We start from the raw sequence: 57,671 nt of genomic DNA, 5'->3' as shown, positions 1-57,671 counted from the left end.
TTCGTGATAGCCGATCTGTACGCCAACCTGCCCTGGGTGTTCCGCCGCCGCCGCGAGGAACCCTTCCTGAAGCACCGGATCGCCCGCGCCGAGTAGCGCCAACTGCCCGCCCTGCTCCAGCAGCCCCGGTAACGCCTCCAGCACCAGATCCAGACCTTTCTGGTTGGTCAGACGGCTTACCACGGCGAACAGCGGCACTTTGTCGTTAACCTTCAACCCCATCGCAATTTGTAGCTGACGTTTGTTTTCCGCCTTCTCTTCCAGGGTATCGCGCGTGTAGCGCGACGCCAGCAGCAGATCGGATTCCGGGTTCCAGATCTTCTCATCCACGCCGTTCAGTATGCCGGACAAGCGCCCTTCCAGATGACGCTGGCGCAGCAGGCCTTCCATACCATAAGCAAACTGCGGTTCGGTAATTTCACGCGCATAGGTCGGGCTCACCGCCGTAATATGGTCGGCATAGTACAAACCGGCCTTCAAAAAGGAGAGTTGTCCGTTGAACTCCAGCCCATGCATATTAAAGAATGACCACGGTAGTTCGATATCATCCATATGCTTTGCATAAAACATGCCTTGATAGGCCAGGTTGTGTACGGTAAAGACCGATTTCGCCGGCCGCCCGCGCGCCGCCAGATAGGCGGGTGCCAGCCCGGCGTGCCAGTCATGGGCGTGCACCACGTCGGGGCGCCAGAATGGATCAAGTCCGCAGGCCATTTCACAGCCGACCCACCCTAACAGGGCAAAGCGCAGCACGTTATCGGTATAGGCATATAAATTCGTATCGTGATAGGGACTGCCTGGACGCTCGTACAGATGCGGCGCGTCGATCAGATAAATGCCCACGCCGTTATAATGCCCGAACAGCAGCGATATCTTACCTGCGAAAGTATCGCGGCGGCTCACCACATGCGCATCGGGTATCCCCCGACGGATATCGGGAAACCCAGGAAGCAGAACGCGAACATCAACACCATCCGCAATTTGTGCCGCAGGCAACGCGCCTATCACATCCGCCAGCCCCCCAGTCTTCAGCAGGGGGAACATCTCTGAACATACATGTAAAACCTGCATTATCGCTCCTGTTTGACCTGCAGTTTGCGCAGCATTTCACGCGTGACCAGTACAATACCTTCTTCTGAACGGTAGAAACGACGAGCGTCCTCTTCCGCATTTTCACCAATCACCATGCCTTCCGGGATAATACAGGCACGGTCAATAACACAGCGACGTAAACGGCAGGAGCGTCCTACCCAAACCTCAGGTAACAACACTGCCGAATCAATATTACAAAAAGAATTTATTCTCACCCGTGGGAAGAGCACAGATTGCACCACCACCGAACCGGAGATAATGCAGCCGCCGGAGACCAGCGAGTTCAGCGTCATACCGTGGCTACCGGAGCGGTCCTGCACGAATTTCGCAGGCGGTAGCGATTCCATATGCGTACGGATAGGCCAGTTCTGGTCATACATATCCAGCTCCGGCGTCACCGAGGCTAAATCCAGGTTCGCCTTCCAGTAAGCTTCCAGCGTACCTACATCGCGCCAGTACGGTTCGGCTTGTGGATCGGACTGCACGCAGGAGAGCGGGAAAGGATGCGCGTAAGCCATACCTTCGCGGGTGATTTTGGGGATAATGTCTTTACCGAAATCGTGGCTGGACGCGTCATCTTTATCGTCTGCCGCCAGCAATTCATACAGGTAATCGGCGTCAAAAACGTAAATGCCCATACTGGCCAGCGCTTTGCTGGCGTCACCAGGCATCGCGGGGGGATTCGCCGGTTTTTCGACAAAATCAATAATCTTGTCGCTTTCATCGACCGCCATCACGCCGAACGCCGTCGCTTCTTTGATCGGCACCGGCATACAGGCCACCGTGCAACGCGCGCCCTTTTCAACGTGATCGATCAACATACGCGAGTAGTCCTGCTTGTAGATATGATCGCCTGCCAGGATGACGACATATTCCGCTTTATAGCGACGAATAATATCCAGGTTCTGGGTCACCGCGTCTGCCGTGCCGCGATACCAGTTTTCGCCCTTCATACGCTGTTGGGCTGGCAGCAGATCGACAAATTCGTTCATCTCTTCGCTAAACAGTGACCAGCCGCGCTGAATATGCTGCACCAGCGTATGGGACTGATACTGAGTGATCACGCCGATACGGCGAATCCCGGAGTTCAGACAATTAGATAAGGCGAAATCGATGATGCGGAACTTCCCACCAAAGTGGACGGCTGGTTTGGCGCGTTTGTTCGTTAAATCTTTTAGACGCGTGCCGCGGCCGCCGGCCAGGATTAGGGCAACAGATTTCAATGGCAGCTGGCGCGCCAACATTACACGATCGTTCTTCTCTAAACTCACCATGATTAACTCCTTTTTTATCCTCTCTGGAACACACACAGTCCATGCGCAGGTCCCTGCCAGACCGCCGTTATCACCGGATTATCCTCTCCAGCGAATGGGGGAACGGCGCGCCATTCCCCTTCGGGTAAAACTATATCTGTCACCTCAAGCGTGGCATTTATCGCAATCAGAAAACGGTCCGACAACAGAATTTGCATCAGCTTAGGCCCGTTTTGCCACTCATCCGCACTCAAGGGTTGCGCGTTTTTATTTAGCCAACGCACGTTGCCATCGCCTTCTTCCCACCAGCTATTGCCGGTTAAAGCCGGTATCTGCTGACGCAAACGAATCAGCGCGGCGGTAAACGTGGTTAACCCACGATTTGCCTGCTGCCAGTCCAGCCAGGTTAAGGCATTATCCTGACAGTAGGCGTTATTGTTGCCGTGCTGGCTATGGCCGTGTTCATCGCCTGCCAGCAGCATCGGCGTTCCCTGAGAGAGCAGTAGCGTCGCCAGCAGGGCATGAATGCTGTCGCGCCGCCGCTCCATTAAATCAAGCGGACCGCCTAATCCTTCTTTACCATGATTGTCGCTGTAATTGCTGTTGGTGCCGTCGCGATTTTCCTCACCGTTCGCCTCATTGTGTTTCTGATTGAAACAGACGCAGTCCCGGAGCGTAAAACCGTCATGCGCCGTGAGCAGATTGACAGAGGCGCCGGGCGCGCGGCCATTGCGTTTAAACACATCGCTGGAAGCGGCGAAACGACAGGCAAACTCCCCGGTCGTCAGGTTACGCGGCAACCAGAATCGGCGGGCCGCATCGCGAAAATGGTCGTTCCACTCGGCAAACGGTGGCGGAAAATTCCCGACCTGATAGCCGCCCTCGCCAATATCCCACGGTTCAGCAATCAACTTGACCGTTGATAACACAGGACACGCTTTAATCGCGGCGAACAGCGGCGCATCCTGGCGAAACGTCGGCGTACGCCCCATGACGGACGCCAAATCAAAACGAAAACCATCGACATGACAGGTTTCCACCCAATAGCGCAAACACTCGCACGCGTATTCCACCACGCCGGGATGGCTTAAATTGAGCGTGTTGCCGCACCCCGTCCAGTTGTGATAATCGCCATCGTCCCTTATCCAATAATAGCTACGGTTATCAATTCCGCGCAGGGAGAAGGTTGGACCGTCCAGATCCAGCTCGGCGCTATGGTTTAATACGATGTCCAGAATGACCTCAATCCCCGCGCGATGCAGCGCTTTCACCGCATCGCGAAACTCGTCCAGCGCCGTCTCGGGCGAACTGGCCCAGGCGGGATGCAGCGCGAACATCGCCATCGGGTTGTAACCCCAATAATTGGTCAGCCCCATACGTTGCAGGCGCGGCTCGCTGGCAAACTGCGCTACCGGCAACAGTTCCAGCGCCGTAATGCCAAGCTGTTTGAAGTACGCCACCATGACCGGATGACCGAGCGCTTTATAGGTGCCGCGTATCTCCTGGGGGAGTTCCGGATGCAGGTAGGTAAGCCCTTTGACATGCGCTTCATAGATGATCGTTTTTCCCCACGGCGTGCGCGGCGCGGCGTCATCTTCCCAGTCATAATGGTCGCTGATTACCACGCTTTTCGGCGCCACCGCCGCGTTATCGCGGTAGTCCGGTTCATCGTGTCCGCCGTGCAACAGCGGATGATCTTTTAGTTCGCCCTCGACCCGGCGCGCATAAGGATCAAGCAGTAACTTCGCCGGATTAAACCGATGCCCCTGCGCTGGCTGCCACGGGCCATGTACGCGATAGCCATAGCGCAAACCTGGCCTGGCGCCTACCAGATAACCATGCCAGACATCGCCGCGACGTCCTGGCAGGTCATAGCGACGCTCATTCCCTCGGGAATCAAAAACGCACAGCTCTACGCGCTCCGCATGAGCGGAAAAGAGCGTGAAATTCACGCCATGACCGTCATACGTTGCGCCATGCGGCGTTGCTTCGCCGATCGCAAGCTGCGTCATTCCCCCTCCCGCATCAGCCAGATCGTCGCCAACGGCGGTAACGTCAGGTTAAGAGAGTGCTGACGGCCATGGCTTTCGATCTTATCGCTGTGCACCACGCCGCCGTTGCCGGTGTTGCTACCGTGATAATGCATCGAATCAGTATTGAGAATTTCACGCCAGCGTCCCGGCTGGTTGATGCCAAAGCGGTAGTCGTGGCGAGGAACGGGCGTAAAGTTGCTGGCGACGATAATCTCGTTACCGGCTTTATCACGGCGTACAAAAATCAGTACCGAGCGTTCATTGTCATCGACCACCAGCCACTCAAAGCCGTAAGCATCAAAATCCAGCTCATGCAACGCTTTATGGTGGCGATAGGTGTGGTTGAGATCGCGTACCAGACGCTGAACCCCGTGGTGCCAGTTATCGCCCCCCTCCAGCAGGTGCCAGTCGAGGCTGGCGTCATGGTTCCACTCGCGTCCCTGGGCAAACTCATTCCCCATAAACAGCAGTTTCTTGCCGGGGAAGGCCCACATCCAGCCATAATAGGCGCGCAGGTTGGCAAATTTTTGCCACGCATCGCCCGGCATACGATCGAGAATGGATTTCTTGCCATGAACCACCTCATCGTGCGACAGCGGCAGAACAAAGTTTTCGGTATGGTTGTACAACATACCAAAGGTCAGCTTGTCGTGATGATACTGGCGGTACACCGGGTCCAGCTTCATGTAGTCCAGCGTGTCGTGCATCCAGCCCAGGTTCCACTTGTACCAGAACCCCAGGCCGCCCGTTTCCGGTGGACGCGTCACGCCAGAGAAGTCTGTCGACTCTTCCGCCATGCTGACCGCGCCGGGCACCTGCTCGCCAATAATGCGGTTGGTATTGCGCAGAAACTCAATGGCTTCCAGGTTTTCACGACCGCCGAACTCGTTCGGTATCCACTCGCCCTCTTTGCGGCTGTAGTCGCGGTAGATCATAGAGGCCACCGCATCGACACGCAGCGCATCAATCCCAAAACGCTCCATCCAGTACAGGGCGTTACCCACCAGATAATTACTGACTTCACGACGACCATAGTTGTAGATCAGCGTATTCCAGTCCTGGTGATAGCCCTCGCGCGGGTCGCTGTGCTCATAGAGGTGGGTGCCGTCAAACTCCGCGAGGCTAAATTCATCGGACGGGAAATGGCCCGGCACCCAGTCGAGAATGACGTTAAGGCCCGCCGCATGGGCCGCATTGATGAAATAGCGGAAGTCGTCCCGCGTACCAAAGCGGCGGGTCGGCGCGTAGAGGCCGGTCGGCTGGTAGCCCCAACTGCCGTCAAACGGATGTTCGTTGACCGGCAAGAGTTCAAGGTGCGTAAAGCCCATCCATTTGGCGTAAGGCACAAGCTGATCCGCCAGCTCACGATAGCTCAGCCAGAAATTGTTATCCGTATGGCGGCGCCATGAACCTAAATGCACCTCATAAATCGAGATCGGCGCATCAAACTGATTGGCTTTTTGTCGTTCTTCGCTTGGCGTCACTTTCTCCGGCAGTCCGCAAATCATCGACGCCGTTTCCGGACGCATCTGTGCCTCAAAAGCATAGGGATCGGCTTTAATGCGCAGATTACCGTTCGCATCAAGCAGCTCGAATTTATACAGTTGTCCATTATGCGCGCCGGGGATAAACAGCTCCCAAATACCGCTCTCTTTGCGCAGACGCATCGGGTGGCGACGCCCATCCCAATAGTTGAATTGCCCGACAACCGAAACGCGACGAGCATTAGGCGCCCAGACGGAGAAACGGGTGCCGGTGACGCCATCCATCGTATCGGCGTGCGCGCCCAGCGTTTCATAAGGACGCAGGTGGGTGCCTTCCGACAATAGCCAGGCATCCATTTCCTGTATTAATGGACCAAAACGGTAAGGATCGTCGATGAGGTTCTGCTGTCCGTGCCAGGTCACGGCGAGCTGATAGCGAAAGAAATTTTTACGTCGGGGTAAAACGCCGCAGAAAAAACCGCGAGCGTCGAGACATTCCAGTTTGCCGACTTTACGTCCGGTTTTGGGTTCAATCACCCATACGTCGGTGGCGTCAGGTAATAGGGCGCGGACTTCTAGTCCGGCTTGGGTCTGGTGCATTCCGAGTACGGAAAAAGGGTCCGCAAAATGTCCTGCAATTAGCGCATTAATCACGTCTCTATCGATACGACTGGACATGGTTTGTCATCCTGTTTTGTGGCGTCACTCCATCTCACTGAATTCAACATCAGGTAGTGACACTTCTTTGACCTGAACGGCGCAGCACACTGTGCATCCTATCTGCGTCGTCCTACCTTCAGGTTAGGCTTAATACCCGTGGGATTAAGCTACCCTTAAAGAATAGCCAATGCTCTGCTTAACTCCTGATAAAAATGAAACATCTGCGTTTACTCCTGTATTACGCAAAAAAAAGGGTGACGATGCACCCCTGGTTTAACACAAATTCCCCCGCCGGATGGCGGCGCGAGCGCGCCTTATCCGGCCTACAGAACCACACGCAGGCCCGATAAGCGCTGCAATAGCCACTACGCCAACTGGCGCAGCATTCGACGCAGCGGCTCGGCGGCGCCCCATAACAACTGGTCGCCTACGGTAAACGCCGACAAGAACTCTGGCCCCATGTTCAGCTTACGCAGACGACCAACCGGCGTAGTCAACGTGCCGGTCACCGCCGCCGGGGTTAATTCGCGCATAGTGATATCACGATCGTTCGGCACCACTTTCGCCCACGGATTATGTGCCGCCAGCAGTTCTTCCACCGTTGGAATGGATACCTCTTTTTTCAGCTTGATGGTGAACGCCTGGCTGTGACAGCGCAGCGCGCCGACGCGCACACACAAACCATCAACCGGAATCACAGAGGCAGTATTGAGAATCTTGTTGGTTTCCGCCTGGCCTTTCCACTCTTCGCGGCTCTGGCCGTTATCAAGCTGTTTGTCGATCCAGGGGATCAGGCTTCCCGCCAGCGGTACGCCAAAGTTATCAACCGGCAGCTCGCCGCTGCGGGTCAATGCCGTAACTTTGCGTTCAATATCAAGAATTGCGGAAGACGGCGTCGCCAGTTCATCGGCGACATGGCCATACAACTGACCCATCTGGGTTAACAGCTCGCGCATATGGCGCGCGCCGCCGCCGGAGGCGGCCTGATAGGTCGCGACGGATACCCAGTCAACGAGATTATGGGCAAAGAGACCGCCCAGCGACATCAACATCAGGCTAACGGTACAGTTACCGCCCACAAAGGTCTTCACGCCATTGTTCAGGCCGTCGGTAATCACGTCCTGGTTGACCGGGTCGAGAATAATAATGGCATCATCTTTCATGCGCAGCGTAGAAGCCGCGTCAATCCAGTAACCCTGCCATCCGCTTTCGCGCAGCTTTGGATAAATTTCGTTGGTATAATCGCCGCCCTGGCAGGTCACGATGATATCGAGCGCTTTTAGCGCATCCAGATCAAAAGCGTCCTGTAGCGTGCCGGTGGAGGTGTCGCCGAAGGTGGGCGCCGCCTGTCCAAACTGGGAGGTAGAAAAGAAAACAGGGCGAATAGCGTCGAAATCGCGCTCCTCTACCATGCGTTGCATGAGAACAGAGCCGACCATTCCGCGCCAGCCGATAAAACCAACATTTTTCATAGCGTTTTTTTCCTGCAAAGAGATGTGCTGTGTATGCGCGCCAGTATCCTGTGGCGCATCCTTCACCATACAAAAAGCAGCCAAAGTCGCAAGTGAAATTAATCAATGATAGCGAAGCCATCAGTAATGCGACTTATCCTGCCTTACCGCGCAAGCAGAAAGTCCAGTGGCGATTATCAGGGAATTTGCGTTAGGAAGGGAATCATTTCCGTCGCTGTTTTATTGATCCTAATTATGGATCAGCGTAGAAATTTTCCTGCTTTTATGCGCGTACTGAAACATGGCGAGACAAAATGTCGTTGGGCTATTGCCATGCACACCTCAATAAAAAAACCGGGTAGCGATTACGCCTTACCCGGCTTACGGTGTCGATATGTGCCCGTTTCCAGGCCCGGTAAGCACAGCGCCACCGGGCAACAAGACTCAGCTCAGCAGTTGGAAAGCAATCATCCCGACAATCGCGCCGACCGTGCCGAGGATAGTTTCCATCATCGTCCAGGTCTTCAGCGTCTGCGCTTCGGTCGCGCCGGTAAATTTACCGAACAGCCAGAAACCGGCGTCGTTAACATGAGAAACCACAATTGAACCGCCGGCGATACAGATAGAGAGCGCCGCCATCTGCGCGCCGGAGAAATTCAGTTGCCCAATGACCGGCATCACCAGACCGACCGCGGTTAAACACGCCACGGTCGCGGAACCCTGAATGATGCGCACCGCCGCCGCCAGCACAAAGCAGGTAATGGCAATCGGCAGTCCCATACCGGTTAACGCTTCGCCCAGCGCCGGGCCGACGCCGGAGTCAACCAGTACCTGTTTGAACACCCCGCCTGCGCCAATCACCAGCAGGATAATGCCCGCCGGTTGCAGCGCGTGGCCGCAGATTTCCATCACTTTGTCTTTCGGCATCCCCTGACGCATCGCCAGGCCATAAATCGCTACCAGACAAGCGACCAGAATCGCAGTGAAGGGGTGACCGATAAACTCAAACCATTCGTAAGCGGTGGAACCTTCCGGCACAAAACGCGCGGCGATCGTTTTCAGCCCTACCAGCACCAACGGCAGCAGGATCAGCGACAGGCTGAAGCCGAAAGAAGGCATTTTACCTTCACCCAGATGCGGCTCGGTAATGTCGTCAGGAATACGCAGCTCAACGTAACGGCTGATAAAATTCCCCCACAGCGGCCCGGCGATAATCATGCCAGGAATGGCGGCGCACAGCCCAATCAGGATCATCCAGCCGAAATCAGCATGCATCTGGGAAGCCAGCAGCATCGGCGCAGGCCCAGGCAACAAAAACGCCGCGGCTGCCGCCACGCCCGCAAACAGCGGAATGACCAGCTTCACCAGGTTTGTGCCGGTATGACGCGCCATAGAGAACGCCACGCTTATCAGCAGCACAATCGCCACTTCAAAGAACAGCGGAAGCGCGCAAATCAGCCCGGCCAGGCCAATCGCATAGTGCGCGCGGTTATGACCAAAGGATTTAAGCATCTTGACGGCTATCTGATCGACCGCGCCGGTTTCATGCAGAATCTTGCCGAACATCGCCCCCAGCGCGACCACAATCGCCAGGAATCCCAGCGTGCCGCCCATCCCTTTTTCCATGGTCGCGGCGATTTTATCAAGCGGCATCCCTGAAAAAAGCCCCGCGCCCATCGAGACGACCATTAACGCGACGAAGGCGTGCATACGCGCCTTCATCACCAAAAACAGCAGCAGTAAGACGGAACCGACGGCGGTTAAAACCAGTGTTAATGTACTCACAGCGTACTGCCTTTATTGATGACCTCAATGGTGCTCGCCACGACGTCTTCCAGCGGCTGGTCGATATCCACCACCAGAACATCGCGTTCGTCGGCACCCGGCTCTTGCAGCGTTTCAAACTGCGTCACCAGCATCTGGGTTTTGAAGAAATGACCTTTGCGCGCTTTCAGACGGCTTTCAATGACGTCGAAATCACCTTTCAGGTAGATAAAGGAGAGGTTCGGGTTTCCCTCGCGCAGCAGGTCACGATAATGTTTTTTCAGTGCGGAACAGACGATCAGCGAGATTTTATTGGTACGCTGCATCGCGAAAGCGGCGTCGTTCAGCGCCTGTAACCACGGTTTGCGGTCATCATCATTCAACGGCTCGCCGGAAGCCATTTTTTCAATATTGCAGCGCGGATGCAGAAAATCGCCGTCCAGAAACGCGGCATGAAGCTGATGCGCCACGGCGCTTGCGACAGCGGATTTACCGCTGCCTGATACGCCCATCAGAACGTAAACGTGGTGATCATGATTAGTCGTGCTCAAAGCGGGCCCCCACTCTACAAGTTGCAAAATTTGTTACGGGTAACTGTTATCGGTAACATTGTCCAACCGCACCATTCACGACGCAATGACCATTCGTGCCAAAAGTGAATAAGTGTGAGCTACTTCAAAGTTGTCAGACTAAATAGATCCGCCCGGTGACAAGGTGAAACCTAAATCTAACATTTTTGGCGTGACCGTTTCGCCGCGAATGCGAGCCAACAGGCGTTCCGCGCCAATGCTGCCCATTCGCTCGCGCGGCGTCAGGACGCTTGCCAGACGCGGTTCCATCACCTGACCGATATCATGACCGTGGAACCCGGCGATCGCCATGTCGTCCGGGATTTTTAGTCCCAGGCGCTGGCATTCGAAGGCCGCCCCCACCGCCAGGTCATCGTTGGTGCAAAAAATACCGTCAAGCTGTGGGTATTCGCGTCGCGCCTGGCGCATGAGTTCGATACCGGAAGAGTAGGATGAAGATTGCTCCATCATCACACTGTAAGGAACCAGTCCTGCGTCCCGCATCGCCTGTTCATAGCCCTTCTGCTTGATGATAGTACGTTCGTCGAGGCGCGCCCCCAGATAGGCGATATGACGATGACCACGCGCGATAATCGCGGCGGTCATCTGACGGGCGGCCTCAAAGTTGTCAAAACCAACGGCAATATCGAGACACGGCGACTGGCTGTCCATCAGTTCCACCACCGGAATCCCGGCGACTTCGATCATTTTTAAGGTGCGCGGCGTATGGGTACGCTCAGTGAGGATCAGGCCGTCGATATTCCAGGAGAGCATCGATTCCAGGCGCTCCTGCTCCATCTCCGGTTTATAGCCGTAGTGCGCCAGCATGGTTTGATAACCATGCGCGTCGGTGACAGCCTCAATGCCGCGTAACACTTCCGCAAAGACCTGGTTGGTTAAAGACGGCAGCAGAACGCCAATGGCGCGGCTGGTGGCGTTGGAAAGAATGTCAGGCGCGCGATTAGGAATGTACCCGAGCTCATCAAGCGCAGCCGCAATTTTACCCCGCAGCGCGACGGAGACCTGCTCCGGATTACGCAAAAAACGGCTGACCGTCATTTTGGTCACGCCCACACGGTCGGCCACATCCTGAAGTACGGGTCTTTTCTTTTTCATCGTCCTGAAAGGTATAAAAGGGATAGATTTGCCCAGTTTACCACGGACGTGCGGAATTAATGACAAACGATGAAAAGCCGGATGGCAACGCTTTCGCGTCTTATCCGGCCTACAAAAGGTTACAGCACGTTAGACTGGCGGCAAGTCAAACAGCAACACTTCGCTGTCGCTGTCGGCATGAATCGAGATTGCCTGCTCATCCCAAATCGCCAGGCCGTCGCTGGTCGTCGCTTTGGTACCGTTAATGGTCACGTTACCTTTTACCACCTGGATCCAGACGCGGCGCTCAGCGGCAATCTGATGCACCGACTGCTCATCTTTGAGCAGCGCCCAGCGGTACAGCTCCATATCCTGGTGGACCTTCAGCGAACCATCGCGAGCATCTGGCGAAAGCACCAGTTGCTTGCCCTGCGCGGCGTCGAAGCGACGCTGTTCGTAGCGCGGCGTGATGCCGGTTTCTTGCGGAATGATCCAGATCTGGTACAGCCGCAGACGATCCGTTTTGCTCGGGTTGTACTCGGAGTGGCGAACGCCGGTCCCGGCGCTCATAATCTGGAATTCACCGGCCGGAACCTGTTCTTTATTGCCCATACTGTCCTGGTGTTCTACGGCACCTTCCAGCACATAGGTCAAAATTTCCATGTCTTTATGCGGATGCGTGCCGAACCCCTGGCCTGCGTCGATCACGTCATCGTTAATCACGCGCAGCGCCGAGAACCCCATAAAGTTCGGATCGTAATAATCGGCAAAAGAAAAAGTATGCCAGGAGTCAAGCCAGCCATGATTCGCATGACCGCGGTCGTTTGCTTTGCGTAAGTAGATCATTGTGTTCACCCCAGATGTTTTCGATGGAATAAGTGTGGACTCATTCCGTCCGGGATCATAGAGGGTGAAAATTGACTCCTCTGTTCAAAAAATATGAATAAGCGCAGAGGAGTCTGTAAGGGCTATTTAGCGAGGGTTATCGTCGCAGGCGTTGCCTGTTCGAAGGCACGTTCGAGAATTTCCAGGTTGGTAAGAACTTCAGATTCCTTGACGTAATTAGGCGTACCGACGGTCAACGTCTGGTACAGCGCATCATAAACACGACCATAGTCACCCGTTTCCGGTTTCACCTCTTCTTTCACCGTAACGCCGTCGTCATTGACATACTCCAGCACACCGACGGATTCGTCAGCGGCGAAACCGGGTTCGCCAGGCATAATGTTCGCTTTCAGGCTGGTTTCTTGTTGATCGATACCGTATTTCACAAACGAACCTTTGGTGCCGTGAACAATAAACTTCGGATAGTCGATTTTCACCAGATGGCTGGTTTTCACAATGGCTTTCAGGTCACCGTAGAACAATTGCGCTTCAAAGGTGTCATCCGGATTCGCTTTATTACGCAGGCTACGAATGTCGTACGCGACATGATCCGGACGGCCAAATAGCGAAATAATTTGATCCATGGTGTGGACGCCAAGTCCATAGAATGCACCATCCTGCGGCAGGCCCGGTTTGGTTTCTGCTACCGGGCGGTAATAATCGAAATGGCTTTCAATTTCGACAATCTTGCCCAGTTTGCCGCTCTCAATCGCTTTTTTAGCCGTGAGAAAACAGGAATCAAAACGCCGATTCTGATACGGCGTGACGGTCAGTCCTTTGCTTCGCGCCAGGTCGAACAACACTTTTGCCTCCGCCAGCGTCGGCGTGAAAGGTTTCTCAACCAGCACATTTTTACCCGCTTCCAGCGCGCGTTTGGCGTATTCGAAATGGCTGTCAGCATGCGTACAGACGATCACCAGTTTTACCTGCGGATCGCCCAACACCTCATCCAGATCGCTGGTGAAATGAATATGCGAATACTGCGGCGCCTGCTCTTCCGGTTTAGCGTGACGACGGAAAATATGCGCGACATGCCAGGTATCTTTCCGATTCAGAACGTAGGGGAGATGGTAACGGGTGGTACTTTTGCCAAATCCAATAAATGCGCAGTGTAAGGTCATGAGACGATCCTTTTGAAGATGATTGTTTACACCATAGCGCAAAGCGTGAGGAGACTGAATGTTGGATTCTTTGCCGGATGCGGCGTCGCCTTTTCGGGCCTACAAAAGCAGATGCCTCAAGATCGGCCGTCGGCGTCGCGGTCAGTTGTTCACGGCAAGCGCGCAGGGCCCGGAGCGTACTAAATGTACGTGAGGAGCACGAGCACTTCCCGGGGACAAAATGACAAGTAAGCCAGGCTGAAACAAAACCCAAAAAAAAGCCAGCAAAAGCTGGCTAAAGTAATACTGGAAGCAATGTGAGCAATGTCGTGCTTTCAGGTTCTCCGTAGGGGTTCCCCTGAATGCAAGGCAATAATAATCATTCTCATTCGCACTTGTCTACTTCTTTTTGCAAAAAAATGCAGTTGACGGAATTTTCTTTCTCAGCGAGTGTAAATACACAATTACCCCTGCAGGAGATAAGGAATGAGTGAAATAGTGATACGCCACGCTGAACCGAAAGATTACGACGCCATTCGTCAGATCCACGCCCAGCCGGAGGTGTATCACAACACGCTACAGGTTCCTCATCCTTCCCTCGAAATGTGGCAGGCGCGGCTAACCGAGCAAGCCGGGGTTAAACAACTGGTTGCCTGCATTGACGATATTGTCGTTGGCCATCTTTCTATTCAGGTCACCCAACGTCCCCGTCGCAGCCACGTGGCCGATTTTGGTATCTGCGTGGATGCCCGGTGGCACAATCGCGGCATTGCCAGCGCGCTGATCCGCACGATGATCGACATGTGTGACAACTGGCTGCGCGTCGAGCGTATTGAGTTAACGGTGTTTGTTGATAACGAGCCCGCGGTGGCGGTGTATAAGAAGTACGGCTTTGAAATCGAAGGCACCGGTAAGAAATACGGCCTGCGCAACGGTGAGTACGTTGATGCGTACTTTATGGCGCGCGTGAAATAGCGCTTCCCCGCCCCACCCTGTGGGGCGAAACGTCACAAACCTTCACAACATTCCAGTTATTGCAACCTACTTCCCCTATATCAAAACAATAACCATCTGAATTTCATGGTTATTGCCACTTTAAGCTTTATCACCGTTTTTTCCGTAATTTTAGCAATATTAATATTACATTTTTGTTTTTTTTTGGTTTCTGCCATCACTTTATGGTGACAATCACAACAATATACTCCTCCCGGGACTAATTTAACCACGGTGAGGTAAAAAATGAAATTTGAACGCCATCATAGAATATTGAAGGAACTCAGTATTTCGGGAGTTGTAAAAGTTTCAAATCTGGCGAAAAGTCTCAAGGTAACAAAAGAAACTATTCGTTCAGATCTCAATGAACTTGCCGGACAGGGATATCTCACTCGCTGTCATGGTGGTGCATTTATTACCCTTGATTCTCTTGATAACGTTGCAAAAAATGAAATCGCTTATGTGCTGGAAAAATATGAATCAGCGCAGAAAATAAAAAAAGGTCTCTCTGCCATGAAAAATAATGTATGTGTTATTGGCTCGTTCAATGTTGACATCATCAGTTATCTACCGAGATTACCCTCAACGGGAGAATCATTGCTGGCCGATAAATTTATTTTTTCACCCGGCGGTAAGGGATGTAATCAGGCATTAGCAGCAAGCTATGCCGACTCTGATGTGCATTTTATTACTAAAGTCGGCTCAGACCATTTTAGCGATTACGCCATTAATTTTATAAACTCATCAAAAATCCATAAAAGTGTTATCTACCAGACCAAAGAAACACAAACAGGTACAGCAACCATCATGGTGAATGGAGATACCGGAGATAACGTCATCGCTATCTACCCTGGCGCCAACATGACAATTTCCCCTGATGAAATCACCATTCAAAAAGAAGCCATTGTTCATTCAGATATTGTTCTTGTCCAACTGGAGACGAATTACGAAGCGCTGCAGCAAACAATTCGTCTCGCACAAAAAAATGACATACCGGTCATCATCAATCCAGCGCCATACAATGACATGGTTAACACCATCATTGATAACATTGATTATATTACGCCAAATGAAACGGAAGCAGGCCTGCTGGCCAATATGGCGGTTAATGATATCGAATCAGCCAAATGCGCGGCCAAAATTATTCATCAGAAAGGCGTCAAAAATACCATTATTACATTAGGTAGCAAAGGTTCGCTTGCTTATGATGGCACACAATTCATCTATTCCCCGGCATTTCCGGCAGTTGTAAAAAATACGGCGGGAGCGGGTGACGCTTTCAATGGCGCCCTCGCATCTGGTCTTGCAAAAGGAAAGTCACTGGCATCCGCATTGTGCTACGCCAGCGCATTTGCCTCACTTGCGGTTGAAACGCCTAATGCCTCTGATATGCCGGAAAACGACTCCGTTCTTCATCGTATTCAGGGTTCACATTACAAACAAACTATTTCTACTCACTAAATCAAGGAGCAGACTATGAACAATACGCAGAAAAAACTAAAGGTGCTCTTTATTGGAGAATCCTGGCATATTCACATGATTCATTCAAAAGGTTATGACAGTTTCACCTCCAGTAAATATGAAGAAGGCGCTACATGGTTACTGGAATGCCTGAGGAAAGGCGGCGTTGATATTGATTACATGCCTGCCCACACGGTACAAATTGCCTTTCCAGAGAGTATTGACGAATTAAATCGTTACGATGTGATTGTTATTAGCGACATTGGTAGTAATACCTTCCTGTTGCAAAACGAGACATTTTATCAGCTAAAAATAAAACCAAACGCTCTGGAGTCCATTAAAGAGTACGTCAAAAATGGCGGTGGACTACTCATGATTGGCGGTTATCTGTCGTTCATGGGTATTGAGGCAAAAGCCAATTATAAGAACACCGTTCTTGCTGAGGTTCTGCCAGTTATTATGCTTGATGGCGATGACCGGGTAGAAAAGCCCGAGGGTATCTGTGCTGAGGCTGTCTCACCTGAACATCCTGTTGTTAACGGGTTCTCAGATTATCCGGTATTTCTTGGATATAACCAGGCCGTCGCCAGAGACGATGCCGATGTCGTATTAACAATAAATAATGACCCATTGTTAGTGTTCGGTGAATACCAACAGGGTAAAACCGCCTGCTTTATGAGTGACTGCTCCCCACACTGGGGAACCCAGCAGTTTATGTCATGGCCATTTTATACCGACCTGTGGGTCAACACGCTTCAATTCATCGCCAGAAAATAAAAAACAATGGAGTAACGAAAGTTACTCCTTTTATAAAATATAAGGATTGATGTATGAACAAGAATAAGTACTCAACCCCCTTGCTGATGCTTGCCACCATCTTAGCCGGTATGCTTTCCCCGATGCAGTCTGCCGTTAATGGGCAGTTAGGACACTGGTTACAAGACGGTAATGCTTGCGCAGTAATCTCGTTTGCCAGCGGTCTGGTCGTCATGTTTTTTATTATTATTGCGCGCAAAGAAACACGCCAGCAATTCGCCTCAATCCCTACTCTGATTAAAAAGAGAAAAATCCCGCTATGGAATTGGTTTGCAGGATTATGCGGGGCTATGGTCGTATTTTCTGAAGGCGCATCCGCCAGCGCGTTGGGCGTGGCCACCTTTCAAACGGCATTAATTTCCGCCCTGCTCCTTTCCGGCCTGCTGTGCGACCGTTTTGGCGTCGGTGTGGATGAGAAGAAATATTTTACGCCATGGCGCATTACTGGCGCATTGTTCGCCGTTATCGCCACCGTTTTTGTCGTGTCGCCACAGTGGCACTCAACCTCGTTTATCCTGCTCGCTATCCTCCCCTTTTTGGCAGGGTTACTCGCTGGCTGGCAGCCTGCGGGGAATGCTAAAGTCGCCGAGGCAACGGGCTCCATGCTGGTGTCCATTACATGGAACTTCATCGTCGGCTTCTGTGTCCTGGGCGCAGCGCTGGCGATACGTATCGCATTAGGCCATGTCACCATCCAGTTACCCGATACATGGTGGATGTATCTCGGTGGTCCGCTGGGTCTGCTGTCCATCGGGCTAATGGCGATTCTGGTGAGAGGCTTAGGGCTATTGATGCTGGGCGTAGCGTCAACAGCAGGCCAACTGCTTGGCTCAGTGCTAATTGATGAATTGATCCCTTCATTAGGCAATACGGTCTACCTGGTCACCATCATCGGTACGCTGTTCGCGTTAGTCGGTGCGATTGTGACCACCATCCCTGAATACAGAGCATCCAAAATGGCGCAAAGAATAGAGGTGTCAGAATGAAAGGTTTCCTGCAAACCGTAACAGGCCCGGTGGCGCATACGGATATGGGGCTGACGCTACCGCATGAACATCTGTTTAACGATCTGTCATCAGTCGTTGACGAGCCACATTATGCTTTTTCACAGCAACTGGTGGGAAAGAAAGTCAGTGCTGACCTGCAGTGGGGGCTGAAACACGACCCATACTGCTGCGCCGATAACATGGACCGCAAAGAGATTGATGATGTTATCTTCGAAATCAATAACTTTATGTCTTTGGGCGGCAGGACGATTGTCGACGCCACCGGATCAGAATCCATTGGACGGGACGCCTCAGCGCTGCGAGAAGTTGCCTTAAAAACGGGTTTGAATATCGTTGCGTCATCCGGACCTTATCTGGAGAAATTTGAAAGTACCCGGATCCATAAACCTGTTGAGCTGTTAGCCTCACTCATTGATAAAGAACTGAATCAGGGTATTGGCGAGACGGATATTCGCGCTGGCATGATCGGTGAAATCGGCGTATCTCCCGCGTTTACCCAAGCGGAGCGTAACAGCCTGCGGGCAGCGTCTCTGGCACAATGTAACAACCCCCACACGGCGATGAATATCCATATGCCAGGGTGGCTGCGACTGGGTGATGAGGTGCTGGATATCGTGCTGGAAGAAATGAACGTCTCTCCGGCAAAAGTCTCGCTGGCGCATTCGGACCCTTCAGGAAAAGATGTCGTCTATCAACGTAAAATGCTCGACCGTGGCGTATGGCTTGAATTTGACATGATTGGTCTGGACATCACCTTTCCAAAAGAAGGTGTCGCGCCGGGCGTTCAGGAGACCGCAGATGCAGTAGCGAATCTGATTGCACTGGGTTACGCCGACCAAATCGTTTTAAGCCATGATGTTTTTCTCAAACAGATGTGGGCGAAAAATGGCGGAAATGGCTGGGGGTTTGTCCCGAATGTCTTCCTCGCCTATCTGGCTGCTCGCGGAGTAGACAACGATACTCTGCGCAAGCTTTGTATTGATAATCCAGCCCGATTACTCACGGCATAATCTGCAAATAGCCCGGTGTCTGACACCGGGCCTGGAATTAAAAATCAGTATCCCGCCGTTAAATCATCCACGGAACGCGGGTCAGACGCGCCATACAGTTCGCCATCCGGTCCAATCATAATACTTTGAGTGCTGCCCATCGCTTCTTTCAGCGCCACTTTCTGCCCTTTCTGTTCCAGCAACTTTAGCGTATCGGGGCTGAAGCCCTTTTCTACCCGCAGTTCGTCCGGCAACCATTGATGATGGAAGCGCGGCGCGTTGGTCGCTTCGGCGACACTCATGCCGAAATCAATGCTGTTCACTACCATTTGCAGCACGGTAGTGATGATTCGACTCCCGCCAGGACTGCCGGTCACCAGCCAGGTTTTGCCCTCTTTAACGACGATAGTGGGCGACATCGACGACAGCGGACGTTTTTTTGGTTCGACCGCGTTAGCATCGCCGCCTACCAGGCCATAAACATTAGGTACACCGGGTTTAGCAGAAAAATCATCCATTTGATTATTCAGCAGAATACCGGTATTTCCCGCCACAATTCCTGTGCCGAAGGTGGTGTTCAGGGTATAGGTCACCGCCACAGCATTGCCGTCTTTATCCACCACCGAGAAGTGGGTGGTCTGGTTGCTTTCATACGGGGCGAGCTTGCCAGGTTTTATCTGGCTGGAAGGTTTGGCCTTGTTGATATCAATTTGATCGGCCAACGTTTTTGCATAGGCTTTGTGGGTCAGCGCCTGCCACGGCACTTTCACAAAGTCCGGATCGCCCAGATACTCTGAGCGGTCAGCGTAGGCGTATTTTTCCGCTTCCGCCATGATTTGCATGGCATCGGCGCTGCCAAAGCCGTACTTCTTCATGTCGAAATTTTCAAGAATATTAAGGATCTGTACGATGTGAATACCGCCCGAGGATGGCGGCGGCATGGAGAAGACCTGATACCCGCGATAGTCACCGCTGATTGGCGTACGCTCAACGGCTTCATAGTTGGCTAAATCCTCTTTGGTCATCAGACCGCCGTTCTTCTGCATTTCTCCGGCTATCTGGTCAGCAATCGCCCCTTTATAAAACGCATCCGGGCCGTTTTCGGCAATCATTTCCAGGCTTTTCGCCAGATTCTTCTGGACCAGCTTATCGCCTTTTTTCAGCGGCTCGCCGTCTTTCCAGAAAATGGCTTTGCTGTTCTCATGGTTGGGGATCACTTCGCTGCCGTAAGTTTTTAAGTCGTCGGCCAGCGCATCGTTAACCACAAAACCCTCTTCCGCCAGCTTCATCGCCGGACGCACCACTTTATTCAGCGGCATCGTGCCGTATTTCTCCAGCGCCAGCGAGAACCCCGCCACAGTACCCGGCGTACCGGATGCCAGATGCGACGTCAGCGACTTTTTCGCATCGGCGTTACCCTGATCGTCGAGGAACATATCACGGGTCGCGCCAGCCGGCGCCATTTCACGAAAATCGATCGCCGTGGTAGCGCCATCTTTAGTGCGCAGCAGCATAAATCCCCCGCCGCCCAGATTCCCGGCTTGCGGATGCGTGACAGCCAGCGCATAGCCCACGGCGACGGCGGCATCCACGGCATTACCGCCCTGCTTTAAGATATCCACGCCAACCTGCGTCGCCATTGCATCCACGGACGCCACCATCCCTTGCGTCGCCCGCACAGGATGAAAGACATCTTCTTCAACACCATAGGAGACTGGCGGCGCGACGGGAGGATTGGCCACCGCGCTAAACGTCCCCCCGGCCAGCAGAGCGGCGATCGCCACCCAGCGCATAAACGTTGGTTTCATCGTTGTTTTTCTCCAGATAAATGGGTGTATGTCCCGTTTAATCCTGGTCCACAACGCTTAAAAAATCATCACCATGGCGAAATAGAGGTACACTTAAAAAGAGGCCTCATCGGGAGGAGACGACAATGAAACGCTTACTACTTATTACGGCTTTGTTACCCTTTGCTGTATTGGCCCAGCCAATTAACACTATGAATAATCCTAATCAGCCAGGTTATCAGATCCCCAGCCAGCAGCGTATGCAGACGCAGATGCAAACGCAGCAGATTCAGCAGCAGGGTATGTTGAAACAACAGATGCAAACGCAGGCGCGCAGCCAGCAGCAAAATCTACAGTCGCAGTTGAATGCCAATACGCAGCGGGTTCAGCAGGGACAGCCGGACAATGGTATGCTCGGTCAGCAAACGCTGCCTAATACGCAGGGCGGAATGCTCAGCGGCAGCGGAAATCCGGACCGGATGCTAAACCATTCCCAGCCAATGTTGCAGCAGGGCAGCGGGACGCCGCAGCCTGACATCCCGCTGAAAACCATCAGCCCTTAAAACTGACAGCCCTTAAAACTGAAAGTGAGGGCCGATGTCATCAATGCGATCGGTGCAGATACAATCCACGCCCCAGCGCAGCAGCTCTGCCGCCCGCTGGGGCTGATTGACGGTATACACCAGAATCCGCAGACCCGCGGCCTTAATCTCTTGCACTCGCGTCTCATCGAGTAATTTATGGTTGAGATGGAGGGAAACACAGCCCAGACGGGTCGTCAGTTCATGCCAGTCTTCACGCCATTTATCCAGTAGTAACCCGCGCGGCAGTTCAGGTGCTGCCGCCTGAGCCGCTTCCAGCGCCTCTATCTCAAAGGAAGAAAGCAGCGGCGGCGTCATCCCGGCCCACAGTTCGCGGGCGGCCAACGCCACGACGCGTCCTGTTAGCCTTTCGCTCCCCGTTGTCGGTTTGATCTCAATATTCGCCATCATGCCGTGTTTACGGCAGCGCTCCGCCACCTGCGAGAGCAACGGCAGCGGCTCGCCTTTAAATTCGCCGCTAAACCAACCGCCAGCGTCCACACGCAATAAATCCTGCCAGTTCAACTCGCCCGCCACGCCCCAACCGTTGCTGGTGCGCTCCAGGTTATCGTCATGCAGCAGGAAAATTTCGCCGTCTTTCGACAGCTTGGCATCAAACTCAATCATGGTGTGCCCGTATCGCGCGCCCACGTCAATCGCCGCCAGAGTGTTTTCCGGCGCCAGTTTACCGCCGCCGCGATGGGCGACAATGTGGGGATAAGGCCAGTTACTCATACACGTTGTCCTGTTTCGCCATCAAAAAGATGCCGCTGATGTTCCGGCAGATGCAGCCATAGCGTACTGCCCGCCGCCGGGCGCTGCTGATGCGCCAACCGCACCACCAGTTTCTGATCGCCCCAGCGCCCATGCGCCAGATTATCCGCGCCCAGAATCTCCAGCGTGTCTACCGTTAACGGCACGCCGCCTTCCGCCTGCGAGCTTAACGCAATATGCTCCGGGCGGATACCCAGCGTCATGTTACGTCCGGCATGACCCCGATAGCCCGCACCTATCGGTAACGCCAGACCGCCAGGCAATTCGAAACGGTCGCCGGAAGCGCTGATAACGCCATCCAACAGGTTCATCGCCGGGCTGCCGATAAAGCTCGCCACGAAGCGACTGGCCGGTTTTTCATACACCTCTACCGGCGTGCCAATCTGTTCTGCGACGCCTTTATTCATCACCATCACCCGCTGGGCCAGCGTCATCGCCTCTACCTGATCATGAGTAACATAGAGCGAGGTGGTACGAAGACGACGATGCAGATGTTGTAACTCCAGACGCATCTGTACGCGCAGCTTGGCGTCGAGGTTAGAGAGCGGTTCGTCGAATAAAAAGACTGCCGGTTCGCGGACGATCGCGCGCCCCATTGCCACGCGCTGCCGTTGACCGCCGGAAAGCTCGCGTGGACGGCGTTTAAGCAGGCCGTCCAGCTCCAGAATGCGCGCCGCCTCCCGCACGCGTTCTTCAATATGCGCTTTGCTCATACCGCGAATTTTTAGTCCCCACGCCATGTTCTCCTCTACGCTCATATGGGGATAGAGAGCATAGTTCTGAAATACCATCGCGATGCCGCGATCTTTGGGCTCCATCTCGGTGACCCGTTTGCGATCAATCCAGATATCGCCGCTGGTCACGCGTTCCAGACCGGCCACCATCCGCAACAACGTTGATTTGCCGCAGCCGGACGGCCCGACCATCACGATAAATTCGCCATCCGCCACGTCCAGCGTCAGCGGTTGAATGACCTGGGTTTTGCCGTCCCAGCTTTTGGTTACTGCCTGTAGTTTTAAACCAGCCATTTTTATTTCTCACTGTCCACTAAACCACGCACAAACGCCCGTTGCATGGCTAACACAATTACGACCGGAGGGATAAGGGTGAGCAGCATTGCCGCCATCACCTGGTTCCATTGCGTGGTACCTTCGCCGGTGGCGATCATCCCTTTGATACCCGCTACGGCAGTGCCAAGATTCACGTCGGTGATAATCAACAGCGGCCACAGATACTGGTTCCAGCCGTAGATAAAGGTGATGACGAATAACGCCGCCAGGTTGGTTTTTGACAGCGGCAACACGATGTCGCGGAAAAAGCGCATCGGCGACGCGCCGTCAATACGGGCCGCCTCCACCAGTTCATCCGGAAGCGTCATGAAGAACTGACGAAACAGGAAAGTGGCGGTAGCGGACGCCATCAGCGGTAGCGTCAGACCAGCATAGCTGTCGAGCATTTTCAGGTTGGCGATCACTTCCACCGTCGGGAAGATACGCACTTCAACCGGCAGCATCAGGGTGATAAAAATCATCCAGAAGAACAGGTTACGCAGGGGAAAACGAAACCAGACGATGGCGAATGCGGAAAGCATAGATACCGTGATTTTGCCTACCGTAATGCTGAACGCCATAATGAAACTGTTAAGCATCATCAGCCAGAATGGCGCGCTATTAACACCGACGCCGTTGACCCAAATAGTTTTGATATTCTCCAGTAACTGCGTGCCGGGAAGCAGCGTCATCGGCGTCTCAAACACCGCACGGTCGTCCAGCGTCGCCGCGACAAACGCGACATACAGCGGAAACAAAATGACCGCGATCCCCAGAATCAGCATGGTATGGCTGAATATTGTCAGCCCGCGACGATTCTCTATCATTGGTAACGCACCTTACTTTCCACATAGCGGAACTGCACCACCGTCAGAATGATGACGAGGAACATCAACACCACCGACTGCGCGGCGGACGCCGAGAGATCCAGGCCGGTAAACCCTTCGCGATAGATCTTATAAATCAGCGTCGTGGTAGCTTGTACCGGCCCGCCGGCGGTCGCGGCGTCGATCACCGGGAAGGTGTCGAAAAAGGCATACACCAGGTTGACCACCAGCAGGAAGAAACTGACCGGCGCAATAAGCGGCAAAGAAAGCCGGAAGAAACGACGAATCGGCCCGGCGCCGTCAATGGCCGCCGCTTCCACCAGCGAGCGGGGAATGGATTGCAGCGCGGCAAAGAAGAATAAAAAGTTGTAACTAATCTGCTTCCAGACTGACGCAAATACCACCAGGAACATCGCCTGACCGCTGTTTTGCGCGTGGTTCCAGTCATAGCCGAATTCGCCGAGGAAATGGGTGATTAATCCCCGCCCCGGGTTAAACAGGAAAATCCACAATACGGCGGCGACGGCGGGCGCGACGGCATAAGGCAGCAGCATCAGCGTCTGATAAAAACGGCTGCCGCGCACCACGTAATCCACCAGGGCGGCGAAAAACAGCGAGACCAGCAGGCCGCTAAACGTGACCAGCGCGCTGAATTTAATCGTCGTCCAGAAGGCGTCGAGATAATAACTGTCGTGAAAAAGCGCGACAAAATTCTCCAGCCCGACAAATTGGCTGGAAAAACCAAACGGATCGACGCTTTGCAGCGAATACCACAGCGCTTCGCCCGCAGGCCAGATAAAGAAAATAACGGTGATAACCAACTGCGGGGCAACCAGTAAATACGGCAGCCAGCGCGAGCGGAACACCGGACGGAATGATGACATGAAGGTTCTTTTCCTGGAAGGTGCCGGATGGCGGTGCAAGCACCTTATCCGGCCTACAAACGCTGTAGGCCTGATAAGCGCAGCGCCACCAGGCACTTATACACTTAAGATTTGCTCGCTTTCTCAAAACGACGCAGCAACTGATTCCCGCGCTCCACTGCGGTATCCAACGCCTGTTGTGGGGTTTTCTTCCCGGTCCAGACGCTTTCCAGCTCTTCGTCCACGATGGTACGAATCTGCGGCATATTGCCCAGACGCAAGCCTTTGGTGAAGGGTAACGGCGGCTTATTCAACATCTGGCGAGTGGCGATATCCGCACCGGGGTTTTTATCGTAATAACCCTGCTCGCGGGTCAGCTCGTAGGCGGCGGTGGTAATCGGCAGGTAGCCGGTTTTTTGATGCCATTCAGCAGCGTTTTCCGGCTTTGCCAGGAAGTCGAGGAATTTGGCGACGCCGGTATAGGTTTCTTTATCTTTACCCTGCATGACCCATAGGCTGGCTCCGCCGATAATGGCGTTTTGCGGCGCGCCCTTGATATCAGCGTCGTACGGCATCATACCCACGCCATAGTTAAATTTGGCATACTGGCGGATATTGGCGAGCGAACCGGAGGACGCGGTTGTCATCGCGCAGTCACCGTTATAAAACTTCTCGGTAGACTCGTCCTTACGCCCAACATAGCTAAAATCGCCTTTCTTATTCATCTCTTCCAGCAGCGCGATATGTTTCACCTGCTCTGGCTTATTAAATTCCAGCACCGCATCTGTACCGTCAAAGCCATTGTTTTTACTGGCGAAGGGGAGACCGTTCCAGGCGCTGAAGTTTTCCAGTTGGATCCAACCTTGCCAGCCGCTGGCGTAACCGCATTTCATGCCTGCCGCTCTCAGTTTCGCGGTATAGTCAGCCAGCTCCTGCCAGGTTTTCGGCGGCTGTTCCGGATCTAAACCGGCTTTCTTAAAGGCGTCTTTGTTGTAGTACAGTACCGGCGTGGAGCTGTTAAAGGGCTGGGAGAGCAGATGCCCGCTTTTAGCATCGGTGTAGTAGCCTGCAACGGTTGGTACAAACTGGGACTCGTCAAAGTTAATACCGGCGTCTTTAAACACTTCATAAACCGGCTTAATGGCTTTCGAGGCCATCATGGTCGCCGTCCCAACCTCATAAACCTGCAATATTGCCGGCGCGTTGCCGGTACGGAATGCCGCGATCCCGGCGCTCAGGTTCTGTTCATAGTTCCCCTTATAGACCGGAACGATTTTGTAATCCGGATTGGCCTGGTTGAAACGTTGCGCCAGTGAATCAACTTCTTTGCCTAACTCCCCTTCCATTGAATGCCAGAATGGAATAGTGGTGACGGCCAACGCCTGACCCGTAAATGCCAGACTCAGCGCCAGTCCTAAAGCTGTATGTCGTAACGATATCATCGGTTATCTCTCTTTTTGTGCCGGGATGCGCGATATCACGCGTTTTATGTTCGCGGGGGTAACATGACATGCTCGAATGACAGAAAAATAACTTTTTTATTACAAAAAAAAGATAGTAAGGCGACAGAGAGATGGCAAGGCAGTGAAAGCGCCGGAAAAGAAAAGTGGGAGCTACGGCACGAATAGGTACGACGTTATTCTCGGGGGTGGCGCACACGCCGTAACCCAACCAGACGGAGCGTCGCCGGGATTAACGTCTCAGGCACGTAAGCGAACGGCAATTTGCTCCAGCGTAAGCCGCCCTGCCGCCGCATCGACTGTCATATCGACAAAATCCGGATTCGCAGCGAGTGAGATCCCGTTACGCTTTAAAAATAGCAGCGTAATAAATAAGGCGGTACGTTTGTTACCATCATTGAAGATATGCCCACGGGATATAGCGAGCAAATGCATTGCCGCCAGCAGCCACACGTCGGTCACCCCTTCATATTCGATTTGATTGAGTACCCGGTACATTAGCGCTTCCGCGCGCCCAGGATCAGGCATGCCTGTTACACCAGGCGTAACGCGGAGAAGCCTGTCGTGAAACTGAATTATCTCTTCCGCTGAGATAAGTTGTAGGGTCATTTATCCGCCAGATCCCTGAGCTCATTGCCATGAACCGCCATAATGGCAGCAAACTCATCATCCATTCGCGCCGTCTGATAACGCTCAAACTCCTCGGCGCTGATGATCACTGCGGACTTATGCCCACGACGCGTGATGGTGACAGGGCCCCCCGTCACCGCGCTTTCCAGGACTTCGGCCAGATTTTGCCGCGCTTCGCTATAGTTAACCGTACGCATAAACACCTCCCCAGTTGTACATGTTTATTGTACAACAAACATGTACAAAAAAAGAGCCATCAGGCTCTTTTGAAAAATTTTACCGCTTGCCGTTACCGGGGGCGGCGCACGCGCTTCCCCCCTGGCACAGTCTAACCGCCCAGATAGGCGCTGCGCACCGCTTCGTTCGCCAGCAGCGCATCACCGGTATCGGATAGCACCACGTGGCCGTTTTCCAGCACATAACCGCGGTCGGCGAGCTTCAGCGCCTGGTTGGCGTTCTGCTCGACAAGGAAGATGGTCATACCCTGCTCGCGCAACTGCTCAATGGTGTCGAAGATCTGCTGGATGATGATCGGCGCCAGCCCCAGCGACGGTTCATCCAGCAGCAATAGCCTCGGCTGGCTCATCAGCGCGCGGCCAATCGCCAGCATCTGCTGTTCACCGCCGGACATGGTGCCCGCTCGCTGGATACGGCGTTCATGCAGGCGCGGAAACAGCTCGTACACCCATTTGATACGCTCCTGAAACCGATCGCGCTCGGCAAAAAAACCGCCCATCGCCAGATTCTCTTCCACCGTCATCCGCGAGAAGACGCGCCGCCCTTCCGGCACTATCGCCACCGCTTCACGCATGATTTTCGCCGTCTGCCAGTCGGTAATGTCTTTATCATCAAAGACAATCCGCCCGCTGGTAGCGCGCGGGTCGCCGCACAGCGTGCCAAGCAGCGTGGTTTTACCCGCGCCGTTCGCCCCGATGAGCGTCACGATTTCACCCTGATTAATGTGCAGACTGACCTCGTGCAGCGCCTGAATCTTGCCGTAGTGGGCGCTGACTTTGTCGAATGATAACATCACTTTATCCATATTATGCCTCACCCAGATACGCGCGGATAACATCCGGGTTGTTGCGGATCTCTTCCGGCGTGCCGTTAGCCAACGGCGTGCCCTGGTTCACCACGTAGATACGGTCGGAAATGCCCATCACCAGCTTCATATCGTGCTCAATCAGAAGAATGGTGGTGTTGTGATGATTACGCAGTTCGGCAATCAGCTCGTCCAGCTCTTTGGTCTCTTTCGGGTTGAGGCCGGCGGCCGGTTCGTCGAGCATCAGGATTTCCGGCTGGGTCACCATGCAGCGGGCAATCTCCAGCCGGCGCTGGTCGCCGTAGGCCAGATTACTGGCCTGGCGGTTGGCATGTTCCAGCAGGCCAATGCGCTCAAGCCAGGTCGCCGCGCGGTCCAGCGCTTCGCTTTGCGCGCGGCGGAAAGCGGGCGTTTTCAACAGGCCGGAAAAGAGGCCCGTTTTCAGTTGCTGGTGCTGCGCCACCAGCAGGTTTTCAATCACCGTCATTTCGCGAAACAGGCGAACATGCTGGAAAGTACGTACCACGCCCATGCGGGCGATCTGCTGGCCCGGCAATCCTTCCAGATGCCGCTCGCGCAACGTGATCGTACCGCCTGTCGGCTTATAAAAACCGGTCAGGCAGTTAAACACCGTCGTTTTACCCGCGCCGTTAGGGCCAATCAGCGACACAATTTCCCGCTCACGCAATTCCAGCGATACATTGTTGACCGCCAGCAAACCGCCAAAGCGCATCATCAGGCCGTTAACCGCTAATAATGGCTGACTCATGCCTGCTCTCCTTTCGCCTGACCACTTTTCAGCTTCAACTGCGGACGCGTCATCGGCAGCAATCCCTGCGGGCGCCAGATCATCATCAACACCATCAAACCGCCGAGCATCAACATGCTGTATTCGTTGAAATCGCGCATCAACTCGCGCGACACCACCAGCAGAACCGCCGCCAGGATCACCGCAAACTGCGAGCCCATTCCGCCCAGCACCACAATCGCCAGCACGAAGGCGGATTCGGCGAAGGTGAAGGATTCCGGGCTGACAAAGCCCTGGCGGGCGGCAAACAACGTCCCGGCGAAACCGGCAAACGCGGCGCTGATAGTAAAAGCGGTCAGCTTGATGCGCGTCGGGCTTAAACCTAATGAGCGACAGGCGATCTCATCTTCACGCAACGCTTCCCACGCCCGGCCCAGCGGCATACGCAGCAGGCGGTTAATGACAAACAGCGACAGGACCACCAGCAACAGGGCCACCAGATAGAGGAAAATGACCCGGTCGGATGGGTCGTACTTCACGCCAAAGAAATTGCTGAAGGTATCCCAGCCGCCTTCGCGGGTGTTGCGGCTAAACTCCAGACCAAACAGCGTCGGTTTGGGGATCTGACTGATGCCGTTCGGGCCGCCGGTAATTTCAGTGTTGTTGAGCAGCAGGATACGGACGATTTCGCCGAAGCCGAGCGTCACAATCGCCAGATAGTCGCCGCGCAGACGCAGTACCGGGAAGCCGAGCAGGAAACCAGCGGCGGCGGAGACCAGTCCCGCCAGCGGCAGGCAGGTCCAGAAACCCAAACCGTAATAGTGGTTGAGCAGCGCAAAGGTATAAGCGCCGATGGCGTAAAAGCCGCCGTAGCCCAATACCAGCAGGCCGGACAGCCCCACCACCACGTTCAGCCCCAGACCGAGGATGATATAAATCATGGTCATAGTGGCGATATCGACGCTACCGCGCGACACCATAAACGGCCACGCCACGGCGATAACCAGCAGCGCCATCAGAAACAGCTTTTGCTTAACGGTAGAGCCATCGATCGCCGGCAGAATAAACTTCGGTCCGGAGACGTGCTTCACCGCTTTCTGGAACATCGGACGCAGCAACTGAAAGAAAAAAACCACTGCCGTACCGATAAAGATCCACTGCCAGCGAATGTCGGCGGCGGTATCCACTACCAGTTTGGTGCCGTCCAGCTCCAGTTGTACGCCCATGAAGACGCCAGCCAGAACGAAGAACATCGCCGCAGAGAATAGCGCCATCGCAATATGCATCGGTTTCATACTTTCTCTACCTCCGGACGCCCCAGGATACCGGTCGGCATCACCAGCAGTACCAGAATCAGCAGAGCGAACGACACGACATCTTTATATTCGGTACTTAAATATGCAGACGAGAGCGCTTCGGCAACGCCCAAAATCAGACCGCCGATCATCGCGCCCGGAATGCTGCCAATCCCGCCCAGCACCGCCGCGGTGAACGCTTTCATCCCGGCCATAAAACCGATGTAGGGGTTAATCACGCCATAGAACTGGCCGAGCAGCACGCCCGCCACCGCCGCCATTGCCGCGCCGATAACAAACGTTAGCGCAATGACGCGGTCGGTATTAATGCCGAGCAGGCTGGCCATTTTCAGATCCTCCGCGCAGGCGCGGCAGGCGCGGCCCATCCGGGAGTAGCGAATGAAAATGGTGAGCGCCAGCATAGCCAGAAAGGTGACTATCCAGATAACCGCCTGCATGGTGGTGATGGACGCGGCAAAGTTTTCGCTGCTGCCCACAATCCACTGGCCGTTAAACAGGCTGGGTAACGCCACGTCGCGCGAACCTTCCGTCAGGCTGACGTAGTTTTGCAGAAAGATGGACATCCCGATGGCGGAAATCAGGGCGATCAGGCGCTTGGAATTGCGCACAGGCCGGTAAGCGACTCGCTCGATACTCCAGCCGTAGGCGCTGGCAATAATAATCGCGCCGATAAATCCGGCGGCCACCAGGAGCCAACTGGTGTCTATTCCCATCATCATTAGCGCGGCGATGATCATAAAAGAGACGTAGCTGCCGATCATATACACCTCGCCATGAGCGAAGTTGATCATGCCGATAATGCCGTACACCATCGTATAACCGATAGCAATCAGCGCGTAGGTGCTCCCCAGCGTGACGCCGTTAAACATCTGCTGCAAGAAATAGAGAAACTGCTCGGACATAAGGTAACCTTTTTTAACCCGCCCGGCGTGCGGGCGGTGGGATAACTTATCTTCTGGCATTACTTCGCGACGGTTGACGAGCCGTCGGCGTGCCACTGGAAGACGCCAAATTCAAATCCCTTAAGATCGCCTTTTTCATCCCATTTCAGCGGCCCAATAACGGTATCAGCCCCGTTCGCTTTAAGATCTTTCACCAGATCCAGCGGAGCATGGCTGGCGCTACGCGTCATTGCGGTCGCCAGCGACTGGACGGCGGCGTAGGTGATCCAGACATACGGACCGCTGGGATCTTTCTTGTCGGCTTTCAGCGCCTCGACAATCGCTTTATTCGCCGGGTCCTGGTCATAACGTTTTGGCATCGTCACCAACATGCCTTCCGCCGCACCGCCCGCAATATTGGACAGCGACGCGTTACCCACGCCTTCCGGCCCCATAAATTGCGTTTTCAGGCCATTAGCCCGCGCCTGGCGCAGCATCTGCCCCATTTCCGGGTAGTAGCCGCCGTAATACACAAAGTCGATATTCTCTTTTTGCAAGCGAGCAATCAGGGCGGAGAAATCTTTTTCACCGGCGGTAATACCATCAAAAAAGACAATATTGGCATTGCCCTGCTTCAGGCCATCCTGCACGGAGCGCGCCAGTCCTTCGCCGTATTGCTGTTTATCGTGAATGATAGCGATGCGCTGCGGTTTCACCGTTTCCAGGATGTATTTTGCGGCCGTTGGCCCCTGGGAGGAGTCCAGGCCGGCGGTACGCATAATGTACTGATAGCCGCGCTGGGTCAGCTCCGGGTTAGTCGCCCCCGGGGAGATCATCAGAATACCTTCATCTTCATAGATATCGGATGCTGGCTGAGTAGAAGAAGAACACAAGTGACCAATAACGTACTGAATACCGTCGTTAACGATTTTGTTGGCCACCGCCACCGCCTGTTTTGGATCGCAGGCATCATCGTACTCTACGCCGACCAGCTTATCGCCTTTAATACCGCCTTTAGCGTTGATGTCTTTAATGGCCTGACGCGCGCCGTTAAATTCCATATCGCCCCATTGCGCTACCGGGCCGGACATCGCCCCGACTATGGCGACTTTAATATCATCTGCCATTGCCCCCTGCGAGACTGCTAATGCAACAATCCCTGCGATTATCGTTTTCGCTTTCCGTTTCATGTGCCTGTATCCCCATTCGTGATGTTATATGTTTTGTTTTTTGCTGGTTAAAAAGCAGACTGTACTTTTTATAAATGGTGCGCTTTTTACTGACTCATTAATGAGTTAGCGCAGCATTTAAAGCATAATAAGATTAAAATCTCTATTTTTCAGTCTATTAAGAAAAGATAATATTCTGCTTTTCGCTATAGATAAACAAAAAAAAGCACGCTTGTCAGCATAAAATAACGGCATATTAAGCGGAATAATTCACTAGCATTCAGGGAATTATGCTGCCTGTTTTCCATTCTCTAATGCTTCAAACTGTAATTATCGTTGTTAAAAAATTAATAACCTGGTAAATGACACAAAAAAGAGAAAGCATCTGGCCTGCCTGTTTCGGTACACTGATCGCATCTTTTGAAATCGGGACAAGCCGTCGATGAAGCTGACCATTCTTCGTTTAGAACACTTTAGCGCTCAGGATCAGATCGATCTGGGCAAAATCTGGCCGGAATATTCCGCCTCCTCATTAAGCGTAGATGAAACGCACCGGATTTATGCCGCGCGGTTTAACGAGCGTTTGTTGGGCGCCGTAAGAGTGACGCTGAGCGGAACGCAGGGCGCGCTGGATTCCTTACGCGTGCGTGAAATCACCCGTCGTCGCGGCGTCGGACAATACCTGGTAGAAGAAGTCATCCGCGATAATCCCAACGTCTCGTCGTGGTGGATGGCAGATGTCGGTGTTGAAGACCGTAGCGTGATGGCCGCGTTTATGCAGGCGTTAGGCTTTACCGCCCAGCATGACGGCTGGGAGAAGCGCTAAAAGAAAGCCGGATGGCGCTGACGCTTATCCGGCCTACATGCCGGGAGCAAAAAATAAAAAACCACCTCGCAATTTTCCAGGTATGTAGGCCGGGTAAGGCGAAGCCGCCACCCGGCACTCAATTACTTCGCGTCGGTCGCCGTACCATTCGCATGCCAGTCAAACACGCCGAACTCAAATCCTTTCAGATCGCCCTTCTCATCCCACGACAGCGGTCCCATTACGGTGTCGACCGTGGCGCCTTTCAGGTATTTGGCGATTTCCGCCGGATCGTCAGACTGGTTCAGGCCCGCCTGCAACGATTGCAGCGCGGCGTAGGTGGTCCACACGAATGCGCCGCTAGGATCTTGTTTCTTGGCTTTGATGGCATCCACAATCGGTTTGTTCGCTGGCACCTGATCGTAGTTCTTCGGTTTGGTGACCAGTAAGCCTTCCGCCGACTCTCCGGCGATGTTAGACAGCGACACGTTCGCCACCCCTTCCGGCCCCATAAACTGGGTTTTCAGCCCTGCGGCGCGTGACTGGCGCAGGATCTGCCCCATTTCCGGGTGATAACCGCCGTAGTAGACAAAGTCGATATTCTCTTTCTTCAGGCGCGCTACCAGAGTGGAGAAATCTTTTTCGCCGGCGGTGATACCGTCAAAGAATACGACATTAACGCTGCCTTTCTTCAGACCGTCCTGCACCGCGCGCGCCAGCCCTTCGCCGTACTGCTGCTTATCGTGGATAATCGCGATGCGCTGCGGTTTTACCTTCTCCAGAATATACTTTGCCGCCGTTGGCCCCTGGTCAGAGTCCAGGCCGGTCGTGCGCAAAATCAGGTTATAGCCGCGTGCGGTCAGCTCCGGCGCGGTCGCCGCCGGGGTTATCATCAGGATACCTTCGTCTTCGTAGATATCAGACGCTGGCTGTGTGGAAGAGGAGCATAAGTGACCGATAACATACTTGATGCCGTCGTTCACCACTTTGTTAGCGACAGCTACCGCCTGTTTCGGGTCACAGGCGTCGTCATATTTCACCGCGACGAGCTTATCGCCTTTAATACCGCCTTTCGCATTGATATCGGCAATTGCCTGTTCCGCACCGGTAAACTCCTGATCGCCATACTGCGCTACCGGACCGGACATCGCGCCGACAACCGCGACTTTAATGTCCTCTGCGAATGCCATATGGCTTAATGACAGGGCGATACATCCTGCCAATAACGTTTTACCCTTCATATTCATCCTGATAATCCCCATTATTCTGGTTGTTACGTGTGTTGTGGCGTTATTGTTCAGCACTTTATTTCGATTATTGGCTAGCTACCCGTGCTTTAGCAGCATACTCTGCTAAAACATACCCGATTTTTATTATTTTGGAATAGCTAAATTTACATTCAGATAACAGATTTGTGTCGGTGGGGGAGAGGAAGGGCCCGTAGGCCCGATAAGCGAAGCGCCATCGGGCAAACGTGTTGCCGGATGGCAGCGTAAACGCCTTATCCGGCCTACAAAAAACAAAACCCCCGAATTCACATTCGAGGGTTCATTGGCAATTCGCGAAGATTACGCTTCGATCGCAGCGCGAAGCTTTTTCATGGCGTTCTTTTCAAGCTGGCGCACACGCTCAGCGGAGACGCCGTAACGATCGGCCAGCTCCTGCAACGTAGACTTATTGTCTTCGTCCAGCCAGCGAGCGCGGATAATATCCTGGCTACGCTCGTCGAGCCCCTGCATCGCGTCGGTCAGTCGGTTAGCGGCCTGCTCTTCCCAGTTATCGTCTTCAATGCCGTCGGCAAAGTTAGACGATTTATCCTGCAGATACAGCACCGGCGCCATTGGCTGGCTGTCGGACTCATCGTCCGAAGACATGTCAAACGTCATGTCCTGCGCCGCCATACGCGACTCCATCTCACGCACGTCTTTACTGGAAACACCCAGTTCGCGCGCCACCATTTCAACCTCATCCTGATTAAACCAGCCCAGACGCTGCTTGGTTTTACGCAGATTAAAGAACAGCTTACGCTGCGCTTTCGTGGTTGCGACTTTAACGATACGCCAGTTACGCAGCACGTATTCGTGAATTTCTGCTTTAATCCAGTGTACGGCGAAAGAAACCAGGCGCACGCCTACTTCCGGGTTAAAACGACGTACGGCTTTCATCAGGCCGATGTTGCCTTCCTGGATCAAATCCGCCTGCGGCAGACCATAGCCCGCATAGTTACGAGCAATATGAACAACAAAGCGCAGGTGAGACAGGATCAGCGTTTTAGCTGCTTCCAGATCGCCCTGGTAATGCAGCCTTTCAGCCAATGCCCGCTCCTCGTCAGCCGATAACATCGGCCACGCGTTCGCCGCCCGGATATAAGATTCCAGGTTGCCAACAGGGGCTAAAGCTAAATTTTGCATTTCTTTGGTCATTCAAATCCTCTCAATCAGTATTGCCTGGCACCGTCGGCGAGCAACAACCGTGCCAAAGCCGATGAGCAACGAGAATATCACCCACTCTTTTATCAGACAGTGATTTTATCCACAAGTTCAATGTAACACTGTGCATAATTTGCACAAATCTTGTGACATAAAGATGACGCGCGGGGAAGAGACAACAGGGACTCTTTCCCTGCGAACGGAAGCCCATTGCAGGGAAAGATTATACCACGATTTTATCAATCGGGAGTAAAGTGACGTAAATGTTGCACCGTGGCCAGCCAGGCGGCGATCCAGCCAATCATGGAACAGACCAGCAGCAGCAACAGGCACTCATCGAACGATAAACCGTTGAGATCAAACTTCGTGCCGAAGACCTGCGCCACTTCAGTCACCGCCGATGATAAACGCATCACCAAAATTTCAGACAATATCAGTGAAAGAAACGCGCCGGAAAAACCGAGCAACGCGCCGCCGTAGAGGAACGGACGCAGGATAAAGCCATCGGTCGCGCCAATCAGCTTTTGCACGTTAATGGTGTCGCGACGGGCAAAAATGCTCAGGCGCACGCTGTTGCCGATAACGAGGAAGACCGCCGCGACCATCAGCACGCCGATCATCGCCGACACGCGGCCCACCAGCCCGGTGAGCGCCGCCAGGCGCGCAAACCAGCTATCATCCATGCGGACCTCGTCAATGCCGTTAATCTGCGAGATACGGTCGCGCAGCGTATTAAGCGAGGCGGTACTCTGGAAGTCCAGCTTGGGGATCACCACCGCCACCGCCGGCAGCGGGTTCTCTTCCAGCATGTCCAGCGCGCCGCCAAAACCCGACCAGTTGCGGAATTCTCCCAGCGCGTCCTCACGGGACAGGTAGTTGACCTTCTCAACGCCCTGCTCGGCCTGAAGCTGCCCAACAACCCGTGCCGCCGCGTCATCATCCAGCGTTTTTTGCAGATAAACGGTGATCTGCGGCGACGGATAATACTGAGTCGCCGCCTGGTTGACGTTCTTATAGACCATGTAACAGACGCTGGGCAGCGTCAGGGAGATGGCGATCACCATCACCGTCAGAAACGTCGCCAGCGGTTTGCTTTTCAGATCCTGCAGCGCGCCGTGCCAGGCATAGCGCACCTGTTCATTAAAGACATTTGTTTTACGTGAGTTCGGTTTCGGCGTCGGCTTCTGGCGTCCTGGCGCGTTGCGCCCGCCGCCTGTTCCGCCGCGAGACTTACGCAGTCGATCCAGCCGTCCGCCGAACTGCCTGATTTGGTTAATCGCGTCGCGCCTATTCATTGGCCAGGCCTCCATGCAGATGTCCATCGCTCAGGACGAGCTGCCTATAGGAACGACGGGAGATAAGTCCAATATCGTGCGTCGCCATCAGTACCGTCACCCCTACGCGGTTAAACTCTTCAAACAGACGTAAAATCCCTTCCGACAACGCGTCGTCCAGGTTCCCGGTCGGTTCATCCGCCAGCAATACCGCTGGCTTATTGACCACCGCGCGGGCGATGCCCACGCGCTGTTGTTCGCCTCCGGAGAGTTGAATCGGGAAGTTTCTCGCTTTGTCCAGTAGTCCAACCTTATCCAGCGCCGCCGACACACGACGACGGATATCATCGCCGCTGGCACCGGCAATGATTAACGGTATCGCCACATTGTCATAGACCGTGCGATCCATCAGCAGATGGTGATCCTGGAAAATCATCCCAATCTGGCGGCGCAAAAACGGCACTTCGCGGTTTTTCAGGCGCGTAATATCATGCCCGCTGAAGAAGATTTTGCCGGCGCTGGGCCGCTCAATCCCACAGATTAGCTTCAGCAGGGTACTTTTCCCCGCGCCGGAGTGGCCGGTCAGAAACGCCATCTCGCCTGGCCGCATATGGAATGTCACTCCCTGCAGCGCTTGTCTCCCGCCGAGATAGGCCTTGCTGACATGTTCAAAGCGAATCATTGTTAATCCTCTCGGGCAAAAAGTGCCTCAATAAAATCGTCCGCCTTAAACGGACGCAAATCCTCGATACGTTCGCCCACGCCAATGTAACGGATAGGAATGCCAAACTGGTCGGCTACCGAGAAAATCACCCCGCCTTTCGCCGTACCGTCCAGCTTGGTCAGGGTAATACCGGTTAAGCCTACCGCTTCATGGAACAGTTTGGCCTGGCTTACCGCGTTCTGTCCGGTGCTGGCGTCAATGGTCAGCATAACTTCATGTGGCGCTTCTTCGTCCAGCTTTTTCATGACACGAACGATTTTTTTCAGCTCTTCCATCAGGTGCGACTTGTTCTGCAGACGCCCTGCCGTATCGGCAATTAACACATCCACATTACGCGCCTTCGCGGCCTGGATAGCGTCAAAAATCACCGAGGCGGAGTCCGCGCCGGTATGCTGGGCGATAACCGGAATGTTGTTACGCTGTCCCCAGACCTGTAGCTGTTCGACCGCCGCCGCGCGGAAAGTATCCCCCGCCGCCAGCATCACTGATTTACCCTGCTGCTCAAACTGACGCGCCAGTTTACCGATAGTAGTGGTTTTACCCACGCCGTTCACGCCAACCATCAGAATAACAAAAGGCGTTTTACCTTCAATATTAAGCGGTTCGTCTACCTTCGCCAGAATCTCGCCCATCTCGTCTTTCAACAGACCATACAGCGCCTCGGCATCTTTAAGCTGTTTGCGGCTGGCGCCTTCCGTCAGATTAGCGATAATCTTACGCGTGGTTTCCACCCCGACATCAGCGATGAGCAACTGCTCTTCCAGCTCCTCGAACAAATCATCGTCGATTTTCTTGCCGCGGAACAGACTGATAAATCCGGAACCGAGATTTTCTTTGGTTTTCAGCAGACTGCGTTTCAGGCGGGCAAAGAAACCTTCTTTAGTCGGTTTTTCCTGCTCCTGAACGATCGCTTCCACCGGCGCGTCTTCTTCCGCCGGCGGAACAACCATCACCGCCTCTTCCGCCGCCTGAGCGGCCAGCGCCTGCGCTTCCAGCTCTTCGTCGGTGAATTTCGCCGCGTTTTCGCCCTCTTCTTCTACCGCGGCAATGACCTCTACGGTTTCCGCTTCGGCCTGCCACTCTTCCGGCGAGATAGCCTCGTCTTTGACCTCTTCCGGCAGCGGCAATTCCTCGCGTTCCACCGCGATCTGCGGCGCTGCCATCTCAATGGCCGCCGCGGGCTCCGGCTCTACCGGCTGCGGTTTTTCGCTCTCCTGAACTTTCTCAGTAACGTCCACCACCTCTTCCGCAAAGGCTTCGGTTTCTGCTTTGCTGTGCGCGGGCGTTTGCGCGTCTACGTCTGCCGCCGTTTCAACAGGGGGCTCAACCGGTCGTTGTTCCTCAACAATCTGCTGTTCTTCGGTCTGTTCCTGCTTCTGCTCTTTATCACCGAAGCCCAACCAGGAAAAGAAGCCACGTTTTTTCTGTTTTGCCATCTGCGACTACACCCCTCGCGGCGCTATATACATGGAAGCTAAAAAAATGATGAAATAGTCTATCACTTAACTTAATTCACATCACCGCCTGGAATAACTTGCAACAGGCGGTTCGAGCAAGAGAAATGAAAAAACCGACTCACTCTGGCAGCGGCCAAATCCGCATTATTGGCGGGCAATGGCGTGGCCGTAAATTACCGGTTCCGGACAGCCCGGGTCTGCGTCCCACCACCGATCGCGTGCGCGAAACGTTATTTAACTGGCTGGCTCCGGTAATGGTAGACGCCCACTGTCTGGATTGCTTTGCCGGCAGCGGCGCGCTGGGTCTGGAGGCGCTATCGCGTTATGCGGCCCAGGCAACGTTACTGGAAATGGATCGCGCCGTATCGCAGCAGTTGCAAAAAAATCTGGCGACACTGAAAGCCAACAATGCTCGCGTCGTCAATACCAATACTCTGGCCTTCCTCAGCCAGCCGGGAACGCCGCATCACGTCGTCTTTGTCGACCCGCCGTTTCGTAAAGGGCTGCTGGAAGAAACGTTACAATTGCTGGAAACCCAGGGATGGCTGGCCGACGACGCGCTAATCTACGTAGAAAGCGAGGTGGAAAACGGTCTGCCGCCCGTTCCGGCGAACTGGGCATTGTATCGAGAAAAGGTGGCCGGACAGGTCGCTTATCGTCTGTATCAGCGCGACGCGCAAGGAGAAAATGATGTTGATTAATCTGGGCCGCTTATTAATGCTCTTCGTGTGGGCATTTTTGATTCTTAATCTGGTGCATCCCTTCCCGCGCCCGCTCAATATCTTCGTCAACGTGGCGTTGGTGTTCATGGCGCTGATGCACGGTATGCAACTGGCGTTGCTGAAATCAACGATACCGAAAGCGGGTCCGCAGATGACGAGGGGAGAGAAAATCCGCATTTTCCTGTTCGGCGTGTTTGAGCTGCTGGTCTGGCAGAAGAAGTTTAAGAACAAAAAATAACGTTTGCTGCCGGATGACGGTTTATTCGTTATCCGGGGTACGGCTAACAAACCCGACGAACCGAGTTCCCTTATAGCTCAGCGTACCTTGATCGCCCACCGTCAAAGCGTGGTACTGCTGCGCTTGTAAACGGAACGTTTTTTCCAGACCGCCATTGAGCGGCTTAAAACTGACCTCATAGCGCATACTGGTTCCCGCCGGGCTCACTTCCTGCTGGCGAGAGCGTCGGTCGTTAACCGGCCTCTCCCGTTTACTGCTGACCACGACCAGCTTTTGCTGTAACGGCGCCGCCTCATTAGCGGCTTTTTCCCGCCGTTGCTGAACGAAGCGAAACGACGCGGCAACTACGATTAATGCGATGATTATAATGAAGAAAATCGGTGGCTTACTCATAATGTTAACCTGTCAGAAAATGCGGAAATAAGCATACCCTGCCCGTTATAGTGTTGTCATCTGACCGTCACGGCCTCTACACTGAATAATAGAGCCGCAAGCATACCGTTTGCGAAAAAATAACGAATTCAAGGAATTAAGATGCTTTGGTCGTTTATCGCTGTCTGCCTGTCCGCATGGCTGTATGTGGACGCCTCCTATCGCGGGCCAGCCTGGCAACGCTGGGTTTTTAAGCCCGTCACGTTATTACTGTTGCTGTTACTGGCCTGGCAAGCGCCGATGTTTGACGCCATCAGTTATCTTGTGTTGGCCGGACTGTGCGCCTCGCTGGTCGGCGATGCGTTAACGCTCTTACCGCGTCAACGCCTGCTGTACGCCGTCGGGGCATTTTTCTTATCGCATCTGCTCTACACCATTTACTTTGCCAGCCAAATGACGTTGTCGTTCTTCTGGCCGCTGCCGCTGGCGTTACTAATAGTCGGCGCGTTGCTTATCGCCGTTATCTGGACGCGACTGGAGGAGCTACGCTGGCCGGTATGTACTTTTATCGCCATGACGCTGGTCATGGTCTGGCTGGCGGGCGAACTGTGGTTCTTCCGCCCAACGGCGCCAGCCCTTTCGGCCTTTACCGGCGCGACGCTGCTGTTCATCGGCAATATCGTCTGGCTGGGTAGCCATTACCGCCGCCGTTTCCGGGCGGATAACGCGATTGCCGCCGCCTGCTACTTTGCAGGACACTTCCTGATTGTTCGCTCGCTGTACCTGTAAATAATAGCGCTTGACTCTGGAGTCGACTCCAGAGTGTATCCTCCGGTTAATGAGAAAATTATCATCAACCGGAGGACGTTATGTCGACCCCTGATACCGATGGCAAAAAAGTCCCGCCCTTTACCTCCTTCAGATTAGCCCCGGCAATACAGAAGGCCGATAGCTGCTGCTGCGAAGAACATTGCGCGTCCAGCGCGCCTGTTTCTACTGCCGTGGCAGGCACGCGCTATACCTGGAAAATCTCCGGCATGGACTGCGCCGCCTGCGCCCGAAAAGTGGAGAATGCGGTACGCCAAATTCGCGGCGTCAACCAGGCGCAAGTGCTGTTCGCCACCGAAAAGTTAGTGGTCGATGCCGACGCCGACCTCCGCGCGCAAATTGAACGCGCCGTACAGAAGGCGGGTTATACCTTGCGTAGCGAAGATTCTCGCGACGCCGCGCCTGAATCTCGTCTTAAAGAGAACCTGCCGCTTATTACGCTGATCATTATGATGGCGATAAGCTGGGGGCTGGAGCAATTTAACCACCCGTTCGGCCAACTGGCCTTTATCGCCACCGCCCTGGTCGGTCTGTATCCTATTGCCCGCCAGGCGCTGCGGCTGATGAAAAGCGGCAGTTGGTTCGCTATTGAAACGCTGATGAGCGTCGCCGCCATTGGCGCGCTGTTTATTGGCGCAACGGCGGAGGCGGCAATGGTATTGCTGCTGTTCCTCATCGGCGAGCGCCTGGAAGGATGGGCCGCCAGCCGCGCCCGTAAAGGCGTCAGCGCGTTAATGGCGCTTAAACCGGAAACGGCGACCCGTCTGCGCGACGGCGTACGGGAAGAGGTCGCTATTAATACCCTGCGACCGGGCGATATTATCGAAGTCGCCGCCGGGGGGCGTTTACCCGCCGACGGTAAACTGGTTTCCGGTTTCGCCAGCTTTGATGAAAGCGCGCTCACCGGCGAGTCTATCCCTGTGGAGCGCGCAACGGGCGACAAAGTCCCGGCAGGCGCGACCAGCGTTGACCGTCTCGTCACCCTGGAGGTGCTATCTGAACCTGGCGCCAGCGCGATTGACCGTATCCTGACGCTGATTGAAGAGGCGGAAGAGCGCCGTGCGCCCATTGAGCGGTTTATTGATCGTTTCAGTCGCATCTATACGCCAGTCATTATGGTCATCGCGCTGCTGGTGACGCTTATTCCGCCGCTGATGTTCGATGGCGGCTGGCAGGAGTGGATTTATAAAGGGCTGACGCTGCTATTAATCGGTTGCCCGTGCGCGCTGGTGATCTCCACGCCCGCGGCCATTACCTCCGGGCTGGCGGCGGCGGCACGGCGCGGCGCATTGATTAAAGGCGGCGCAGCGCTGGAGCAACTGGGCCGTATCACGCAGGTCGCCTTTGATAAAACCGGTACGTTGACCATCGGTAAACCACGGGTGACGGCGATTCATCCGGCAAGCGGTATCAGCGAAGCTGAACTGTTGGCGCTGGCGGCAGCCGTAGAACAAGGCGCTACGCACCCGCTGGCGCAGGCTATTGTCCGCGAAGCGCAGACACGCGATCTGGCGATCCCGACGGCGGAATCGCAGCGAACGCTGGCCGGCACCGGGATTGAAGCGCAGGTTAACGGCGAACGTATTCTGATTTGCGCGGCGGGAAAACAGCCTGCGGCAGCGTTTGCCGGGCAAATTAGCGAACTGGAAAACGCCGGGCAGACGGTGGTTCTGGTGCTACGTAACGAGACCGTACTTGGCGTCCTCGCCCTCCAGGATACGTTGCGTGACGATGCGCGCGACGCCATCCGCGAACTGCATCAGTTAGGCGTTAACGGCGTGATTCTGACTGGCGATAACCCACGGGCGGCGGCAGCGATTGCCGGCGAGCTGGATCTGGCGTTTAAAGCCGGGCTACTGCCGGAAGACAAGGTGCGGGCAGTCACCGCCCTTAACCAACAAGCGCCGCTGGCAATGGTGGGCGACGGCATTAATGATGCGCCCGCGATGAAAGCCGCCAGTATCGGAATTGCGATGGGCAGCGGTACTGACGTCGCGCTGGAAACGGCTGACGCCGCCCTTACTCATAACCGTCTGCGCGGGTTAGCGCAAATGATTACGCTGGCGCGCGCTACCCACGCGAATATCCGGCAGAACATCACCATTGCGCTGGGGCTGAAAGCCATTTTCCTGGTGACGACGCTACTTGGTTTTACCGGGCTATGGCTGGCAATCCTGGCGGATACGGGAGCCACGGTATTGGTGACCGCCAACGCGCTACGTTTGCTGCGTAAAAACTAATCTTCTCCCACCCGGCGGCATGTCGCCGGGTTATCCCGCGATATTCCTTTCTTTGTGCATATTATTCACGCGAAAATTATTTATTTTCTATTACTTATCAAACCATTAATCAGAAATAGCGTGATTTGATGTAAGGTTAATTTTTATCCAACCGATATTGATCATACCGTCTACAAAATAAGGAATGTTAGGCACTATGAAAAATATCAAAGTCATCACCGGCGTTATCGCGACGCTGGGCATATTTAGCGCCTTATTGTTGGTGACAGGAATACTGTTTTATTCCGCCGTCAGCAGCGATCGGCTGAATTTCCAGAATGCGAGCGCGCTGAGTTACCAACAACAGGAACTGGGCGGCAGTTTTCAGACATTGATTGAAACCCGCGTCACTATTAACCGCGTGGCGATACGCATGTTAAAAAATCAGCGCGATCCCGCCTCGCTGGACGCCATGAACACGCTGTTAACCAACGCTGGCGCGTCGCTCAACGAAGCGGAAAAACATTTCAACAACTACGTGAACTCCGAAGCGATCGCGGGCAAAGATCCGGCGTTGGATGCCCAGGCCGAAGCCAGCTTTAAGCAGATGTATGACGTTTTGCAGCAGTCTATCCACTATCTTAAAGCCGATAATTACGCCGCCTATGGCAACCTTGACGCGCAAAAAGCGCAGGATGACATGGAGCAGGTATATGACCAGTGGCTCTCTCAAAATGCGCAATTAATAAAATTAGCCAGCGATCAGAATCAGAGCAGTTTTACCCAGATGCAATGGACGCTGGGGATAATTCTACTTATCGTGCTCATCGTGCTGACGTTTATCTGGCTGGGGCTGCAACGCGTTCTACTCCGCCCGCTGCAACGGATTATGGCGCACATTCAAACGATCGCCGACGGCGATCTTACCCATGAGATAGAGGCCGAAGGACGCAGTGAAATGGGCCAACTGGCCGCCGGTCTCAAAACGATGCAGCAGTCGTTAATCCGTACCGTCAGCGCGGTGCGCGATAACGCAGACTCTATCTATACTGGCGCAGGCGAAATTTCCGCCGGTAGCAGCGACCTCTCTTCCCGTACCGAACAGCAGGCCTCGGCGCTGGAGGAGACCGCCGCCAGCATGGAACAGTTAACCGCCACGGTACGGCAAAACACCGATAACGCACGACAGGCGACGGGTCTGGCGAAAACCGCATCAGAAACCGCGCGTAAAGGAGGACGCGTGGTGGATAACGTAGTGAGCACCATGAACGATATCGCCGAAAGCTCGGAAAAAATCGTGGACATCACCAGCGTGATTGACGGTATCGCCTTCCAGACTAATATCCTGGCGCTGAACGCCGCGGTAGAAGCCGCCCGCGCCGGCGAACAGGGGCGAGGATTCGCGGTCGTGGCCGGAGAGGTACGCACGTTAGCCAGCCGTAGCGCGCAGGCCGCCAAAGAGATCAAAGTGCTGATTGAAAACTCCGTGTCGCGCATTGATACCGGCTCTACGCAGGTACGCGAAGCGGGAGAAACCATGAAAGAGATCGTCAACGCCGTGACCCGCGTAACCGATATTATGGGCGAAATCGCCTCTGCCTCCGATGAGCAAAGCAAAGGCATTGAGCAGGTGGCGCAGGCGGTATCGGAAATGGACAGCGTGACGCAGCAAAACGCCTCGCTGGTAGAGGAATCCGCAGCAGCGGCGGCGGCGCTGGAAGATCAGGCTAACGAACTTCGTCAGGCGGTCGCCGCGTTCCGCATCCAGAAACAGCCTCGTCGGGAGGCGTCGCCGACGCCGTTAAGCAAAGGTTTAACGCCACAGCCCGCCGCAGAACAGGCGAACTGGGAAAGCTTCTAATCAGAATGTTATCTGCCGTGCGGTTAATGCGCTTTACGCAATAAATAGCGGTACGGCAGACCCTCCGTCTCTTGCGCCAGCAAATCGTGTTCCATAAAGGTACAGAACCCCGGAATATCACGCGTCGTCGCCGGATCGTCGGCGATAATCAGCAATGTTTCGCCAGTTTGCATGTTGCGCACCGTTTTGCGCACCATCATTACCGGTTCAGGGCAACGCAGCCCCAGGGCGTCAAGCGTATGGTCAGGGGAGGAAAACAGATCGCTCATCTTCGTCTCAATGGTAGAAAAACGGCGATATTTTACGCCCATCTTCGTCAGTAAGCCAGGCAGGTTAACGATTGCGTGAAAATTAGCCATTGCAATGCCAGCGCAAAACAGTATTATGCGGCGGTTCTTTATTGGGTTCCCTCACCCCATCCAACAAAAAGGTCACAATATGACTCCGTTTACACAATCACAGCGCATAAAAGCGTTGTTCTGGCTATCGCTATTCCATTTACTGGTGATCATTTCCAGTAACTATCTGGTGCAGCTCCCCATCACTATTTTTGGTTTCCACACGACCTGGGGCGCGTTTAGTTTTCCTTTTATTTTTCTCGCCACCGATCTTACCGTGCGTATTTTTGGCGCACCGCTGGCGCGCCGCATTATCTTCGCCGTCATGATCCCTGCGCTGCTGGTGTCATATGTGGTGTCATCGCTGTTCTATATGGGCGCCTGGCAAGGTTTCGCCGCGCTGGCGAACTTTAATCTTTTCGTCGCCCGTATCGCCGCCGCCAGCTTTATGGCCTACGCGCTGGGACAGATCCTTGATGTCCATGTGTTTAACCGCCTGCGCCAAAATCGTCGCTGGTGGCTGGCGCCGACCGCTTCAACGCTGTTTGGCAATATCAGCGATACCCTTGCCTTTTTCTTCATTGCGTTCTGGCGAAGCCCCGATGCCTTTATGGCCGAGCACTGGATGGAAATTGCGCTGGTGGATTATTGCTTTAAGGTGCTCATCAGCATTATTTTCTTCCTGCCGATGTACGGCGTTCTACTGAATATGTTGCTGAAAAAGCTGGCAGATAAATCTGAAATTTCCCCATTACCGGCAAGTTAAAGGTTCGTTTTCCGAGTTGTGATAAGATGAGCGAATGAGCCGTTATGGCCGTTTATCGAAAGGAAGAAGTCAATGCGCAATTTGGTTAAATATGCCGGTATTGGCCTGCTGGTTATGGGGCTTGCGGCCTGTGATAACAACGATACAAAAGCGTCGGCAGAAAGCGCCGCCGCAGAAAGCCAGGCCTCCGGTCAGCCCATCAGCCTGATGGATGGCAAACTCAGTTTCTCACTGCCGGCGGATATGACCGATCAAAGCGGTAAGCTGGGCACCCAGGCGAATAATATGCACGTTTATTCTGACCCGACGGGCCAGAAAGCGGTGATTGTTATCGTCGGCGATAATACCGATGAAGCGTTGCCGGTGCTGGCGAACCGCCTGCTTGAGCAACAGCGTAGCCGCGACCCGCAGCTTCAGGTGGTCACCAATAAGTCTATTGAGCTCAAAGGCCATACGTTGCAACAACTGGACAGCATTATCTCCGCGAAAGGCCAGACGGCGTACTCTTCCATCGTGCTGGGCAAAGTGGATAACCAATTGCTGACGATTCAGGTCACGCTGCCTGCGGACAATCAGCAAAAAGCGCAAACCACGGCTGAAAACATCATCAATACGTTAGTTATTAAGTAACCTTTACGATGATGATGCGGCCTCCGGCAGTGCAGACGGAGGCCGTTTTTTTAAGCGCCAGGTCAGCAATAGCGCCATCGCTACCAGCCCGGCCGCCGCCAGATAAATCACCGGCACGCCCGCCCAGGTCATCACCAGCCCCGCCAGCGGCCCGGTAACCCCCAAAGACATATCCATAAAGACGGTATAGGTCGCCAGCGCCGCGCCCTGGTTCTGCGGCGGCACGGCTTTGACGGCCACCACGCCCAGCGCCGGAAAGACCAGCGAAAACCCCATCCCCGTGAGTAAAACGCCGATTTTTGCCATCCACGGCATGGCTGCCGTTCCCACCAGTAACAGACCAATAATCTCCACGCCAAAGCAGATCATGGCGACATTCAACCCGCCTAAACGATTGATGCCGTTAGGGAACAGCAAACGCGTGCCGACAAACGCGACGCTAAATAACGTGAGCGCAAAGGCGGCGCCATCCCAGCCTTTAGCATCATAAAATAAGGTAATAAACGTCGCGATGACGCCAAACCCTGCCGAGGCCAGCGCCAACGCCATACCATACAGCCAGACACGCCCCAGCACCGCGCGAAACGGCAGCGGCTTGCCTTTGTTCGCCTTCACCGACGGACGTGGAAGGGCTAACAGTACCGCCAACAGCGCCACGCCCATCACCGTTAGCGCCAGTCCCTGTAACCCGCCCCAGGCATAACACAGCACGCCCAGCGGCGCGCCCATCGCCATTGCGCCGTAGGTGACGATACCGTTCCAGGAGATGACCCGACCAATATGCAACGACCCGACGACGCCGACGCCCCACAGTGTCGAACCGGTGCCGGCAAAACTTTGCCCAATCCCCAAAATCACGCGACCCAGCCCCAGTAGCAACAAACTGATCATCGGCCAGGCGCTGGCGATATCCGCCAGCAGGTAGCCGAGTCCGCTTAAAAAACAGCCGCATAAGCCAAAGACAACGATTTTTTTCGGCCCTAATACATCCGCATACCGCCCGGCATGGGGACGGCTTAACAGAGTGGCGAAGTATTGCAGGCTGATAATAAGCCCCGCCCAGAACGCGCTGAATCCCATCGCATCATGCACATAGCCTGGCAAGACGGCGAGCGGCAGGCCGATGGTCAGATAGCTGGCAAAGTTAAACATCACAATGGAGACAATACGCAGATTGAGGCGCAATCCGTTTAGCGCCGGTTCAGCGACGGGTTCGGGCATGAGTATCACCGCATTTTTACAACATGTTTCCTTTTCTATCATGGCGCGCGGTGAAAATCAGTAGTGAGATTCAGATTATCGGTATCAGGGCAGCCGCTACACTTAGAAAAAAACACAACAAGGAAAACTTCATGGCAACCGCTCAACCCGACAAAACGGGTATGCATATTCTGCTGAAACTGGCCTCCCTGGTTATTATTCTCGCCGGGATTCATGCCGCGGCGGATATTATTGTACAACTCTTGCTGGCGCTCTTTTTCGCCATTGTTCTTAATCCATTAGTGACCTGGTTTATTCGCCGGGGCGTGAAGCGACCGCTGGCGATTACTATCGTGGTGGTCGTCATGCTGATCGTGCTTACCGCGCTGGTGGGTGTGCTTGCCGCATCGCTTAATGAATTTATCGCTATGCTGCCTAAATACAGCAAGGAACTGACGCGTAAGGTCTTACACCTTCAGGAGTTAATGCCCTTCCTGAATTTACATATGTCGCCGGAACGTATGCTCCGCGGGATGGATTCCGATAAAATCATGCTCTTCACCACAACATTAATGACCGGCGTATCGGGCGCGATGGCAAGCATTGTGCTGCTGGTGATGACCGTGGTTTTTATGTTGTTTGAGGTGCGTCACGTGCCTTATAAATTACGTTTCGCGCTAAACAATCCACAAATCCATATTGCCGGCCTGCACCGCGCCCTGAAAGGCGTCTCGCATTATCTGGCGCTGAAAACGCTGCTCAGTCTATGGACGGGCGCGATTATCTGGCTGGGGCTGGCGTTAATGGATATTCAGTTTGCGCTAATGTGGGGCGTACTGGCCTTTTTGCTCAATTACGTTCCTAATATCGGCTCGGTGATTTCCGCCGTTCCCCCCATGATTCAGGCGCTGTTATTTAACGGTTTTTACGAGTGCGTACTGGTCGGCGCGCTCTTTTTGGTGGTCCATATGGTGATTGGCAACATTATGGAGCCACGCATGATGGGCCATCGTCTGGGAATGTCCACGCTGGTGGTATTTCTTTCGTTATTGGTCTGGGGATGGCTATTAGGCCCGGTCGGGATGCTCTTGTCCGTTCCTTTGACCAGCGTCTGCAAAATCTGGATGGAAACCACTAAAGGCGGCAGCAAACTGGCGATCTTACTGGGGCCAGGCCGACCGAAAAGCCGTTTACCGGGATGAGGCGACAGATGCTACAATCTCCTCTTCTTCATAGGCAACGTTGGTCCTGATATGTACCAGATCGTTCTGGGAAAAGTGTCAACATTAAGCGCAGGTCAATTGCCCGACGCGTTAATCGCTCAGGCGCCGCAGGGCGTTCGCCGGGCAAGCTGGCTGGCCGGGCGCGTGCTGCTTTCCCGTGCGCTCTCGCCGCTACCGGAGATGGTGTATGGCGAACAGGGTAAACCGGCTTTTTCCGCCGGAGCGCCGCTGTGGTTTAACCTCAGCCATAGCGGCGACACTATTGCTCTGTTGCTTAGCGACGAAGGTGAAGTCGGCTGCGATATTGAAGTGATCCGCCCGCGCGATAACTGGCGTTCGCTGGCAAATGCGGTATTCAGCCTCGGCGAACATGCTGAAATGGAAGCGGAACGTCCGGAGCAACAACTGGCGGCATTCTGGCGTATCTGGACGCGTAAAGAAGCCATCGTAAAACAACGCGGCGGCAGCGCCTGGCAAATCGTCAGCGTGGACAGCACGTTGCCCTCTGCCTTGTCGGTCAGCCAGTGTCAGCTCGATACGCTCAGTCTGGCAGTCTGTACCCCCACACCGTTTACGCTGACGCCGCAGACGATAACAAAAGCGTTATGACACATTAATTTTTCCCTCTGGCGGCGGACGTGTGTTACAAAATGCGGAGCTTCCCATGCGCCGACGCGCCATACCAAAAGGTTTAAGTCAGATGCAACGTGTCACCATCACCCTCGATGACGATTTACTGGAAACGCTGGACAGCCTGAGCCAGCGACGCGGCTATAACAATCGCTCCGAAGCGATCCGTGATATTCTGCGCGGCGCTCTGGCGCAGGAGGCCACCCAGGAACACGGTACACAGGGTTTCGCGGTACTTTCATATGTTTATGAACATGAGAAACGGGATTTAGCCAGCCGCATCGTCTCCACCCAGCATCATCATCATGATTTATCCGTCGCCACGCTGCACGTCCATATCAACCACGATGACTGTCTGGAGATCGCCGTTCTGAAGGGCGATATGGGCGACGTACAGCATTTTGCCGATGATGTTATCGCCCAGCGCGGCGTGCGCCACGGCCACTTGCAGTGTTTGCCGAAAGAAGACTAACGCCGGGGGCGCTTCGCTTGCCCGGCCTACGCTCGCACGTCTGTCGTTTGTAGGCCGGATGAGGCGCAGCCGCCATCCGGCAATAATGTTTACGCCATTGTGCCAATCGTTTTTCTGAAGCGTAACAGCGCTATCAGGAAGAACACGCCGCCTATCGCCAGCAGGGTCAGGAACTGCGGCCAGACGATACTCAAACCTGCGCCGCGATAAAGAATAGCCTGGGCAAGGCTGACAAAATGCGTCGTCGGCATGGTCAGCATAATATCCTGCACCGCCTGCGGCATACTTTCGCGCGGCGTGGAACCGCCGGAAAGCATTTGTAGCGGTAACAGTACCAGAATCATTAATAACCCCAGTTGCGGCATCGAACGGGCGATGGTGCCCATAAAAATCCCAATTGAAGTGGTGGCGAACAGGCTCAGCGCCACGCCCAACATAAACAATGGGATCGATCCTTCAATCGGTACGCCAAGTACGCCTTTCACCATCAACATCAAAGACAAACCGGAAACCACCAGCACGACCAGCCCCATCGACCACACTTTCGCCATCATGATCTCAAAGGGCGTGACCGGCATCACCAACAGATGCTCTACCGTGCCGTGTTCTCGCTCGCGGATCAGCGCCGATCCGGTCAGCACTATCGCCAGCATGGTAATGTTGTTGATAATCGCCATCACGCCGCCAAACCACGCCGGATCCAGATTCGGGTTAAAGCGCATCCGAATCTCCAGCGACACCGGCTGAACGTTATCTCCCCGCGCGCGCGCCACAAAGCTGTTGACCTCGCCGCTAATAATATTCTGGATATAACTGTTGCCGGTAAACGCCTGACTCATGCGCGTCGCATCGACGTTAACCTGAATATCAGGCTGACGTCCGGCCAGCACATCACGCTGGAAATTCGGCGGAATATTGACCGCAAAGGTATAGCGTCCGGCATCCAGTCCGGCATCCATTTCCGTTACCGTAATCATCTCCGGCGGCAGAAACCACGGGCGGTAAAAACTATTCACAATACGGTTCGACAACTGTGACTGATCCATATCGGCGATGGCGATAGGGGCAAGATGCAACGAACCGGGCAGGACGGTAGCGGAGGAGTAAACCGAAATCGTAAAGGCGAAGACGATCAGCGACAGCATCGCTTTGTCGCCCAGCAGACTGCGCAGTTCTTTAACGCCGAGATTATAAATATTACGTAATCCGCGCATTACCCCTCCTGTTTTTTCAGCAGCAGAATGCTCAGACCCATCACCACCGGGACGGCAATCAGTAACGGCATAAATAACGGCCAGAGATCGGACAGATCCAACGCTTTGGAAAACGTCCCGCGCGCGATCGTCAGAAAATGGCTGGTCGGGTAGATCTCGCCGATCCATCTTCCCGGTCCTTCCAGCGAAGCCACCGGATCGATCATGCCGGAAAATTGTGTTGCCGGAATGAGGGTAATAATCGACGTCCCAAAAATAGCGGCGATTTGGCTCTTCATAAACGTGGAGATCAGCAGCCCCAGACCGGTGGCGATGATGACGTAAAGCAGCGCCGCGAGGGTAAGCGTGAGAAAGCTGCCTTTCAGCGGCACGCCGAACACAAAGACCGACAGCGCGCACAGTAGCAAGAAGTTCAGCATACCCAGCGCGATATACGGCAGTTGTTTACCCAGCAAAAATTCGCTGCGCGTCGTCGGCGTTACGTACAGATTAATCATCGACCCCAGCTCTTTCTCCCGCACCACGCTCAGGGCGCTAAGCATTGATGGGATCATCATGAGCAGCAGCGGAATGACCGCCGGAACGATAGCGGGCAGACTTTTCACATCCGGGTTATAGCGATAGCGCGTTTCAATGTTGAGCAGCCCGGTCTGTTTAACCGGGTTCGGCTGACGACTTGCCGCCTCCTGCAGCCAGCTTTGGTGCATCGCCTGAACGTACCCCTTCACCGTCTCGGCGCGGCTGGGCATGGCGCCATCCACCCAGACGCCAATCTGAGCTGGCGTACCGCGAGCAATATCGCGGCCAAAATTAGGCGGGATCTCAATGGCAACCGCCAACTCTCCCGAACGCATCCGCCGGTCAAGCTCGTCATAGCTGGCGAGCGGCGGCTGTTCGATAAAATAGCGCGATCCCGCCAGATTGAGCGACCATGCCTGACTACTGACGGTTTGATCGCGGTCGAGTACGGCAAAACGCAGGTTCTCCACGTCCATACTGATGCCATAGCCCATAATCAGCATCAGAATTACCGTTCCCAGCAGCGCCAGCGTCGAGCGTACCGGATCGCGGCGTAGCTCCAGCGCTTCGCGGCGACTGTAGCTGAACAAACGCCGGAAGCTCAATCCCTGCCGCGACGGTTTACCTGACGCGGCGGGCGTCTGGGATGGCGGTATTGGGGTTTCAGGCGCCGCTCCCGCAGCTTCCTGTAGCCAGGAAATAAACGCCGCTTCCAGATTGGCCGCGCCCCGCTGTTGCACCAATTCCTGCGGCGTACCGCTGGCGAGCACTTTACCGGCGTGCATCAATGACATTCGGTCGCAACGTTCCGCTTCGTTCATAAAATGGGTCGAGATAAAAATCGTCACCTTATCCTGACGCGAAAGATCGACCATAAGCTGCCAGAACATATCCCTGGCGACCGGATCAACGCCGGACGTTGGCTCATCAAGAATCAGCATTTCCGGGCGATGGATCACCGCTACCGCCAGCGATAAACGCTGGCGGATACCGAGCGGCAACGAAGCGGGGAGTGTATCTTCCACCTCCGTTAGCATAAAGCGTTCGATCATCTGCGCGACGCGCGCCGGGATCTCCGCTGGCGGAATATGAAACAGGCGGGCATGAAGTTCCAGATTCTGCCGCACGGTGAGTTCGTTATAGAGCGAAAAAGCCTGCGACATATACCCGACCCGGCGACGGGTATCGATGTCGTTCGGGTCTACCGGCTGGCCAAATAGCCAGGCCTGGCCTTCGCTGGCGGGAAGCAGACCGGTCAGCATTTTCATGGTGGTCGATTTGCCGCAACCGTTTGAACCGAGGAAGCCAAAAATCTCGCCGCGCGGAATGCGGAAATTAACATGGTCAACCGCGACGAACTTACCGAAGCGCATGGTCAGATCTTTCGCCTCAATGGCAATCTCTTCCTGCTCAGCGTGATACGGCGGGATCACCACTGGCTTATGCGCCTGGCGCTGCGCTTCTGGCAACAGGGCGATAAACGCCTGCTCCAGCGTCGCGCTATGGGTTTTTGTCCGCAGTTGCTGCGCGCTGCCGGTTGCCAGTATCTCGCCCGCATTCATCGCCACCAGCCAGTCAAAACGCTCCGCCTCTTCCATATAGGCCGTTGCGACCAACACGCTCATATTGGTCTGACGCTGGCGGATACTGTCGATTAGGTCCCAGAACTGAGCGCGGGAGAGCGGGTCCACGCCGGTGGTAGGCTCATCAAGAATCAGCAATTCCGGGTCATGAATCAGCGCACAGCACAACCCCAGCTTTTGTTTCATCCCACCGGACAGCTTCCCGGCAGGACGGTCACGAAACGGCGCCAGGCCGGTGCTGTTCAGCAGCTCGGTAATACGCGCTTCGCGTTCAGCTTTGTCATGACCAAAGAGACGAGCAAAAAAATCGACGTTCTCATAAACCGATAACGTGTGATAAAGGTTTTTCCCCAACCCCTGCGGCATCCAGGCGATGCGCGGACAGACGTCGCGGCGATGTTTCGCATCGCGCATATCGCCGCCCAGGACGATAACGTTCCCTTGCTCAATCACCCGCGCGCCAGAAATCAGCGACAGCAGGCTCGACTTACCCACCCCGTCCGGACCAATCAGCCCGACCATACTACGGGCGGGAATGTCCAGCGTGATATTGTTCAGCGCGGCCGTTTTTCCGTAATGCTGGCTCACCCCCTCAAGCTGCGCCACGGGAGGAACAGGCACCAGCGTCAGCGACGTCATTGCGACAGCCTCACGTTCAGATCGTCAGGCCAGGGCACGCGCTCATCCAGACGAACCCAGGCCATTCCCGGCAAACCGGTTTTGACATATTCCAGATGCTGTCGCAGCAGCTCTGGCGGAATACGCGCTTTGACGCGGAACATCAGCTTCAGCCGTTCATCGTGGGTTTCCACGGTTTTGGGCGTGAACTGCGCCACGCTGGCGACAAAACTGATCGTCGCCGGAATACGCAGATCCGGCGCGGCGTCCAGCACCAGTCGCGCTTCGCCGCCGATCTTCAACAACCCCGCCTGTTCGGTCGGCAGGAAAAATGTCATATAAACATCGCTGAGATCGACCATGTTCAACACCCGGCCGCCAGCCGATAACACTTCGCCCGGCTCCGCAACGCGGTACTGCACGCGTCCATCGCGCGGCGCTTTTAATTCGCTGTCGTCGATGTCGGCGACAATACGCCGCTCGGTCGCCTGCGCCGCTTCCACGCGCGTTTGCGCCTGGATAATACTGGTACGCGCCGCCTCAATCGCCGCTTTTGCCGCAGATACCTGCGCTTTGGCGGTCTCGAGGGCGGCGCGCGCGCTTTCCGCCGCCGCGCGATCGTCATCTAACTGTTGTACAGATACCGCGCCACGCTGCGACAGCGAACGGGAACGCACGTGACGTTTAGAGACGGAGTCCAGCTCAGCTTCCCGCTGTTTGACGACCGACTGCGCGGCGCGCATTTCACTCTGACGTTGCTCCAGCAAGGCGCGGGCGGCGGCAACTGCGCTCTCGGCCTCTTTAATCTGCGCAATCGCCTCCAGCCGCTGCTCCTGCAGCACGCGGGTATCCATTTTCGCCAGCACCTCGCCCTGACGAACGAACTGCCCTTCCGAAACGAGGATGGTATCAATACGCCCGGCAATCTTAGTGGCAATATCCACTTCGGTGGCTTCAATTCTGCCATTGCTGGCGGCAAACCCCTCCGGTATTCCCGCAGGGCGCAGCATCCACCAGGCTATCGCGGCCACCGCCACAAGAATCCCCGCTCCCCACCACACCAGATGACGCTTCATTTTGTCCATAATCGACCCGCCGTAATCCCTGTTGTCTAACCATGCGTGTCACAAAGTCCGCCAAGCGTGCGCTCAGCGGGGGTTTCCATCCGGGATAAGAAGGAATGAAAAACAATGGCCATTGAGCGAGCAAGCGTTAAGGCAACGCGCGCCGCGAAGGAAGTGAATGACGAAAATGCTGTGAAATCGGGTAGTAATGTTGTCATCATCAGCGTTCCTGGCCGGAAATGAAACACGCATACTCATAACTGCTGTCTATTGAATACTAACACCTGGATTCAATATGTCTATTCGGTTGTAGCACAGATGTTGCAGACAAAAAATCGTGCCCGTCAATCTATTTACCGAAGGGGCTGGTAACGAAAGCATGCGTGATTACCCCTGCTCAAGTCGCCGGGCCCGGCTAAAAAACATGGATACAGCCCACGGCATCAAATATTCGTACTTCTAATAAGGAAACCCTCCTGCCGGAGGAAAAATACGATAATATTTTATCCACTTTCCTGCCCCTATTCTCCGCCCTACTCAGCATATATGTTGTCAGACAGTTACGGCCTAAAATATAAAAATTTATAATTTTTATAAAATTACAACCGTAAATAATTAATGCCTCACACATATGTATAATTTATTATACATATAAGTACATGATTTTAATAACATTTAATTAGAATAGATAATTTTTTATCTTTTCTACCCACTCTGTGAGATGCTTCATAATATTCATGCGTATAAAAAATTATATTCTCACATGAACACTTGGTTCTTATTTATGGACAGGCGAAGGTTTATGAAAACATCCAATTTTCAAAAATGGTTGATGGTCATTCTTCTGGCAATCGGAGGAGGGACCATTTTTAAATCGATGTACCTCAGGGAAGTATTTTATTATCCCTGGAATGAATTCATGGGAGTGAATAACACGGATTCAGGCCTGCTGATGAGCTGGCTGGGGTTTGTGGGGATTGTTTCATCCTCAATTGCCGGGGTGATTATCGATAAAGTGAACAATACCCGACTGATTATTTCTTTTACCTTTCTGGCTGTGGGCGTAACCACATTATGGCAGTCAACAGCACCGGGCCTGGCTACGCAGTATGTCATCATCGGCATATTGTCTTTCCTCGCAAATGGTCTTTTCCTGGTATCGATGGTGCGCGCAACCCGTCTGATTGGTAATGCCAGTGACCAGGGGAAACTGTTTGGTTTCCTGGAGTCCGGACGTGGTATCGCTGGGTCAGCCATCTCTGCCGTTGCCGTGGCATGGTTCGCCATGTCTGCAACCGAAGTGGAAGGGATTGGCAGTGTGCTACATGCATACGGCTTTCTCTACCTGGCGCTGGGTGTTCTGATGTGGTTCGCCATGCCACGTGATAACCATAATTCTGCTTCCGGAGAAAAAAAGGCCAAAGAAAAAATATCTGTACACGATATTCTGGCTGTCATGAAGGTTAAGGAAGTCTGGTTTGCAGCTTTCTCCATCTTTGCAACCATCTCCTTCTATCAGGGGTCCTCATATCTGGTTCCTTATCTGTCTGATGTCTACGGGATGACCGCCGAACATGCCGGAATTATCGGTATGATCCGTGCTTATGTCCTCGCTATCCTGATTGCACCGGTTGTGGGTCTGCTCGCAGACAAAGTCGGCTCGGCGATTAAGGTGATGAATTGGCTATTTATTGCCGGGGTGATTGGTGTCGCCATGTTCCTGGTGATCCCACAGGATCCGACTATGGTATGGGTCCTGATCGGCACCCTGATGATTGTAGGCTCCATTAACTTTGCTCTGCGCGGGATCATGTATGCGCAAATTGAGGAAATGAAGGTTCCTGTTCGTCTGACCGGTACCGTTATGGGGATCATGGCCACTGTGGGATTCTCTCCGGAAATGTTTATCCATGCGTTATTCGGGTACTGGCTTGATGCATATAAGGTACAGGGTTACACCTACATGTTTATCTTCATGGGTGCCATGTTTGCTCTCGCTGTATTCACTTCACTTTTACTTCTCCGCAATGCCAAAACGGCATTTAAGAAAATGGATGGTGAACCGGCGGATACTTTCCGGACTGCGGCTGAATAAATTAAGGAAAATAAAATGAAATATGATTTTAATGAGACCTATCAGAGAACAGCATCAGAAAAATGGGAATATGACAGTGTCATTAATGGATTTCCAGTAATACCTATGTCTGTTGCCGATACCGATTTAGTTTCTCCCGTCGAGGTTCGTCAGGCACTGATTGAAGTCTGTAACCGCAGAGAATTCGGATATCCGGCCTATCATGACGATTTTAAGGATGTTCTGGCATCCTGGTATGAGCGATATTATAACTGGCGGCCGGATACGGCTGATATTATTGAAACACCGCCTTTACTGATGACGATGGGTGCTTTTATCAGGGGAATGACACAGTGTAATGAATCTGTTGTGGTTATGACACCTGTCTATCATTCCTTTGCCAGAACCATCCGTGAAAACCACCGTGCTGTAACTGAGTGTGATCTGCTGCGTGATGAAAAAAATCATTACACTATTGATTTTGAAAAACTGGAAGATACCTGTTCACGCCCGGAGAATAAAATTCTGATTTTCTGTAATCCTCATAATCCAGTGGGGCGTTGCTGGACTGGAGAGGAAGTCAGGAAAGTCGCCGCAATTGCTCAGAAAACAGGAACGATCCTGATTTCTGA

Annotated in this window: 54 protein-coding genes and 2 pseudogenes (2 of these 56 cut by a window edge); 21 read left to right on the top strand and 35 right to left on the bottom strand. The window is 54.0% G+C overall.

Annotated features, from left to right (window positions below):
* From glgA to asd, 5 genes are all read right to left on the bottom strand, one after another.
* Positions 1–1,071: the 5' portion of a glycogen synthase GlgA gene (gene glgA, locus QEN32_RS01595; RefSeq protein WP_001197669.1), read on the bottom strand. Its footprint begins 363 nt before the window's first position; only the first 1,071 of its 1,434 coding nucleotides appear in the window; the start codon lies at positions 1,069–1,071; the stop codon falls past the left edge of the window.
* Entirely contained in the window at positions 1,071–2,366 is a 1,296-nt protein-coding gene (glgC, locus tag QEN32_RS01590; RefSeq protein ID WP_000253994.1) for a glucose-1-phosphate adenylyltransferase, read from the bottom strand. The genes glgA and glgC overlap by 1 nt, the downstream gene beginning before the upstream one ends.
* A 14-nt stretch (positions 2,367–2,380) precedes the next feature.
* Positions 2,381–4,357, bottom strand: coding sequence for a glycogen debranching protein GlgX (gene glgX / locus QEN32_RS01585; RefSeq protein ID WP_000192501.1), 1,977 nt, complete (start codon positions 4,355–4,357; stop codon positions 2,381–2,383).
* Positions 4,354–6,540, bottom strand: coding sequence for a 1,4-alpha-glucan branching enzyme (gene glgB, locus QEN32_RS01580; protein WP_023216694.1), 2,187 nt, complete (start codon positions 6,538–6,540; stop codon positions 4,354–4,356). The genes glgX and glgB overlap by 4 nt, the downstream gene beginning before the upstream one ends.
* 347 nt (positions 6,541–6,887) lie before the next feature.
* On the bottom strand, positions 6,888–7,994 hold the full coding sequence (gene asd / locus QEN32_RS01575; protein WP_000799940.1) for an aspartate-semialdehyde dehydrogenase: 1,107 nt from the start codon (positions 7,992–7,994) through the stop codon (positions 6,888–6,890).
* A gap of 126 nt (positions 7,995–8,120) precedes the next feature.
* Here asd and QEN32_RS01570 point away from each other — a divergent pair.
* Positions 8,121–8,495: pseudogene (locus QEN32_RS01570) on the top strand (MarC family protein); the annotation flags it as partial.
* Here QEN32_RS01570 and gntU read toward each other — a convergent pair.
* From gntU to QEN32_RS01545, 5 genes are all read right to left on the bottom strand, one after another.
* Complete coding sequence (gene gntU, locus QEN32_RS01565; RefSeq protein WP_265322209.1) at positions 8,418–9,758, bottom strand: gluconate transporter; 1,341 nt, start codon at positions 9,756–9,758, stop codon at positions 8,418–8,420. The pseudogene QEN32_RS01570 and the gene gntU overlap by 78 nt on opposite strands.
* On the bottom strand, positions 9,755–10,288 hold the full coding sequence (gene gntK / locus QEN32_RS01560; protein WP_000108340.1) for a gluconokinase: 534 nt from the start codon (positions 10,286–10,288) through the stop codon (positions 9,755–9,757). Before gntK ends, gntU begins: the two co-directional genes overlap by 4 nt.
* Before the next feature lie 138 nt (positions 10,289–10,426).
* A complete protein-coding gene (gene gntR, locus QEN32_RS01555) occupies positions 10,427–11,422 on the bottom strand; it encodes a gluconate operon transcriptional repressor GntR (protein WP_000730239.1) in 996 nt (331 codons plus the stop codon).
* A gap of 129 nt (positions 11,423–11,551) precedes the next feature.
* A complete protein-coding gene (locus QEN32_RS01550; protein WP_000639789.1) occupies positions 11,552–12,247 on the bottom strand; it encodes a pirin family protein in 696 nt (231 codons plus the stop codon).
* Between the two features lie 122 nt (positions 12,248–12,369).
* The gene (locus QEN32_RS01545) at positions 12,370–13,407 is read right to left on the bottom strand and encodes an oxidoreductase (protein WP_000172396.1); all 1,038 of its coding nucleotides are present in this window, start codon (positions 13,405–13,407) and stop codon (positions 12,370–12,372) included.
* A gap of 465 nt (positions 13,408–13,872) precedes the next feature.
* Between QEN32_RS01545 and yhhY the strand changes: the two genes are divergently transcribed.
* The 5 genes from yhhY to QEN32_RS01520 all read left to right on the top strand — a co-directional run bounded on the left by yhhY (position 13,873) and on the right by QEN32_RS01520 (position 18,673).
* Positions 13,873–14,361 carry an N-acetyltransferase gene (gene yhhY, locus QEN32_RS01540; RefSeq protein WP_001290279.1) on the top strand — a complete coding sequence of 163 codons (489 nt, stop codon included), beginning with the start codon at positions 13,873–13,875 and terminating at the stop codon, positions 14,359–14,361.
* Between the two features lie 264 nt (positions 14,362–14,625).
* Positions 14,626–15,840 carry a PfkB family carbohydrate kinase gene (locus tag QEN32_RS01535; RefSeq protein WP_000667440.1) on the top strand — a complete coding sequence of 405 codons (1,215 nt, stop codon included), beginning with the start codon at positions 14,626–14,628 and terminating at the stop codon, positions 15,838–15,840.
* A 15-nt stretch (positions 15,841–15,855) separates the two neighbouring features.
* A complete protein-coding gene (locus tag QEN32_RS01530; protein ID WP_001066509.1) occupies positions 15,856–16,617 on the top strand; it encodes a glutamine amidotransferase in 762 nt (253 codons plus the stop codon).
* 53 nt (positions 16,618–16,670) lie between these two features.
* Entirely contained in the window at positions 16,671–17,642 is a 972-nt protein-coding gene (locus QEN32_RS01525) for a DMT family transporter (protein WP_080212906.1), read from the top strand.
* Positions 17,639–18,673: a phosphotriesterase gene (locus tag QEN32_RS01520; RefSeq protein ID WP_000675710.1), complete on the top strand. Its 1,035-nt coding sequence runs from the start codon at positions 17,639–17,641 to the stop codon at positions 18,671–18,673. The genes QEN32_RS01525 and QEN32_RS01520 overlap by 4 nt, the downstream gene beginning before the upstream one ends.
* A 44-nt stretch (positions 18,674–18,717) precedes the next feature.
* Here QEN32_RS01520 and ggt read toward each other — a convergent pair whose 3' ends face one another.
* Positions 18,718–20,460, bottom strand: coding sequence for a gamma-glutamyltransferase (ggt, locus tag QEN32_RS01515; protein ID WP_265322207.1), 1,743 nt, complete (start codon positions 20,458–20,460; stop codon positions 18,718–18,720).
* Positions 20,461–20,585: 125 nt separating this feature from the next.
* On the opposite strand from ggt, the gene QEN32_RS01510 reads away from it, so the two are divergent.
* Positions 20,586–21,002: a DUF2756 family protein gene (locus QEN32_RS01510; protein WP_265322206.1), complete on the top strand. Its 417-nt coding sequence runs from the start codon at positions 20,586–20,588 to the stop codon at positions 21,000–21,002.
* A 12-nt stretch (positions 21,003–21,014) separates the two neighbouring features.
* Here the strand turns inward: QEN32_RS01510 and ugpQ are convergent, their stop codons facing one another.
* The 12 genes from ugpQ to livK form a co-directional block, all read right to left on the bottom strand.
* Complete coding sequence (ugpQ, locus tag QEN32_RS01505; RefSeq protein ID WP_265322205.1) at positions 21,015–21,755, bottom strand: glycerophosphodiester phosphodiesterase; 741 nt, start codon at positions 21,753–21,755, stop codon at positions 21,015–21,017.
* Entirely contained in the window at positions 21,752–22,822 is a 1,071-nt protein-coding gene (locus QEN32_RS01500) for a sn-glycerol-3-phosphate import ATP-binding protein UgpC (RefSeq protein ID WP_001646570.1), read from the bottom strand. Before QEN32_RS01500 ends, ugpQ begins: the two co-directional genes overlap by 4 nt.
* A 2-nt stretch (positions 22,823–22,824) precedes the next feature.
* The gene (gene ugpE, locus QEN32_RS01495) at positions 22,825–23,670 is read right to left on the bottom strand and encodes a sn-glycerol-3-phosphate ABC transporter permease UgpE (protein WP_000572196.1); all 846 of its coding nucleotides are present in this window, start codon (positions 23,668–23,670) and stop codon (positions 22,825–22,827) included.
* Positions 23,667–24,554 (bottom strand): sn-glycerol-3-phosphate ABC transporter permease UgpA, encoded by an 888-nt coding sequence (gene ugpA / locus QEN32_RS01490; protein ID WP_000094074.1) that lies wholly within the window; start codon positions 24,552–24,554, stop codon positions 23,667–23,669. Before ugpA ends, ugpE begins: the two co-directional genes overlap by 4 nt.
* 104 nt (positions 24,555–24,658) lie before the next feature.
* Complete coding sequence (gene ugpB / locus QEN32_RS01485) at positions 24,659–25,975, bottom strand: sn-glycerol-3-phosphate ABC transporter substrate-binding protein UgpB (protein WP_000624749.1); 1,317 nt, start codon at positions 25,973–25,975, stop codon at positions 24,659–24,661.
* Positions 25,976–26,233: 258 nt separating this feature from the next.
* Entirely contained in the window at positions 26,234–26,602 is a 369-nt protein-coding gene (locus QEN32_RS01480; protein WP_000174963.1) for a type II toxin-antitoxin system death-on-curing family toxin, read from the bottom strand.
* The gene (locus tag QEN32_RS01475; protein WP_165901231.1) at positions 26,599–26,820 is read right to left on the bottom strand and encodes a type II toxin-antitoxin system Phd/YefM family antitoxin; all 222 of its coding nucleotides are present in this window, start codon (positions 26,818–26,820) and stop codon (positions 26,599–26,601) included. The genes QEN32_RS01480 and QEN32_RS01475 overlap by 4 nt, the downstream gene beginning before the upstream one ends.
* 131 nt (positions 26,821–26,951) lie before the next feature.
* Positions 26,952–27,665 carry a high-affinity branched-chain amino acid ABC transporter ATP-binding protein LivF gene (gene livF, locus QEN32_RS01470; protein WP_080202932.1) on the bottom strand — a complete coding sequence of 238 codons (714 nt, stop codon included), beginning with the start codon at positions 27,663–27,665 and terminating at the stop codon, positions 26,952–26,954.
* A 1-nt stretch (position 27,666) separates the two neighbouring features.
* Positions 27,667–28,434, bottom strand: a complete 768-nt coding sequence (gene livG / locus QEN32_RS01465; protein WP_000082083.1) for a high-affinity branched-chain amino acid ABC transporter ATP-binding protein LivG — start codon at positions 28,432–28,434, stop codon at positions 27,667–27,669.
* Positions 28,431–29,708, bottom strand: coding sequence for a branched chain amino acid ABC transporter permease LivM (gene livM / locus QEN32_RS01460; RefSeq protein WP_000803764.1), 1,278 nt, complete (start codon positions 29,706–29,708; stop codon positions 28,431–28,433). The genes livG and livM overlap by 4 nt, the downstream gene beginning before the upstream one ends.
* Positions 29,705–30,631, bottom strand: coding sequence for a high-affinity branched-chain amino acid ABC transporter permease LivH (gene livH, locus QEN32_RS01455; RefSeq protein ID WP_000003005.1), 927 nt, complete (start codon positions 30,629–30,631; stop codon positions 29,705–29,707). Before livH ends, livM begins: the two co-directional genes overlap by 4 nt.
* 59 nt (positions 30,632–30,690) lie before the next feature.
* A complete protein-coding gene (gene livK / locus QEN32_RS01450) occupies positions 30,691–31,800 on the bottom strand; it encodes a high-affinity branched-chain amino acid ABC transporter substrate-binding protein LivK (protein WP_000822976.1) in 1,110 nt (369 codons plus the stop codon).
* A gap of 421 nt (positions 31,801–32,221) precedes the next feature.
* Here livK and panM point away from each other — a divergent pair, with 421 nt between their 5' ends.
* Both panM and QEN32_RS01440 read left to right on the top strand, forming a co-directional pair.
* Complete coding sequence (gene panM / locus QEN32_RS01445; RefSeq protein ID WP_000778873.1) at positions 32,222–32,605, top strand: aspartate 1-decarboxylase autocleavage activator PanM; 384 nt, start codon at positions 32,222–32,224, stop codon at positions 32,603–32,605.
* Positions 32,583–32,659: pseudogene (locus tag QEN32_RS01440) on the top strand (hypothetical protein); the annotation flags it as partial. The gene panM and the pseudogene QEN32_RS01440, both read left to right, overlap by 23 nt.
* Before the next feature lie 68 nt (positions 32,660–32,727).
* Here QEN32_RS01440 and livJ read toward each other — a convergent pair.
* From livJ to ftsY, 5 genes are all read right to left on the bottom strand, one after another.
* Positions 32,728–33,831: a branched chain amino acid ABC transporter substrate-binding protein LivJ gene (gene livJ / locus QEN32_RS01435; protein WP_265322204.1), complete on the bottom strand. Its 1,104-nt coding sequence runs from the start codon at positions 33,829–33,831 to the stop codon at positions 32,728–32,730.
* Between the two features lie 321 nt (positions 33,832–34,152).
* Entirely contained in the window at positions 34,153–35,007 is an 855-nt protein-coding gene (gene rpoH, locus QEN32_RS01430; RefSeq protein ID WP_000159621.1) for an RNA polymerase sigma factor RpoH, read from the bottom strand.
* A 245-nt stretch (positions 35,008–35,252) separates the two neighbouring features.
* Positions 35,253–36,308, bottom strand: coding sequence for a permease-like cell division protein FtsX (gene ftsX, locus QEN32_RS01425; protein ID WP_001081707.1), 1,056 nt, complete (start codon positions 36,306–36,308; stop codon positions 35,253–35,255).
* On the bottom strand, positions 36,301–36,969 hold the full coding sequence (gene ftsE, locus QEN32_RS01420; protein WP_000617729.1) for a cell division ATP-binding protein FtsE: 669 nt from the start codon (positions 36,967–36,969) through the stop codon (positions 36,301–36,303). The genes ftsX and ftsE overlap by 8 nt, the downstream gene beginning before the upstream one ends.
* A gap of 2 nt (positions 36,970–36,971) precedes the next feature.
* Complete coding sequence (gene ftsY / locus QEN32_RS01415) at positions 36,972–38,447, bottom strand: signal recognition particle-docking protein FtsY (RefSeq protein ID WP_021294130.1); 1,476 nt, start codon at positions 38,445–38,447, stop codon at positions 36,972–36,974.
* A gap of 125 nt (positions 38,448–38,572) precedes the next feature.
* Here ftsY and rsmD point away from each other — a divergent pair, with 125 nt between their 5' ends.
* Positions 38,573–39,169 carry a 16S rRNA (guanine(966)-N(2))-methyltransferase gene (gene rsmD, locus QEN32_RS01410; protein WP_000743275.1) on the top strand — a complete coding sequence of 199 codons (597 nt, stop codon included), beginning with the start codon at positions 38,573–38,575 and terminating at the stop codon, positions 39,167–39,169.
* Positions 39,159–39,428, top strand: coding sequence for a DUF1145 family protein (locus tag QEN32_RS01405; protein WP_265322226.1), 270 nt, complete (start codon positions 39,159–39,161; stop codon positions 39,426–39,428). Before rsmD ends, QEN32_RS01405 begins: the two co-directional genes overlap by 11 nt.
* A 21-nt stretch (positions 39,429–39,449) precedes the next feature.
* Here the strand turns inward: QEN32_RS01405 and QEN32_RS01400 are convergent, their stop codons facing one another.
* Positions 39,450–39,821, bottom strand: coding sequence for a DUF2500 domain-containing protein (locus QEN32_RS01400; protein ID WP_023202864.1), 372 nt, complete (start codon positions 39,819–39,821; stop codon positions 39,450–39,452).
* 141 nt (positions 39,822–39,962) lie between these two features.
* Here QEN32_RS01400 and QEN32_RS01395 point away from each other — a divergent pair, with 141 nt between their 5' ends.
* The 3 genes from QEN32_RS01395 (at position 39,963) to QEN32_RS01385 (ending at position 44,708) form a co-directional block, all read left to right on the top strand.
* The gene (locus tag QEN32_RS01395) at positions 39,963–40,589 is read left to right on the top strand and encodes a lysoplasmalogenase (RefSeq protein WP_000964735.1); all 627 of its coding nucleotides are present in this window, start codon (positions 39,963–39,965) and stop codon (positions 40,587–40,589) included.
* 80 nt (positions 40,590–40,669) lie between these two features.
* Complete coding sequence (gene zntA / locus QEN32_RS01390; protein WP_265322203.1) at positions 40,670–42,868, top strand: Zn(II)/Cd(II)/Pb(II) translocating P-type ATPase ZntA; 2,199 nt, start codon at positions 40,670–40,672, stop codon at positions 42,866–42,868.
* Between the two features lie 196 nt (positions 42,869–43,064).
* Positions 43,065–44,708 carry a methyl-accepting chemotaxis citrate transducer gene (locus tag QEN32_RS01385; RefSeq protein ID WP_076935791.1) on the top strand — a complete coding sequence of 548 codons (1,644 nt, stop codon included), beginning with the start codon at positions 43,065–43,067 and terminating at the stop codon, positions 44,706–44,708.
* 23 nt (positions 44,709–44,731) lie between these two features.
* Here the strand turns inward: QEN32_RS01385 and tusA are convergent, their stop codons facing one another.
* Positions 44,732–44,977: a sulfurtransferase TusA gene (tusA, locus tag QEN32_RS01380; RefSeq protein WP_001541054.1), complete on the bottom strand. Its 246-nt coding sequence runs from the start codon at positions 44,975–44,977 to the stop codon at positions 44,732–44,734.
* 169 nt (positions 44,978–45,146) lie between these two features.
* Between tusA and QEN32_RS01375 the strand changes: the two genes are divergently transcribed.
* Positions 45,147–45,812 (top strand): 7-cyano-7-deazaguanine/7-aminomethyl-7-deazaguanine transporter, encoded by a 666-nt coding sequence (locus QEN32_RS01375; RefSeq protein ID WP_001531644.1) that lies wholly within the window; start codon positions 45,147–45,149, stop codon positions 45,810–45,812.
* A gap of 72 nt (positions 45,813–45,884) precedes the next feature.
* Complete coding sequence (locus tag QEN32_RS01370; RefSeq protein WP_001245277.1) at positions 45,885–46,442, top strand: DcrB family lipoprotein; 558 nt, start codon at positions 45,885–45,887, stop codon at positions 46,440–46,442.
* A 3-nt stretch (positions 46,443–46,445) separates the two neighbouring features.
* Here the strand turns inward: QEN32_RS01370 and QEN32_RS01365 are convergent, their stop codons facing one another.
* The gene (locus QEN32_RS01365; RefSeq protein ID WP_079820800.1) at positions 46,446–47,705 is read right to left on the bottom strand and encodes an MFS transporter; all 1,260 of its coding nucleotides are present in this window, start codon (positions 47,703–47,705) and stop codon (positions 46,446–46,448) included.
* Between the two features lie 89 nt (positions 47,706–47,794).
* On the opposite strand from QEN32_RS01365, the gene QEN32_RS01360 reads away from it, so the two are divergent.
* The 3 genes from QEN32_RS01360 to nikR all read left to right on the top strand — a co-directional run bounded on the left by QEN32_RS01360 (position 47,795) and on the right by nikR (position 49,967).
* Entirely contained in the window at positions 47,795–48,844 is a 1,050-nt protein-coding gene (locus QEN32_RS01360) for an AI-2E family transporter (protein ID WP_000179588.1), read from the top strand.
* 51 nt (positions 48,845–48,895) lie between these two features.
* Positions 48,896–49,474 (top strand): 4'-phosphopantetheinyl transferase AcpT, encoded by a 579-nt coding sequence (gene acpT / locus QEN32_RS01355; protein WP_023227417.1) that lies wholly within the window; start codon positions 48,896–48,898, stop codon positions 49,472–49,474.
* A gap of 91 nt (positions 49,475–49,565) precedes the next feature.
* Complete coding sequence (gene nikR, locus QEN32_RS01350; RefSeq protein ID WP_001190057.1) at positions 49,566–49,967, top strand: nickel-responsive transcriptional regulator NikR; 402 nt, start codon at positions 49,566–49,568, stop codon at positions 49,965–49,967.
* 89 nt (positions 49,968–50,056) lie between these two features.
* On the opposite strand, the gene QEN32_RS01345 is transcribed toward nikR, so the two are convergent.
* From QEN32_RS01345 to QEN32_RS01330, 4 genes are read right to left on the bottom strand one after another with little or no spacing between them, the layout of a single operon-like run.
* Positions 50,057–51,181, bottom strand: coding sequence for an ABC transporter permease (locus QEN32_RS01345; RefSeq protein WP_058214961.1), 1,125 nt, complete (start codon positions 51,179–51,181; stop codon positions 50,057–50,059).
* Positions 51,181–53,922 carry a ribosome-associated ATPase/putative transporter RbbA gene (gene rbbA, locus QEN32_RS01340; protein WP_265322202.1) on the bottom strand — a complete coding sequence of 914 codons (2,742 nt, stop codon included), beginning with the start codon at positions 53,920–53,922 and terminating at the stop codon, positions 51,181–51,183. Before rbbA ends, QEN32_RS01345 begins: the two co-directional genes overlap by 1 nt.
* Positions 53,919–54,986, bottom strand: a complete 1,068-nt coding sequence (locus tag QEN32_RS01335; RefSeq protein WP_000359837.1) for an HlyD family efflux transporter periplasmic adaptor subunit — start codon at positions 54,984–54,986, stop codon at positions 53,919–53,921. The genes rbbA and QEN32_RS01335 overlap by 4 nt, the downstream gene beginning before the upstream one ends.
* Positions 54,987–55,012: 26 nt before the next feature.
* Positions 55,013–55,186 carry a hypothetical protein gene (locus tag QEN32_RS01330; protein WP_220569585.1) on the bottom strand — a complete coding sequence of 58 codons (174 nt, stop codon included), beginning with the start codon at positions 55,184–55,186 and terminating at the stop codon, positions 55,013–55,015.
* A gap of 581 nt (positions 55,187–55,767) precedes the next feature.
* Between QEN32_RS01330 and QEN32_RS01325 the strand changes: the two genes are divergently transcribed.
* A complete protein-coding gene (locus tag QEN32_RS01325; protein ID WP_094965013.1) occupies positions 55,768–57,060 on the top strand; it encodes an MFS transporter in 1,293 nt (430 codons plus the stop codon).
* Between the two features lie 15 nt (positions 57,061–57,075).
* Positions 57,076–57,671 carry the 5' portion of an aminotransferase class I/II-fold pyridoxal phosphate-dependent enzyme gene (locus QEN32_RS01320; protein ID WP_071054190.1) on the top strand. The gene runs 571 nt beyond the window's last position, so the window shows 596 of its 1,167 coding nt (coding positions 1–596); the start codon lies at positions 57,076–57,078; its stop codon lies beyond the right edge, outside the window.

The sequence above is a fragment of the Salmonella sp. SA14318 genome (genome assembly GCF_029866905.1).
Taxonomy (GTDB): Bacteria; Pseudomonadota; Gammaproteobacteria; order Enterobacterales; family Enterobacteriaceae; genus Salmonella; species Salmonella enterica.
The sequence above is the reverse complement of the archived record's forward strand: the minus strand, read 5'-3'. Positions and strand labels throughout refer to the sequence as shown.

Coding starts and splice junctions, on each gene's coding strand:
- ftsE (WP_000617729.1), bottom strand. CDS start 36,969: ATGATTCGCTTTGAACATGTCAGCAAGGCCTATCTCGGCGGGAGACAA.
- tusA (WP_001541054.1), bottom strand. CDS start 44,977: ATGAGCGATCTGTTTTCCTCCCCTGACCATACGCTTGACGCCCTGGGG.
- QEN32_RS01510 (WP_265322206.1), top strand. CDS start 20,586: ATGAAACGCTTACTACTTATTACGGCTTTGTTACCCTTTGCTGTATTG.
- QEN32_RS01370 (WP_001245277.1), top strand. CDS start 45,885: ATGCGCAATTTGGTTAAATATGCCGGTATTGGCCTGCTGGTTATGGGG.
- QEN32_RS01330 (WP_220569585.1), bottom strand. CDS start 55,186: ATGATGACAACATTACTACCCGATTTCACAGCATTTTCGTCATTCACT.
- QEN32_RS01405 (WP_265322226.1), top strand. CDS start 39,159: ATGTTGATTAATCTGGGCCGCTTATTAATGCTCTTCGTGTGGGCATTT.
- QEN32_RS01360 (WP_000179588.1), top strand. CDS start 47,795: ATGGCAACCGCTCAACCCGACAAAACGGGTATGCATATTCTGCTGAAA.
- QEN32_RS01345 (WP_058214961.1), bottom strand. CDS start 51,181: ATGCGCGGATTACGTAATATTTATAATCTCGGCGTTAAAGAACTGCGC.
- panM (WP_000778873.1), top strand. CDS start 32,222: ATGAAGCTGACCATTCTTCGTTTAGAACACTTTAGCGCTCAGGATCAG.
- QEN32_RS01530 (WP_001066509.1), top strand. CDS start 15,856: ATGAACAATACGCAGAAAAAACTAAAGGTGCTCTTTATTGGAGAATCC.
- QEN32_RS01395 (WP_000964735.1), top strand. CDS start 39,963: ATGCTTTGGTCGTTTATCGCTGTCTGCCTGTCCGCATGGCTGTATGTG.
- livF (WP_080202932.1), bottom strand. CDS start 27,665: ATGGATAAAGTGATGTTATCATTCGACAAAGTCAGCGCCCACTACGGC.
- ugpA (WP_000094074.1), bottom strand. CDS start 24,554: ATGTCATCATTCCGTCCGGTGTTCCGCTCGCGCTGGCTGCCGTATTTA.
- QEN32_RS01475 (WP_165901231.1), bottom strand. CDS start 26,820: ATGCGTACGGTTAACTATAGCGAAGCGCGGCAAAATCTGGCCGAAGTC.
- QEN32_RS01375 (WP_001531644.1), top strand. CDS start 45,147: ATGACTCCGTTTACACAATCACAGCGCATAAAAGCGTTGTTCTGGCTA.
- nikR (WP_001190057.1), top strand. CDS start 49,566: ATGCAACGTGTCACCATCACCCTCGATGACGATTTACTGGAAACGCTG.
- QEN32_RS01365 (WP_079820800.1), bottom strand. CDS start 47,705: ATGATAGAAAAGGAAACATGTTGTAAAAATGCGGTGATACTCATGCCC.
- asd (WP_000799940.1), bottom strand. CDS start 7,994: ATGAAAAATGTTGGTTTTATCGGCTGGCGCGGAATGGTCGGCTCTGTT.
- acpT (WP_023227417.1), top strand. CDS start 48,896: ATGTACCAGATCGTTCTGGGAAAAGTGTCAACATTAAGCGCAGGTCAA.
- ggt (WP_265322207.1), bottom strand. CDS start 20,460: ATGAAACCAACGTTTATGCGCTGGGTGGCGATCGCCGCTCTGCTGGCC.
- zntA (WP_265322203.1), top strand. CDS start 40,670: ATGTCGACCCCTGATACCGATGGCAAAAAAGTCCCGCCCTTTACCTCC.
- rpoH (WP_000159621.1), bottom strand. CDS start 35,007: ATGACCAAAGAAATGCAAAATTTAGCTTTAGCCCCTGTTGGCAACCTG.
- ugpQ (WP_265322205.1), bottom strand. CDS start 21,755: ATGAGTAACTGGCCTTATCCCCACATTGTCGCCCATCGCGGCGGCGGT.
- QEN32_RS01535 (WP_000667440.1), top strand. CDS start 14,626: ATGAAATTTGAACGCCATCATAGAATATTGAAGGAACTCAGTATTTCG.
- glgC (WP_000253994.1), bottom strand. CDS start 2,366: ATGGTGAGTTTAGAGAAGAACGATCGTGTAATGTTGGCGCGCCAGCTG.
- livH (WP_000003005.1), bottom strand. CDS start 30,631: ATGTCCGAGCAGTTTCTCTATTTCTTGCAGCAGATGTTTAACGGCGTC.
- QEN32_RS01385 (WP_076935791.1), top strand. CDS start 43,065: ATGAAAAATATCAAAGTCATCACCGGCGTTATCGCGACGCTGGGCATA.
- QEN32_RS01480 (WP_000174963.1), bottom strand. CDS start 26,602: ATGACCCTACAACTTATCTCAGCGGAAGAGATAATTCAGTTTCACGAC.
- ftsY (WP_021294130.1), bottom strand. CDS start 38,447: ATGGCAAAACAGAAAAAACGTGGCTTCTTTTCCTGGTTGGGCTTCGGT.
- ftsX (WP_001081707.1), bottom strand. CDS start 36,308: ATGAATAGGCGCGACGCGATTAACCAAATCAGGCAGTTCGGCGGACGG.
- ugpB (WP_000624749.1), bottom strand. CDS start 25,975: ATGATATCGTTACGACATACAGCTTTAGGACTGGCGCTGAGTCTGGCA.
- rbbA (WP_265322202.1), bottom strand. CDS start 53,922: ATGACGTCGCTGACGCTGGTGCCTGTTCCTCCCGTGGCGCAGCTTGAG.
- QEN32_RS01325 (WP_094965013.1), top strand. CDS start 55,768: ATGAAAACATCCAATTTTCAAAAATGGTTGATGGTCATTCTTCTGGCA.
- livK (WP_000822976.1), bottom strand. CDS start 31,800: ATGAAACGGAAAGCGAAAACGATAATCGCAGGGATTGTTGCATTAGCA.
- livG (WP_000082083.1), bottom strand. CDS start 28,434: ATGAGTCAGCCATTATTAGCGGTTAACGGCCTGATGATGCGCTTTGGC.
- QEN32_RS01335 (WP_000359837.1), bottom strand. CDS start 54,986: ATGGACAAAATGAAGCGTCATCTGGTGTGGTGGGGAGCGGGGATTCTT.
- livM (WP_000803764.1), bottom strand. CDS start 29,708: ATGAAACCGATGCATATTGCGATGGCGCTATTCTCTGCGGCGATGTTC.
- QEN32_RS01500 (WP_001646570.1), bottom strand. CDS start 22,822: ATGGCTGGTTTAAAACTACAGGCAGTAACCAAAAGCTGGGACGGCAAA.
- QEN32_RS01520 (WP_000675710.1), top strand. CDS start 17,639: ATGAAAGGTTTCCTGCAAACCGTAACAGGCCCGGTGGCGCATACGGAT.
- ugpE (WP_000572196.1), bottom strand. CDS start 23,670: ATGATAGAGAATCGTCGCGGGCTGACAATATTCAGCCATACCATGCTG.
- glgB (WP_023216694.1), bottom strand. CDS start 6,540: ATGTCCAGTCGTATCGATAGAGACGTGATTAATGCGCTAATTGCAGGA.
- QEN32_RS01550 (WP_000639789.1), bottom strand. CDS start 12,247: ATGATCTACTTACGCAAAGCAAACGACCGCGGTCATGCGAATCATGGC.
- glgX (WP_000192501.1), bottom strand. CDS start 4,357: ATGACGCAGCTTGCGATCGGCGAAGCAACGCCGCATGGCGCAACGTAT.
- rsmD (WP_000743275.1), top strand. CDS start 38,573: ATGAAAAAACCGACTCACTCTGGCAGCGGCCAAATCCGCATTATTGGC.
- QEN32_RS01525 (WP_080212906.1), top strand. CDS start 16,671: ATGAACAAGAATAAGTACTCAACCCCCTTGCTGATGCTTGCCACCATC.
- QEN32_RS01545 (WP_000172396.1), bottom strand. CDS start 13,407: ATGACCTTACACTGCGCATTTATTGGATTTGGCAAAAGTACCACCCGT.
- yhhY (WP_001290279.1), top strand. CDS start 13,873: ATGAGTGAAATAGTGATACGCCACGCTGAACCGAAAGATTACGACGCC.
- livJ (WP_265322204.1), bottom strand. CDS start 33,831: ATGAATATGAAGGGTAAAACGTTATTGGCAGGATGTATCGCCCTGTCA.
- QEN32_RS01400 (WP_023202864.1), bottom strand. CDS start 39,821: ATGAGTAAGCCACCGATTTTCTTCATTATAATCATCGCATTAATCGTA.
- gntR (WP_000730239.1), bottom strand. CDS start 11,422: ATGAAAAAGAAAAGACCCGTACTTCAGGATGTGGCCGACCGTGTGGGC.